Source organism: Nocardia uniformis NBRC 13702, assembly GCF_001613345.1.
GTDB classification, from domain to species: domain Bacteria; phylum Actinomycetota; class Actinomycetes; order Mycobacteriales; family Mycobacteriaceae; genus Nocardia; species Nocardia uniformis.
Map to the genome: position 1 here is coordinate 1 of NZ_BDCE01000055.1, position 52,445 is coordinate 52,445.

Below are 52,445 nucleotides of genomic sequence, written 5' to 3' on the forward strand. Positions count from 1 at the left end.
CAGTATCGCTGCGGCCCTGGCGATCTACCTGCTCGGCGGCGGACAAGCCTGGACCATCGCCACCGCACTGACACTGTTGGCCGCAGTGTTCGCCACCACCATGGAATGGCGCGATAAACCTTCCCTCGCCGCGCGCCGCGCACACGATCTGCGGAACTGGAGCAGACGCCGCCGCGGGGAACACACCTATCGCAATCCGGACGATCCCGCCCATGGTGACCCGGGCCTGGATCCAGGCTGGGAATTCCCGCCACCGCTGGGCAACACCGCACCCCTGTCGGTAGCCGGCACCGGCTTGGATGAAATGTTCATCTTGCGCACCGCCAATCCCGGTGAGCGCCCCTACTATTCGGTGGTCACTGCGGTCGACGGACTCGCCGATGGATTGCGCGGCGACGCCGCCTACGCGGCGATGTCCGCGGCATTCGGATCATTCTTGGCGCAGATGGCACGCACCAGCTCCCATGTACGCGGGCTGCAGGTGCTCCATCGCAGCGTCCCGCACGACATGACCCGCCATAGCCGTTGGGCGCACACCCGCGTGAAACGCCTGCACGACGCCCGGCTGCTGCCCGCCGTCGAGTCCTACGGCACGCTCATCGACACCCTCACCCCGCTCGCCGAGGAGCATCGCACCTTTGTGGTGCTGCGATTCCCGCAGACCGAGGCGTTTATGGCCGACACCGCGCGCCAGGCCCGCGCGAAAGACGCGCCTATCACCGGTGGCATCGCTCAGGTGGTGCGCGACGAAACCGAACGCGCCACACGACTTTTGGCGATGGCAGGGATGGGGCGAGTCGATGTCCTCGGCGAACGCCGCGTGTGCGCGGTCATCCGCGCCCTGCTGGACCCGCGTTTCCCGATAGACCGGCACCGCAATGCCACGTGGAACACCTGCTGGCCCAGCTACATCGGTGGCCGCAACTGCGTGGCCGTCGGCACAGAGACACGGTGGTGGACTCGAGTCGGTCATATCCGGCCGCGTGCGATCGAACCCGTGGCGCTGGGCCCACTGTGGCTGGCACCGTTACTCACCGGCGTAGACGCCGACCCCGGTGACGATGACATCGCGCCGATGCCGACGATCCGCACCTTGAGCGTGCGTCTGGATTTCGTGCCCGCCGACCGCGCCCGTGCCGCCGCCAAAGGGGACGTCACCGCGGACCAGGCACGCAAAGCCAAGGAACGCGAGAAGGGCAAACTCGACGACGGCAGCACCGAGGTCCTCGCTGACGCCTCCGAACGCCGACGCCAAGACCTCATGCCCGGCTCCGGGCATCACGGTGTCATCTACGCCGCGTCCATTGCCGTCACCGGCCGCGACCCCGACGACCTCGACCGTGCGTGTCTGCGCGTCACCGAAGCCGCGGGCGAATCCGCGATCACCGAAATCGACTGGTGCGTAGGCGATCACGATGTCGCGATGTTCACCACCCTGCCGCTGGCGCGGGGGCTGGCCGCGACCCCGTACACCCGATAGAGACCAGGAGGTGCTCGCATGCTGCTACGACCCCACAGGACCAGGGCGCGCCGAACCACGTCGGGCGATAGCGGAACCGAGCGCGAAACACCCACCGCAGAACCACAGTTGAGCCGACGCCGGTCACCACGGCGTTCGCGATGGCTGGATCGGTACGGCTGGTACGAGCCACGCAGCGAAGGCGCGTGGAGCACCACGCGCCAGGCCGAGGCGTGGAACCTGGCCACGAGCCGTCGCCGGGTACGCCAAGACGGTGTCCTCGCCGGCCTGAACACCATCTCCGGAGAACTGGAGATCGTCGACGCCTTCGCCGCCTACGGTGCGGAAACTTCCGGCATCAACGTGTGCGTCATCGGCGACATCGGGCGCGGGAAATCCTCATGGATCAAAACCGTATGCGTGCTACGCCAGCTCGTCGCGGGCCGCCAAGTCGTAGTGCTGGACAAGAAACCCCAAGCCGGGCGCGGGGAATACACCCCGCTGGCGCAAGCACTCGGCGCCGAGAGCATCCGGTTCCGAACCGGCGGCTCCGGAGCACGGCTCAATTTGCTCGATCCGGCGATCAGTGCCGGCGGCGAGCGTCGTGGCGGGATCGACGGGGTGGTACCCGCCGGACAGGAAGCTCTGGTCCTGGCCGTGCTCACCGATGCCATGGCCCGGGACCTCGACGAGAAGGAGAAGGCCGCAGTCGGTGCGGGATTGACCCTGGTCAACGCCGAGGCTCGTGCCCAGGGCCGTGATCCGGTGATCCGGGAGTTGGCGATGCGTCTGCTCGATCCGCATCCCGACGACGGGTGTGGATTTGGGCAGCGCTGGAACGAACGCGCATTGGAATGGGGACTCGAACCCGGGCTGGCGTTGCTGCGCCTAGCCGACCGGGACCTGCGCGGCCTGGTCGATGAGCCCACCAGCCCGGCGGTGCGCGACGCGCTCGAGACCCATCCGCTGGTCCATATGGACCTTTCCGCGTTGCCGACCGACGGCCCCGCGCTGCGGGTGGTGATGACCACCGCCAACACCTGGCTGGCCAACAAACTCGCTGCCCGCTCGGCGGTCCACGAACAAACGATCCTCGTCGTCGAGGAAGGCTGGCACGTCGCGGTGGGATCCACCGGCGAAGTCTTCCGATCGAACTCGAAACTGTCTCGCGGCCTGGCGCTTTCGACAATCAGTGCATTCCATCATCCTGCCGACACACCCCTGGACTCCCCCGCGCGCGCGTTGATGGGCGAAGCATCGATCGTGGTGATGTTCGGGCAAGCGCGCGCCGACGACGCTGCCGAGACCGTACGCATGTACCGACTGCCCACCGGTACCGAGGACACACTGATGCGGCTGGGACGCGGGCAGGCGCTGGTCAAGATCGGATCCCGGGACCCGATCTTGGTCACGCACATCCGGTCACCGTTCGAGGCAGCACTCACCGATACCGACGCCGCAATCACAGGGGAGGCTGGGGCACTGTCGATCAGCGATCTCGCCCGCACCTCACTCGAGACTGGGGAAGCACAATGAACTCGGGACAGCGGATCCCCACCCCCGGACATCGGGAACCACTGCTCCCCGCGGGCATGCTGCTGGCCGGCTACACCCTCAGCACAATCGTTGTCGGAGTGTTCGGTGGCGGTGCCGTCTCCGGGGCACTCAGCGGGCACGGCGTGGGAATCGTTGCCCCCGAGCATATGTCGGCCACGCTGGCCCGACTCGCGGCCTATCCCGCCGATCCGGCCGCCGCGTGGCCGAACGACCCGCGACCAGGGCCGGCATGGCTGACGTGGACCTGCTTCGTCCTGATTTCCGGGTTGTGGTGCGCGGGGATCGCCGCTACAGGCAACCTCATCGATCGCGGTATTCGGCCTCGTCGCCGAGACGGGCTAGCCAGCGTGACTGATCTGCGGGTCATCGGTCTTGATCACCGCGCCGCCGTGCACAAGGCTGCCCGCGAATACCCGCAGCTGGCCGGATGCAGGCCGCGACGACACCGTTTTCGCTGGCGGTGGCGCAGGTGAAACATATTGGGCGGCAGCGAGAGCCGACATCACCGCTGGCGGTGGACATCGGAGTGCTCGCTGATCAGCCGCGTCGACATGTGTGGTTGCAGCACCGCGACGGGGTGATCGTGCACGGCCCCACCGGTGCGGGCAAAACCTGGCGCGTGGCCTGGCAGCGCGTCATCGACGCACCCGGCTTCGTGCTCGCGACCACCACCAAAGCCGACCTGGTCGCGGCCACCCTGACCGAACGCGCGGCCCGCGGGCGGGTAGCGGTGTTCGACCCCGAACATCTCACCGGCTGGCCGAACAGCATCGCCTGGTCCATCCTGACCGGCTGCGCAGACCCCGACACCGCCATCCGCCGCGCCGACGCCCTTGCCCGCGCCATGCCCCTCGAGGGCACGCGCAATGGTGCCTATTTCGAGCAGAAGGCCGCGACCATGCTGCGCTGCTGCCTACACGCCGCGGCACTGCGCGGGTTGTCCATCCGTGAAGTGCGCGTGTGGGTTTCCGCGCGCACCAACCACACCGCGGTCGACATCCTCGCTGACACCCTGCCCGATTGGGCCAGTGAACTCGACCAAATCCAGTCCTCGGCAAGCGAATCCAGCGATGACGTGCTCGCCGCCGCCGCGCGGCTGCTCGAACCCCTGGCCTCCCCGACCCTGCTGGCGGCGGTCGACGTACCGATCGAGAAGTCCTTCGATGTCGCCGACTTCGTGCTGTCCGGGGCGAACACCCTGTATCTGGTGTCCAAGGGCACCTCACGGTCCATGGCGCCCTTCGTGGCAGCGCTGGCCGCCGAGGTCCACTACGTCGCCGACCGCGCCTCTCAACGCGCGCCGGGTAAGCGGCTCGATCCGCCGGTGCGGTTGGTCCTCGACGAGATGAACAACGTCGCGCCGATCCCGGACCTGCCGCAGATCATGACCGACTCCGGCGGCAAAGGCATCAACATGTGGGCCTTCGCGCACAACCAGGACCAGAACGAACTGCGGTGGGGCACCGAGGGCGGCAAAGTGTTGTCGCAATCCGCGCCCGCCATGCTCATCCTCCCGGGCCTGCGCGGCGTCGACGAACTGTCGGCGATATCGCGGCTGATCGGTGAACGCCGACGCTGGGAAGCCACCCTGCACGACGGCTCACGCAGCTACGCCCTGCACGACGACACCGTGCTGCGCACCGACGAGATCCGGGAACTGGCCACCGATCAAGGGTTGCTGATCTACCGCAACGCCCCGGCCATGGTGCTGCGACTGCCCAGCGTCTGGGAACACCAGCCCTGGCACGCGGCGGTGAACCGCTCCATCCGCGTGTTCGACGACATCGTGACCGGACGCAGACCACCCACCCTGCACGGCGCAGTCGGGACGGAGGACAACGATGAATGATGAACCAGCACAACAGGATCAGGAAACATCGCGGCCACCCTTGCAGCTACTCCCGTGCCGCTACAGCTGGCGCGACCTCGACCAGCGGCAGGCGGCACGGTTGTGGGCGGACCTGATCGACTGGACGGCGTGGCTTCGCCGTCGCTATCAGCTCGGCTCTCGCGTACCGGCGTGCTGGTACCGGCATGAATCGGTCGTCGAGGAGTTGACCGCCCTGATGGCCGCCCACACCGCCGCGTACTGGTGCGCTCCCGACGGCGTCGAGCTGCCACGCGAGGATATGACCGCCTGGCACACTCAATGGTTGTGGCCAACGATCGAACGCCTCACCCGCATAAGCGATTTCTCCGCGTGCCGTCCGCACCACTGCCGCTACGAGAGCCATGCCCAGCCCGTGCATGCCGGTGTGGACGACTACCTCGCCGAACAACTCGCCCGAACCCCGCACGGCGGCGAGCCTGCGGCAGGGAGGTGAGAGGCAATGTACGCCATCGACGATCAGGTCATCGACCGAGCACGCATCGGCGACGACTATCTGCAACCGCTGCTGGCCACGGCACATCGCAGCCGGTCCCAGCGGCCTCGATGTTTGTGCAGCGCAAGCGAAACCGGTGGTGTCGACATGTACGTCGCACGTGTCGGCGGACGATACGTGCTCAAACGGATGCCAGGCACGGGACCCCACCACGCGCCGGGCTGCTCGTCCTACGCGCCGCCCGCGGAACTGACTGGATTGGCGCCACTGATCGGCACCGCGATCCGCGAACAACCCAACACGGGACTGACCCGCCTCACCCTCGGGTTCCCCCTGACCCACCATCCCTCGAGGACATCCGTCAGAAACAGCGATCGCACCACCGATACCGACACCGGCGAGCACGTCGACGAAACCAAGCTCACGCTCCGCGCGCTACTTCACCTTCTCTGGGACGATTCCGGCTTCGTCCGCTGGGTACCTGCCATGTCGGGGCGCCGGAACTGGTCCACTATCCGACGGCACGTCTACTGGGCCGCGGAAACGAAACGGACGAAGACCAGCGAACTATCGGAGCTGCTCTGGCTGCCCGAACCATTCACCGTCGCAAACAAATACGAGATCGCCGCCCGCCGCCTCGCAGCGTTCGCGCCCCTTGTCGGCCCGGGCACCAAACAACGGCTCATGCTCGGGCTCGGCGAGGTCAAGAACCTGACCCCTGCACGGTTCGGACGCCACAAACTGATCATCAAACACGCCCCCGACTGCCCGTTCATCGTCGAAGCGGACACCGTCGCGGCCCTATGGCACACCTTCGGCACCGAACTCGCACTGCGGCAAGCCCTTCCCGACACCAAGCTCCTCGCCTTACTGACCTTCGGCATCACCCGAGCCGGAGTCGCCGTCGCCGACCGCATCGCGCTGATGAGTGTGAGCGCCGACTGGATCCCGATCGAGTCGGTCTTCGAGCACACCCTCATCACCGGCCTGATCGCCCATCGCCGCCGGTTCACCAAAACGCTGCGCTACAACCAGCCGCCCAGCACTCCACTCGCCTCACTGATCCTCACCGACACCGACCCGCCCACCGCCTGCTACCTCACCTGTGCCACAAGCAGCGGACCGCCGCAACCGGCCGATCCCGACCTACCTGTAACGCAGTGGATTTGGAACACCTCCGTCGACGCGATGCCCCGCATTCCACCGGCCACTCACCGCACGAACACAACCAGACCGCACCAAGCATCGACCACCGCCCGCAACACCCAGGAGGCCCACAACCCATCCGACGATAAGGAGGCCCCGCCATGGCCGATACCCCCCGCAGCACCAACGAACGGTTCGACGAGTACGCACTGCGCAACGACTTCCGCCAGTACCACACCATGACCGGCCTGCAGCTGTGGGCGGTCGTCTCCGACACCGAACAGCTGCAGCTCACCCGCGATATCGATGCCATCGCCCGCCGGTGGACGACCGCGCCATCGCCATGGAAAGAGCATTGGGACCACCTGGTCACCGCGGCACAACGCTGGGAAGCAGACCCCCAGGCCATGCAACAGGCGCTTCACCGCATCGCCGACGACTTCGTACATACCGGCACCACGGACCTGGCCAGCCCCCTGCAGGTCCGCAATCTGCTGGTAGCGGGCGAACTGGTCGAATCCCGGCGCACCGACATGGGTTTCGCCTTCGCGCCGACACCCGATCACATCGACTACACCTACGGATACGTCACCAGTTACCGCAGCTCCGCCGACGGCACGATATGGGAGTCCCTGCGGAGTTGGTCGGCGGCACGGCAATGGCTCATCGCGCAAGCAGGCGACACCGACCCCAACACCATTGTCGATATCACCATCACCGGCCCGGACCCGGGCAGCGGTGCCGCGTCACGGCCCCTGATGACCGGTACGGGCCTGACCGCGGCAGAACTCGCTGAGCAGCTCCACCGAATCGACGACCTCCTATGCACCACACCGACTCCCGTAGAGTCCAGCGCACATTCCTGGCTCGACGAACTGCGCTACGACGCGCTCTGTGACTCCTACCGCGACACCCTGCTCGAACAGCGCAACCCGTGGACGATCGGACATCGATTCGAACTCCGGCTACGCGCTGACGACCTCCGCGCCGCGATTGTCGACTACGGCGACCGTACAGGTCTGCAAAGTCCCGCCACCCGAGCGAACACAGACGCCATCGAAAAGCACCTGGAAAACATCCGGCGCAGCGTGCGCGACCGCCCCATCGAATGGAGCACCGCTCCACAGATCAGCACCTGGTTCGACGACGCCGTCGCCGACGCCCAGCACCAGCTCGATCGTCTCACCGCCGAAGGACTGCGCCTCACCTACATCGACCCGGCACAGCGAAACCGGATCACCACCATCGGATTCGACGACGACCACTGGTACATCCAGCACGCACACACCGCGTCCGATGACCGCACCCTCACCTACGACACCCCACCCCACGCCTACCCCACCTGTGCCGATCTACCGACCACGCCCGATCGGCACGTCGCCGGCACTGGTGGGGCGGTGCCGGAGAACATCATCGACCAGCTCCGCGCTTTCGACATTGAGCTCCACACCCTCGAGCAGAACCTGAGCTGCGTGCAACAACTGCGCGACGCCATCCGCGCCGGCGTGCCCTACACGCTGACACGACAGCACGGACACTCCGCACCCACATCTCGGCCACCGCAGCGCGGCGGCTTCACCCGTCACGCCACCCCAAGCGACACATCAGCAGTGGAACAGCCCGCGCCGGCGAAGCCATCGGTTCCGCAGCGCAAACGCAGACAACCACCGAAACCCTCCGCTCACCACCACCGTCGACGGCTTTGACCGCGGAAAGGAGTACCTCACATGAGCAACCCGATACCACAGCGGCACGACCCGCCCGAGGCCATCCGCGCGATCCGCATCCTGGTCCAGGCCAAAAACCTGCGCATGGCCAAACAGCAAGTGCGCCAACTACAAAAGGGCAGTGACGATGCGACATGGGCCATGATCGTGGAAATCGCCAACACCTTGCGCTTCAAGACCGACACCGTGGCGCGGACCAAACTACGGAAACTGTGGCGCGACAACGAACAATTCCGGCCCCTCATAGAAGCCTGTGTCTCGAAACCCGGGGAACGCCAGTACATCCCGGAGCCGCCAAAACCAGCGCAGACGACCACGACCTGGGCGAGCAAAGTTGATCAACGCGTTGATCCGGGCAAACGCATCGAGCCGAGCGAACGAGTGCGCACCCCCAACACCAAGATCATCCACGACTACGAGAAGTCCCTGACCCGAGCCGAGCGTGACGACCCCGGCACCGATCCCCCGGAACCGGATTCAGACCCCCATGACTACGACCAGGCCGCTGTCATCCACATCTCCACCAGCCTGTGTGTGTCGTGCCGACTCGAACGCCCCGCGATCGACGACTTCACCGAACGAGTCCAGCTCGGTCGTGGCGTTGACGGCCTGTGCGACGAATGCCGAAGCCTCGGCCGACCCGGACTCCCCGAACTACCGGCAGGACACACCCTCACCGACCAGGTCCACGCCCGGCTGGACTACCTCGCCGAACACTTCCACACCGACTCCCGAGGCCTCTTCCGGCAGGAATGGCGCTACGCGGACCAGCACGCACGCCCCATCATCTCCGCCTGGGTCAAAACCCACACCACTCCCGATGCCGAGACCGCAGCACCACCGCGCCATGAAACGATCGACCTGAATAGCTGGTGCCGTAGCTGCGGCGAATACCGACAACTATCGGACAGGGGAAAGGACCTGTGCTTCGACTGCGACCCACACTGCTGGCAGTCGGTGGCACCGGCGGGCAGCATCGCCGTACGACATGAGCAGTATCAACACGAATTCGGAACTGACACAGCTAAACCCACAAGTACACCGCCCGGCGAACCACCGAAATCAGCGAGCCACAACACTTCGGCGGGTCGCGAGACACCACCGAAGACGGAACGCACAGCTGCCCTCGCCAAATCGCCTACGGCAAGCAAAGTCGGCGAACCCCCGGTCAGCGCGGACACTAACGCATGGAGCGGGGCGAGAGCGCTCGCACAAGAACGCCGCCGCGCCATATCTCGTCGCCCCGATGCAGTGGTGAAGCGTTCAATCCGATGAGGACCTCGGGATACAAGGCGATCGGTGTCTCCGCGGCGACGGTCAGCAAATGGCTGGGCCGGTCATCCGAAACACCAGGCGGCCCAGGGCGTCCCGACCGTCAAGACCTACCCCACCAGATAGTCGATCCGTGCCTCGCCAGCGATACCGCACCCGTTCTGGTGTAGTGATAGTCGTCGCCGGCGCACAATGACCGGTCATGGGGATCATGCTCCGCACTCGGACAGTCCTGCGCCGCACCCGGGCGGCGGTGGGGCGGATACCGCTGCTGGTCGCGGTGATCCTGGCCGTGGCCGGAGGTTTGGCCATCGCTGCGGGCGCGGGATGGGTCGCGGTGGTGGTACTGGGCACCAAGGATGAACCGGCCGCACCGCTGGATATCACCAAGGTCGCGCTCGTGGTGGCCGGTGGTGTGGGTGGTGCGGTCGCTCTGGTCGTGGCCTACCGCCGTCAACGCGATCTGGAATCGGCGCGGTTCATCGAGCGATTCGGCGCGGCCGCCACCCAGCTCGGCTCCCCTTACACCGCGGTCCGGATCGCGGGCGTGTACGCCATGGCCGTCGTCGCCGACGAATCAGCCGGTGACCGACGCCAACAGTGCATCGATGTCCTGTGCGGCTACTTGCGCTTGCCCTACGACGCCGCCCACGGCGGCTCCGGGCGCACGAAACTGGTGACAAAGAACGTAGTCCAGCGCGACGCGGTGAGTCGAGATGTCGAGGTAGAGCAGGAAGAACACACCGAGTACCGGCAGAACGACAAGGTCGTCCGCCAAACCATCGTCCGTGTAATCGCCGCACATCTGCGTGAGCACGACAACAGTTGGTCGACCCACGATTTCGACTTCACCGCCGCCCACCTCGAAGAATTCGACTTCCGTAATGTGGCGTTGTCCGGTCACACTTGGTTCGAGAGCGCGACGTTCTCCGGCCCCGCCAATTTCAGCGGGGCGACGTTCTCCGGCAGTGCCACTTTCAGCGAGGCGACGTTCTCTGGCACCGCCTGGTTCGTCAAGGCGACGTTTTCCGGCCCCGCCAGGTTCAGCGGAGCGACGTTCTCCGACACCGCTGATTTCGACTGCGCGACGTTCTCCGGCAGGGCCGAGTTCGGCGGGGCGACGTTCTCCGGCAGTGCCGAGTTCGGCGACGCGACGTTCTCCGGCAGGGCCGGGTTCGTCTGGGCGACGTTCTCCGACACCGCTGATTTCGACAAGGCAACGCTCTCTGACACCGCCTGGTTCATCGAGACGACGTTTTCCGGCCCCGCCAGGTTCGTCGAGACGACGTTCTCCGGCACCGCCCTCTTCAGCGAGACGACGTTTTCCGGCCCCGCCACGTTCGACAACGTGGAATTTGCAGCAGCTGGGACCACGGATGCGGTGGTCTCCTTCCGCCACGCAGATTTCGGGTCCAGTCCCGTTACTTTCGATCAACCCCGACAGTGGGGACCACCCGCTCCCATCTTTGACTGGGACGCTGATCCGAGCACCAAACCGGCCAATATCCTCACCACGCCGTGGCCCCCGACTCCAGTTACGTGAGTACCGGAATCCACCGAATCCGAGAGCAACAGGCTCGGCCGCGTACCGCCAACGAAGCCCGCATAGAGCGCCCCACCGGGCCCCGCCGCGCCCACACGATGGTGTCGGTGAGCGCGGATACGATGGTGCAGCAATTCCTTTCGACCTATAGGAGGCATGGTGCAGGTGGGCTCGGTGGCGAAGGTGATTCCGCTGGGGATCTTCGATCCCTTCAAGTAAGCGAGCAAACGCTGGTGAGAGGGCCACCGACAAGGAGCCGGTCACCGAACCGAGCCGACAGCCGGCCACGCACGCCAGACGCGCCACCAGCCGATAGAACGTGCGCTCCGGCGGCAGCGGCGGTGCCGCTGGTCACGATGGACACCCATGCCACCGACGGCGACGATCTGGTGAAACACATTGATACCAGGGATAGCACCGCCCTCAGTCAGGGTGTAGTGACCGGCGGACGGGTGAGCGCCCAGGCACCACGGATGTCACGGTCGATCCGGTCGACGACGGCCTCCAGGCTCCAAGTGGCGTCGATGCGGACTTCGTCGACGAACAGCAGCGGCTGCCATCCGTGGTACCACTGCGCCATCTGTTCGGGCGTGAACTCCTGAGACTGGGCCCGGCCGGCATGTCGACGGAGGGTTTCTTCGAACGAGAGATCGAAGCAGTAGTGCAGCACATGCGCTGCGGAAGCGGTCAGTCGTTCGAGCATGCGGCCGTAGCGGTCGGCATCAAGGATGCCTTCCACGATCACGATCAGGCCATGAGCCAGGCCGAAAGCGGCGATGTGCTCGATGAGATCGCCATTGACTGCGGTGGGGGTATCGAGTTCCCGCAGCATGTGCCGTCTGACTGTATCCTGCGAGACGACAAGGCAGGAGGCGCGCGGAAACCGTTGCTGCACCGCCCGGGAGACCGTCGATTTGCCGGAGCCGGAGTTACCGCGAATCACGACGAGGACACTCACACGTGGGCCTCCGGCTGCAGCACGCTGTCGAGCTTGCGCACGAATCGAGGCAGGTGGGGATCGGTCTCAGGCAGCCCGTACGGGTCGAGATCCCACCACCGGCCACCGTCGAACTCCGCGGGGTCGAGCGGGTACTGGCGGGCACGATCGCCCCGGACCACATGCCACAGTGAGACATCGACATGACCCGCGGTCCGCCCGACGGTGGTGGTCCTGGTGAGAAACAACGGTTCCTCTCCCACCACGTCGAGCACGGGATCGATACCGAGTTCCTCGCCGGCTTCGCGCCGGGCCGCTGTCAACGGATGCTCGCCGGGCTCGACATGCCCGCCCATCGGAAGATGCAGCCCTGCCATCCGGTGCCGCCCGAGATACACACCGCGCGCGTCAGGGTCGACCAGCACCACATAGGCAACCAGATGTTGTGACGGGGTCGCCGGTGTGGCTCGCCGGAAGATGTCATCGGTCGTCTCGAGCCAGTCCAACGTCATTGCGATATGGCGGTGTTCGAGATCATCGTAGGGAGAGATACCCGCGACGATGTCCGCGACGACCGCAGTGGCAGGCTGCATAGCGGCGGATGCTACTCGGACAGTCCGACAAGTCCGTCCGAGCGACCCGACCTGACCCGCACCGCCGATACGACTGCAGTTGTCATCTCGACCGGTGCCGCCCAGGGGGTTGGTATTCAACGCGGACGAATGGGACGCATTCATGAAGGGCGCCGGGAACGGCGAGTTCGACCTACGTTCGTAGTGCTGCTAATCCATCGGATAGAACCGTTATCGGGCTACTCAGTTTGGACCCTCACATCAGCAATTGTGCCATCCTTCGGGCAGTGACCGGGGCCGGAGCAATCCGTACGCGAACGCTGGGTGATGAGTTATCCTGCAAGTCACGGCATTTGGAGAGTAGTTGCGGCAATCACCCGGCAGTCGTCGTGGGGATGATCGCGGTGAATTCGGTGCAGTTGCTTGGCACGATGCACGGTCAGGGCCAGCAGTTCGACATGGCAGAGTACCTCGGCCAGTTCGCTGTCGGCGGCAATGAACATGTTGGTGTGCGCAGGCTCGGACATCGGGCACTCCTGACCGGGGTATGGCTCAGATTCTCTAGTGGGTTCATCAAATGCGGTGACATTGGCCGCGAACGGCAGCTGGCATTGATCTGACGATATTCGGGAGCCGCTAGTAAATGGCGGGCAATCCGGTTGGTGGCGATTTGTGGCCGGTGCAGTTGGCTTCAATCCGTTCGCGTTCGATACGCGCGGTGATATTCCGTACCGTCCAGCGGTCTTGTGACCGTGGTGAATGAACGCGGGTTGCCGCCATGAACGAGAAGAGACCCCATGCCGCCAGACCGCCGATACTGAGGCCGCTCAGGAACGTCGAAACCGCTGTGAACATCACACCCTCCTGTGTTGAGAACTACTGTCGAGCAATGCAATTGACGGATAGCTCAAGTTGAGCTGATCTGGAGATGAACCGATCGGGGATTTCATTGCGCATAAGGCAATCGCCGCCGCCCGCAGCTGATCTCGTCCTTGAGGTCTTCATAGCCGACGGCCAATTCCGCCAACCGCTCCCAGGAATCCCACAGCTCCACTTCTGCGGTGCTGGTCAGCGCCGCGTTAGCGGATGCGGTGAACTTTGCCAACCGGTCGATCACCGTGCCCATGGTCTCGGTATGCAGTCGGGCGCAACCGAGGGCCGGTGGCAGCTCACGCGCAATCCACTGATCGATGTCGCGCACGAGCGCCGTTCTCCGCTGATCAGTCGTCGTCCGCATGGATTCGTCAGCATCCAGTAGTTGCTGGTGGATCTTGGACAACTCGCAGGCCCAACGCAGTAACGGGTGGGCGCACTCAGTATCGCCACGGCACGCCGCCAGCATCCGGTTCTTCGAGGGGAACGGCTCCATCAGAGCTCCTCCCGCTGACCTACCGTCGGTGCACCCGGCATCGTGAGGATCCGGTACCCCTGAGCCCCTGGTTCGGATACGAACAAGGCTCTGTCGTGACGACCGCGTTCACGCATGCAGTGCCGGATCACCTCGAGAACCGAGGTCCCCACCGAACGTTTCGAGCATTCATCTCGGTCTTCACCAGGCGGCCCAGCTCTGCGGGCATGGTGAAGGCGGCGAGTGTTGGGGTGGCTTTGGCGATTATGTGCCCGCAGGACTTGGCCGTCACGGGCAGTCCACATTGCTGGCGGTAATAGTCAGATCTAGATTCCGGTGTATCGGCAGCGCCGGTCGGTAGGCTCATCGTTCCTCGATCCCCATCGGAAACAGCTGAAACAACTAGATGTAGCGAGGTGTTGTGCAGATCACACGATACGCCTAGTTGTAACAACTAGGCAATACGTGTCGCGATACCTCTGCGGGTGCATGCGCTGCGGTACGGTATTGGCGGTTCATTCGCAGGAAGGATCGAGATGACAGGGACGTCTCCCACGGTCGCCAACTGGGAGTTGATGCTGCGTATCCGCAATCGGGCCGACGAGCGCGGAGTGAAAACAGGGGTGATCGCGAAGGCCCTCGACGTCAGCCAGCAGTACTGGTCGGCGCTCACGCGAGGAAGAGGCACCCTTAGCGAAGACAAACTGAAGATCTTGATGAACCTGCTCGAATTCGACGCCGACGAGCAAACCGAGTTGCTGGCGCTGCGAGACATCGCGAAGGGACGCAGCCCCTTCGCCGAGTACTCAGCGTTGTTCAACGAACACCTTATGAGGTTCTACGGCCTGGAAGCCGGAGCACAAAGCATTCGAAGTTTCGAGAACGGCGTGATTCCCGGCCTCCTGCAAACCGAGGACTACATCCGCGTCTTGATGAAGGCCAGCGTGACTACGGGTCGGCCGACAGAGGTCGAGCAGCGCGTCAGCGCGCGACGGCGCCGACAGCAGCGGCTCGACGGCCCCGATCCGCTCGAACTGTCAGTAGTGATGGGGGAAGCTGCGCTGATGTACCAAGTCGGCAGCGAGGAAGTGCAGCGCCAGCAGCTTCAGCACCTGATCGCGCTCGCCGAAGAACATACCGATACGCTTGATATACGTGTCATCCCGTACTCCGCTGGCGGAGCGATCGCCAGTCTCAACTCCGCGACGTTCCACTTGCTCGATTTTCAGAGCGCCCGACTGCCGACAGTGGGGTGGGTCGAATCCGCCGCCTACGGCGAGATCGCTGATGATCCCAAGCGCGTCACTGCCCTCGACTATCTGTACAACCAGATCCAGACGATCGCGCTCAACCGAAAGCAATCACTCGACGTAATCCATCGCGTCGCGAGCCAGCAGATAAGGTAACCCTGTGAGCACCAACTTCTACAAGTCCACCTTCAGCGGCGGAGACCAGACCTGTGTTGAGGTCGCTCATACCAGCGGCGCGGTGCTCATCCGCGACAGCAAGTACAACGGCCCCGCTAACGAGCAGCCTATCATCTCGATTCCGACCCTGCTGTGGCCACCGTTGCTCGACCTGGCCTTGAGCAACGAATCTGGTGCGGTAGGCAATGCGACAATCACAGTCCACTCTGACGCGAGCGCAACCGTCGCGGCACAAGGTATTGCCTTGGTGTACAACGCAGATGAATGGGATGCATTCATGAAGGGCATCGCGAACGGCGAGTTCTATCGGCGTTCCTAGTTGCGCGGTGGCCTCCGGCCGTAGGCGAACTCCGCCAGCGCTGCGGCCTATCGTCGAGTCAGATCCTCACGATGCTTGGCCCGCTGAGCTTTCCACGGGTATCGAGCACTGCGGCGCACGCCGCGATGATCGGATCCGCATCGGTAGCGCGGTGGTGTTGAAGGAATATTGCCAAGTCGTGGTGTTGCGATAGATCTGACGGCGGCACGGCCCTGTCATCTACGGTCCACGCCGAAACGTGGGGGTCGTTGTAACTGACATAGGCTCCAGATTCGAGAAGTAACCGGGCGATCGGACAGGCAGGCGTTTCGCGTAAGTCGGCGACGTCGGGTTTGTAGGTGATACCGACGAGAATGATCCGCGCCAAAGCCGGTGCGATTTCGTGCGCACTCAGCACAGCATGCGCACGCTGGGCGACGTGGTGCGGCATGCGTTGGTTGATTTCATGTGCGGTTTCGATGAGTTGCGCTGGGCGACCGAGTTGCGTACGGACGGCGGTGGTCAGGTAGACGGGGTCGACCGGGATGCAGTGGCCGCCGACGCCGGGGCCGGGGGTGAACGCTTGGAAGTCATAGGGTTTCGAGCTCGCGCATCGGATGACGTCCCACACATCGACGCCGAGATCGCCGCAGACCATTGCGATTTCGTTGACCAGCGCGATATTGACGTTGAGATAGATATTCTCAAGCAGCTTCGCCATCTCTGCTTCACGCAATCCGGCCGCGACAACAACGGTATCGACCACCGTGCGGTAGAAGTCCGCGGCACGCACGGTGCAGGCCGGGGTGAGACCGGCGACGACCTTCGGGGTATCGCGCAAACGATGGCTCGGGTTTCCGGGCTGGATGCGCTCGGGTGAGTAGGCCAGCGCGACGTCGTCCCCGATCGTAAGGCCGGATTCGGCCAGGATCGGGGCCACGACGTCCTGGGTCGTTCCGGGGTGAGTCGTGGATTCCAGGACGACCAGCATGCCCGCCCGCAGATGGTCGCGCACCGTGCGGGCTGCGGCTTCGATCGCAGTCAGATCGGGAAGTCCGGCACTCAAAGGTGTTGGCACGCAGAGCACGACGGTGTCGGCTGTACCGAGCACTGAGGGGTCAGTAGTCGCGACGAATCCACGGTCGAGCAGTTCGGTCAGCTCGATGGTGGTGAGGCTGTCGGGCGGCGGAATAGTGTTTTTGATCGCCTCCACGCGCATCGGGTTGATGTCGAGTCCGATCACCTGGTGGCCGGCACGTACAGATTCCTGGCACAGGTTCATCCCGACGTAGCCGACACCCATGACGACCAATTTCTGGCCAGGAGTGACTGCGGGCGATGTGCTTTCGGCGATCGCCATCGGTACTTCCCTTTCCTCTGGCCACGGGCGTGGGGCGTTCACGGGATGCCCAGCTCGTGCAAGGGGCTGGTGAGTTCGGCGTCGCGTTGGCGGGCGAGGGCGAGGGCCTGGTCGAGGTTGTGGTGTGCCATGTGCAGCAGATCGGCCAACCGCGGTGGCTTGGTTCGGCACACCAGCCGAGCGATGTCGTCGGCACAATGGTCACCGTGATGGTGCTGGAAGTAGTCGAGATTGGCAGCGACAACCAGCTGTGTCATGGCTAGTTCCGAAATGTCGCTGACCGAGATCCGATTCGGACGGGTGTGGATGCGGTACTCGACGAACGGTCCGTCGAGGAATCCAATTCGGTTCGCCGCTCCGCTCCGAAAACGGGCGGCAAGAAGCGCTACGGCGAATGCCCAGTCCTGCCATTTCCGGATATCCGGGTGATAGAGGCCCGCAGCGATACCTTCGGCGCGGCGATAGACGATCGTGGTGGGGACATGATGTTTGCGGGCCACCAGCTCGTCCCTGCACGGGTAGGCCGAGATCGTCAGCCCCGCACAATCGCCGAACATCTGTGTGAGGGTGTGTACGAACGCCACTGCCGGATCGGACTCCAGGATCGCGACCGCACGATCGGGGTAGGTGCCTTCACTCAGAAGCTCTGGCGCAGTGGACAAGCGGTCATCGCTGTCGAGTGGTAGCACATAGGGCATCCGCGCCGCGTGCACGCCCGCATTGCGGGCCCGTTGAACACCGCTGTGTTCGGGCAGCTGCACCACCGTCACCCTTTCGGCTGCACGGCAATCTGCGAGGGCGGCAACGGTGGCGGGGTCATCGGAGCAGTCGTCGACGACGATGACCTCCAGGTCGAGGGTCACGGGTTGGCTCAGTGCCGAGGCCACCGCTTCGCGCACGTAGTCGCCGGTGTTATAGCAGGGAATAACGATGCTGAGTCCGCGGGTCATGTTGTGGGCCTTCGGGTGATGATGGTGACGCGGGTGGCTTGGAAGGGCGCTCGGCCGGTGCGCCGGTCACGCTCGGCGTGTGCGCTGGTGTTCAGCGTGGTCGACCATCCTCGGTACAGGCGGGTGAACACCTGTATGTAGTGGCGGGTGCCCGGTACTGAGGCAGTCACCCCGGCGGCGAGTACGGCGTAAACGTCGCGCCGCGTCAAATATCGTTTGTTAGTCCTCAACGTCATCGATTGGAGCCGTTCAGCAAAAGCTGGCGTGATCGGCGCCTGGAGGGTGTTCGGAGTGTTCTCCCTGGCGGCCAGGGCCTCGGTGTGGAACTTGACCAGCAAGTCTCGAGAACGGTGAACGGTCATGTGCCCGCATCCCTATCGTCAGAAGTCGTCGATGGTGGCGGTGACACCCGGCGTTACTGCTGCCGCCAGGATGGCTTCGGTGACTTGCATGGGGAGCAGGTGATCTGCGAGCAGGCTGCGCGTTTCTGTGCCGCGCAACCACTCTGACATCAACGCTCGGTTGCTGTCGGAGTGGAAAACCCCGTGATGTTCCTCGGTGGCGACGTACGATTCGCCGGGGTGCAGCGCGGCGTTGGCGCGCGTGGTGATGCGCGCGAAGGCGTCGATCTTGTCGGGGTCGCCGCGAGGGATGTCGTAGCAGTGCACATGGCTGCTGAACACCGTGGACAATCCCACCTCGAAGTCGACAGCCGAGGTGCGACCGTTCTTGTTGTAGGTACCGGCGGGGAACTCGGTCCAGTTACGCACCGACGGCGTGGTCTGCTCGAACGCCAACGTGCCCACGGTCAGCGTTCGCCCCGAGTCGGCATCAATGAGCCGAAAAATCGCGGTGACATCGGTTTCCCCGAATCGCGCTGCCGTTCGGGAGTCGGGCCAGCGGTCGATGCTGTCGGCGATCTGTGCAGCTGCCGTTGCAGGAATTCGCAGATGCTGGTCGGCAGGGGACGCCGCGAACGCAGCGACCTGAAAGCGGAATCGGGTGCTAGGCAGCGCCACCCGGTTTATTCGCAGCGCTTGCACCACCAGGTCGATGTAGTGATACGCACCGTGCAGCATCATTCCGTAGCCGTGCTTGTAGGGGTGATCCTCGCGAGTTTCATACTCCTCCTGTCGATTCCACACCCCGCCCGCGCACCGCAGATGCAGGGAGGTTACCGGCGACCGCCATGCGCTCACTCGGTCGGCGATACCGGCGAGGACCCGATCGTTGTAGACGCGGTGATACCGCGACAACGTCATCACCGAGTGCCTCGAGCCCGTCCTACGCCTCGCCGCCCCGATCAGCGCGGTCATGGTGGGGGTGATCAAAGTTGGCGCGAACCGCCCACCCTGCAATGGCGCGATCACCGGTTTCTCCACCAGAGAGTCGATGCGATTCTCGACGCAGAACCGTAGGTAGGACTCGTGTGCCTTCACCTCGGTGGCGATGTAGGCGCGGATCGGCCCCGAGGGGTCGGTGACCCGAGCGAATGCTTCCCGGATCCGACCTTCGGGCAGATCCTGGGCGGGGCTGGGGTTCGGTAGATAGTAGATGTGTCGCGGCGCGAGCGGGACTTCCCGCAGTCGCGCCGCGATCACACCGCGCTCGGACTCGAGATCGATGATCGAGTAGGAGGACAGGTACCCGGCATTGATCGCCGCAGCGATGCACGGCATGTACTTATGGGCCACGATCTCGTCGAATCCGACGACGACCAACTGTGCGGACATCTGGTCCCCTTTACCGTGCACCCCGCCCGGGGTAGTGGTTCTACTCAGGCGGCAGCGCGTTCAGTTGTTTTTCCAGCCGCTCTTGGTCGGCTTGTGCGGTGGCCTGCCGGGCACGGATGCCATCGATGACCTTCTGCGGGGCCTTACCCATGAACTCGGCGTTGCCCAACTTACGGGCGGCATTGTCGAGCTCTTTCACCGCGGCGGCAAGGTCCTTGCTCAACCGTTTGCGCTCGGCTGAAACATCGAGCGTGCCCGAAAGATCAAGCGCCACCACTGATTTACCGATCGTCAGCGACGCGGTGGCCGCGAATCCGTCACCGGGTGTCTCCAGCCGCAGCAGATGCCGGATCGCATCCTCGTGGCCGGCGAGTACTGGCTCGTCGGTGAAGTCGAGCTTTGCGGGCACCCGCTGACCGGGCTGCACACCCTGTTCGGACCGGAACCGTCGGACCTCAGTGATCGCGGCCTGCAGACTCGCGAAGTCGGACTCAGCGTCGGTGTCGCGGAACCCGCTGTCTACCGGCCACGGCGCGATCACCACCGACTCGCCGCCGGTCAAGGCCGTCCACAGCACTTCGGTGACGAACGGGGTAATCGGATGCAGCAACCGCAGCAGCCCGTCGAGCACTTCACCGAGCACCCGCCGCGACACCTGCGCTTGCGGGCCGTCGCTGGCGAAGCTGACCTTCGACAGCTCGATGTACCAGTCGAATACCTCGTCCCAAGCGAAGTGATACAGCCCGTCAGTGAGCTTGGCGAACTGGTAATCCTCGAACAGCGCGTCCACCGCCGCGATGGTTGCGTTCAGGCGCGAGAGGATCCACCGGTCGGCCAGGCCCAGCTGCTCGGCGGGGGGCAGCGGGCCGACGGTGGTGGCACCGTTCATCATTGCGAACCGGGTCGCGTTCCACACCTTGGTGATGAAGTTGCGGCCGGTCGCGGTGACCTGGTCCTCACCGATCGGTACGTCCGTGCCCGGGTTCGCGCCGGCCGCGAGCGCGGCGCGCACCGCATCGGACCCGTAGCGGTCCATCCATTCCAGCGGATCGACAACGTTGCCGAACGATTTCGACATCTTCTTGCCGTGCTGATCACGCACCATCCCGTGCAGGGCGATGGTGCCGAACGGTGGTTGTCCGTCCATGGCGTAGGTGCCGAACATCATCATCCGGGCGATCCAAAAGAACAGCAGGTCATAGCCGGTAACCAGCACAGAGTTCGGGTAGAACTTCGCCAGGTCCGGCGTTGCGTCCGGCCACCCCATCGTGGAGAAGGGCCACAGCGCCGAGGAGAACCACGTATCGAGTACATCGGAGTCCTGCACCCAACCCTCGGGCGCGATGTCGTCGGGGCCGACACACATCATCTGTCCCTCAGGGCCGTACCAGATCGGGATCCGGTGGCCCCACCACAGCTGGCGCGAGATATTCCAGTCACGCAGGTTGTCGACCCAGTCGAAGTAGCGTGCGGCCAGCTCCGGCGGGTGGACGCTGACCTGCCCGTTACGGACTACGTCGCCGGCGGCTTTTGCCAGCGGGGCGACCTTGACCCACCACTGCATCGACAGCCGGGGCTCGATGATCGTGCCGCAGCGCGAGCAATGCCCGACAGCATGCGGGTACGGGCGCTTCTCTGTGACGATCCGGCCGTCCTCGCGCAGGGCGGCGACGACAGCGCTGCGCGCTTCGAGCCGGTCCAATCCCTGGAACGGGCCGGGCACTGTGATGATGGCCCGCTCGTCCATGATGGTGATCGCGGGCAGGTGGTGTCGCTGGCCGATCTCGAAATCGTTCGGGTCGTGCGCGGGGGTCACCTTCACAGCACCGGAGCCGAACTTGGGGTCGACGTGCTCGTCGGCCACCACCGGGATACGCCGCCCTGTGAGCGGCAGCTCGATCTCGCGGCCGACAAGATGGGCATACCGCTCGTCGTCAGGGTGTACCGCGACCGCGGTGTCACCGAGCATCGTTTCGGCTCGAGTCGTGGCCACGACGATGGAATCGTCGCCGTCGCCGTAGCGGATCGACACCAGCTCCCCGTCGACCTCCTTGTGGTCGACCTCGATATCGCTCACGGCGGTCATACAGCGCGGGCACCAGTTGATGATCCGTTCGGCCCGATAGATCAACTCATCGTCGTAGAGACGTTTGAAGATGGTCTGCACCGCACGCGACAGACCCTCATCGAGAGTGAAGCGCTCCCGGGACCAGGCGACCCCGTCACCGAGGCGACGCATCTGCCCGGTGATCGCGCCCCCGGACTTCGCCTTCCAATCCCACACCGCTTGCACGAAAGCGTCCCGGCCCAGGTCATGCCGCGATTTACCTTCCTTGGCGAGTTCCCGCTCGACCACATTCTGGGTGGCGATGCCCGCGTGATCCAGACCCGGCTGCCACAGCACCTCGAATCCCTGCATCCGCTTGCGACGGGTCAGCGCGTCGATCAGGGTGTGTTCGAAGGCGTGGCCGATATGCAGGCTGCCCGTCACATTGGGCGGCGGCAATACCACCACATACGGCGGACGCTCGCTCGAGGAATCCGCGTCGAAGTACCCTCGCTCTACCCATCGCTCATACAGCGGTACCTCTACCTCGGCCGGGACGAACTGAGTCGGCAGCGACAGGTTCTGGGTGGAGTCCGGAGTAATCACGCCCGACAGCCTATGACCTGGCCTTGCTGTGATCGTGGGCGTCCCATGTTCAAGGTCGCAATTGGCTCGTTCCCCCGAGGAGTTGGTTAGACCTGTCTCAGGCTGAGCCCCCGCAGAGGAAGGCCGTGGCTCTGTTGACGAGCTACCGCCCATCGGTGTGTCCGGCCGTTTCGCCCGCAGGTTGTACTTCGCGCGGGCTGTCGAGATACCGAGCCGCCGTTGCCTTTCTCGGGCACGCCGGTGTACACGACTGGTGGATCACGAGGATGCCCCGAGCGCGTTCATGATCCAAGCCGAGAATGTAGCCGTTCTCGCAGAAGTCACCGATCCAGTGATTCACTGCTGAACCCCCAATTCGTCGTTGGCTGACGCTGTGAACGTGTACAGGCCGCACGCAGCGTGCGTGCCGCCTGCTCATCACTGCGAGCGTTGAAGCTGCTGGCTATAACTGTTGCGTACCTGGCGATTCCGGAGAACCATCTGCCGTGGGAGTGGCGTGGGACTAGCGTGGGCATTGTCGACACTGCGCACAGGGGGCGCCCACGGTGATCATGGGGCAAGAGTGGAGCGGATTCGAAGCCGTTGCCTTGCAGGCGGCGACTCGCGAATCGGTGCGGGAATTCGCGGAGCGACTCGGCGTCGACGCGAAAACTATCTCGAACTGGCGAACCCGTGGACGTTCGATACAGCCGCGCCCCGTGACCCAACAACTCTTGGACACGGCACTGGCCCGCGCGAGCGACGCTGAACAAGAACGGTTCCGCCGTTTTATCTCCGGCGAAGAGTCGCCGGGCCCCTTGCTCGAACCCCGACAAGACGCGGGTGCCACGGGAAAGGAACCCGCCACCTACGGTCCCGACATGCTGCTTACTCCAGTGGACGGAGAGAGGGCCGAGCTTCGTACGCCTGCGGGCCGGTTCTTCGGCGGAACGGCCACGGCGGCAGTCGTCCTTCCCGCCCACCAGGATCGTGGTCGGATCCTTGCCACACCGATGTCGAGTCTCCGGCTTGACCCCGTGCTTCGTCAGTCACGCCGCAGTTTGGTGGTCGCGGTCGTAGAGGCCGAGGAGGGTTCTCGCTTCTATGGTGTCGACCGGCGACATGTTCGATCACGGTTGATGACGTCACATGACGCTGCACCCCTTTTGGTCCCATCGGCCTACCAGCTCGATGACTTCAGCCTCGCGATCCTGTGGGCGGTGACGAATCTCGATGATGCGCTGCTCGATGACGACGCCGTGCTCGCCACAACCTCTGATCGGTGTACCCCGTTGCCTGGGCGACTGTACTCGGCTCCTGGCCCGGAGATAGCCGCGGAGCTGTCTGCGGCGTCGCGGATGTGGCTGGGATCGGACTTCTGTGCTCGCCATATCCTCAGCCATATCGGACATCTCACCGCTGTTCCGGCGTTCTGGAGCCGCGAACAACGCGGCGAGGAAGCCAGCACCTGGCTGTTGTTCACTCATAAATACCGGTACCTGCAACGCACCGCCGAACTGTTCGCGACGATGAAAACGACATCGATGCGGGCGTTCTGCATTCCCGTCGACACCGTGGCAGCATCCTCGGTGCCGGAGCGGGTGCTGATGCAGTTGACCGTCACGCTCATCGAATCGTTCGGTATCCGCGTCTTCGTCTGTACCGAGCCCGAATACACTGCGGTACCAGGCTTTGTGCTCGACGCGGATCGCCGCGCGATCGTCGCGAGCTGGCTCAACACCGACGACATCTGGCAGGTCGACCTTACCGATAATCGGCCCACGCTCACAGAGTTCGCCGATGCCGTCGGCTGGGCGCGAGCCCATTCCATCCTCACACCCCAGACCTCGTATCAGCGGCTGCAACAGCTCGCCGAGTATCAACGCCTGGACTGGTCGTGGTTGATGCGCCGGAGTCGCGAATTCGCCAACTACGGCGGGGCCGGTTTCACGCAACCACGCAGCCGACTGCTCACTCTGGCCGGGCTCGACCGTGCCTGCCAATTTCTGGCCGATCTCGAGCACGATGCTGGCTAGGCTACCGAGGTGTCTCCCGTCGAAAGCAGTCCTCGCGTCATCGTTTACGCCCTAGGCGGCACCATAGCGATGTCGAATTCCAGCGGTGGCGGAGTCGTACCCGCACTGTCAGCTCATGATCTTCTCGCGGCGGTGCCCGGTCTCGCCGACACCGACATCACCGTCGAGGTCGAAGACTTCCGGCGCGTGCCCGGCGCGTCGCTGACGATCGCCGACATCATCGCCCTGGCGTCCGCGATCGGTGACCGACTCACTGCGGTAGACGGGATCGTGGTCGTGCAAGGCACCGACACCATCGAGGAAACGGCGTACTTGCTCGACCTACTGCACCCTGGCCCCCAGCCAGTGGTCGTCACAGGTGCGATGCGCAATCCCACCCTCGCCGGGGCCGACGGCCCCGCCAACATCCTCGCCGCCATCCAGACCGCCGCCTCCGCGAAGTCCCGAAACCAAGGTGCCCTAGTAGTTTTCAACGACGAGATCCATGCTGCGCGGCGCGTCCGCAAAACGCACACCAGCAGCTGCGGCACCTTCCAGTCCTCGAATGGTGGACCGCTCGGCTACCTCGTCGAAGGCCAACCACGCCTGCTGAATCAACTCACACACCGCACCGTGATCCCACACAAAATCACCGCCGACATCCGTGTCGCCCTGCTACCGATCACCCTCGGTGACGACGACATCGTTGTGCGTTCGGTTGCCGACCATGTCGATGGACTCGTCATCGCTGGATTCGGGGCCGGACACGTTCCGACCGGGCTCGTACCCGCGCTCGAAACAATATGCGCCCGAATCCCTGTCGTACTCGCTTCCCGTACGGGCGGGGGTGCGGTGCTGTCCACCACCTACGGATTCTCCGGATCCGAACGAGATCTGCTGTCACGCGGGCTGATCTCGGCTGGATACCTCGACCCGATCAAAGCCCGCATTCTCCTGCTGACCCTGCTCGCCGCCCACTGCGACCGGCCGACGATCGCCGCCGCGTTCGGCGCCGCTGGCGGCGATACCGACGCCACCACCTGGCCCTGGCCGACCGATCGAAACGGGGCCCTGTGATGCGCAGCCACGAACTCACACTCGGCCGCAGTTTCGGCGTCGTCTTCGACCACGGCGAGGATTTCTATACCGCCCTGACCGAGTTCTGTCGAATCAACGAAGTCCGGCAAGGCTATATCCCGTCGTTCATCGCGGGATTCAGCGATGCCGACCTCGTCGGTACTTGTGAGAAACTCGACGACCCTCACGCTCCGGTCTGGTCGAAAGTTCACCTCACCAATCTCGAAGCTTTCGGCGGCGGTACCCTCGCCTACGACCCCGACGCCGACGAACTCCGGCCACATATCCATGTCGCTGTCGGTCTCAAGGAACACTCCGCGACAGGTCACACCAGCCACCTGCTCAACGCCACCGTTCAATTCCTCACCGAGATGCTCGTCATCGAAGTCCTGCACCCGGACATGCGCCGCACGCCGCAACCCGACCTGTACAACGTGCCGTTACTCCGGTTCGGGACTCGGTGAACGGTCTCGGTTTATGCCGCTTCCGCTGCGCGGGGATAGGTTCGCCGGTGGCCCGCTCGCACAGTGCCGCGCTCGGGTGAGTAGGCCAGCACGACGTTGCCCCGATCGTAAGTTGCGCGGTCACAGCAGATTCTGCTAGCTGGCTGTACTGGGGAAATCCGACGTCGATCATCGGCCGATTCTGACGTCGCGCAGCGAGGTCGAGATCAGTTGCCATCGGCGAATCTCACGGCGTACCGATCTCGGCGCTGGCTACAGCAGTCGTGGGCACGTGGTGTTGCTGTAACCAGCGACCGACCCGACCGCCTTCCTCATCGCCGCCGATCCTGTTGGCTATCAGCAGCGTTGGCACTTCGAGAGCCGCCAGCACCGCCGATGCCATCGGGCCGTCGGCTGCGATGGAGTGCTCCACGGAACGGATCGCGGCACCCTGATTGGCGGTAGGGAACTTCGTCACGCTCCACAGCTCGGCCGATGCCAAGTAGCTGACGCACACGACCGGACCGTCTTGCGTGGACATTTCACTACCAGCCGTACACCGAGAACTGGCGGTTGCCCGCAATATGATCGAGCGCGGTGCGACAGTAGTCGATCATGCAAGCGGGCAGCGCGTCGATCGGAAACCATTCCAGCGCACTGCATTTGTCAGGCTCGCGGTTATCCGGCGTGCCGTCCCATGTGTCCACCAGGAAAAACAGCGCCATCCGGCCGCCCGAGGACGAATTGTGCATCACGTGTCCGAACTGCACATCTTCGGGCGCGATGCGAACGCCCACCTCCTCGACGGCCTCCCGGATGAGCGCAGCGACGACCGATTCATCGGCTTCGAGGTGGCCAGCGGGCAGGTGCCAGGCGCCATCCTCGTAGCCGGTGTTCTGTCGCTGGCCGAACAGAATCTCGTCACCCCGGCGCAGCAACAGGTGCAAGTCGCCGGTCACCTTGTGACGCCGAGGCTTGGTCACCTGACTCGACTGAACTGCCGTATCCAAAGCAAACTCCATTCGGGGGGTTGTTGTGCGATGAGCTGGACTGTTGCGCAAATCCTTGTCAAGCGCACCGAACCTAATGCGTACCGACGCATGCCGTTATGCGTCGCAGGCATACCGCTGACCCGCAATACGGCATGGTCGGCGATGGTGCTGCACTCCACTCTCAAGCAGGACATCCGACCAAACCGAGCAGAGGAATGAGAGAGGCGCGGTGCCTAGTCCCCCGTAATGCTCAGGGCCGTCCGAGAAAGCGGGGAACTCAACGGACGGTTCGAAAGAATTGAATAACGACTGGATACAAGGAAAGTGATGCTACACAGGGTGATTCGCGTCCTCGTCTTCGTCGCCGCCGTGTTCTCGGCCATCATCCTGAATACCGGCTCCGCAGTTGCTGTCACCCCACAACGGTGCGAAGTCGTCGACGGACAGGTGGACTTCACCCTGCACCCACCGACCCCCACAAGGCTGTCTGCACCTGCAAGGGCGAACTAATCTATGAACACCAGTCGGTGTGCGGACCTCACCTGGTCACCGTGAGTCTCCGCAAGGGGGCAGGTACCCCGAATACGCACCGCTACAACGAGGCCAATCAACTCGCCCTGGACTGGCGGCGTTACAGCTACAGCCCTCTCTACCATTGCCGAGGCAACCGGCTCTACCCATCACTCCAAACCCGAGCCGAGCATCGCCTGTGCCTGACGATTCGCCCCCACCACGTCGATTTCCACCATGGAGGTAGCCCCCCTTGCCGCAGACTCCATTCGCTGAACTCGATCACACCGCCCAGCTCGACCTGCTCGAACAACTGACCCGGACCGTACTGCACGAGCACTACGACATCGCCGGCCCCGCACCGACTTTCGAGGTGCAACAGTTCGAGGACAACGCGGTCTGGAGGGTCCGGGCCGGCGACAGTTCCTATGTCGCCAGACTCTCGATCCGCGATGGCCGACCCGCCCACCAGCAGCGCAGCGAAATGCGATGGCTCGAAAGCCTCGCCGCCAGTGGACAAGTCGCAGTCCCTGAACCCGTCACCACCACCATCGGACACTACGTCGTCCCCATTGAGGTCCCAGGCCACGACCAGCCGGCCACCCTCGCTGTCCTGCGCTGGCTGCACGGCACCGCCGAGCCGCCCTACCGTCAACCCGGCGTCGCGGCCGACATGGGGGCAGCGACCGCCGCACTGCACAAACGATCCTCCGCCACGGGATTGCGGTATCGAAAGGTTCTTGTTGCCCCAGCCAAGCTCGCTCTCAGAATGAGAAGCGGTAGTTCTCAGCTCGATAGCATGTTGTCCGGGAAGTGAGCGCGTACTCCGAACTCCCCTTGGGTCCAGCCGATTTCACTCGCCGAAGGTTGCATCGTCGTGCTTCGGGAAAGTGCAGAATGAGGGGACAATCCGAGCGATTCTTGGTCCGCGCGGGCGGTCTGGCATCTGTTGTGAAGGGGGGAGTGGTGGCAGGCGCGGATATTGCTGTTGCGGGGAGGGTCGCGGCGGGTCCGGCGATGAAGGGGTCGGCGTGGCTGTGGCGCAGGCTGCGGCCGGAAACGACGCGGGCGGCGCTCGATGCCCATGCGGACGAGCTAGCCGAGCTTGTCGAGCGTGTAGAGACTCGTCGTCTGACTGAGTTGGGTGTGGTGCGTGGCGAGCAAATCGACGTGTCGTGGACCGAGCAGGTACGGACCCGCGAGCGTATGCGCACGCGGACGGGTTCGCTGAGCGAGTTATGCGGCTATTACGGTGATCTCGATACTGGCCGCCTCGTTGTACTGGGTGCCGCGGGTTCCGGCAAAACTGTGATTGCAATGTGGCTGCTACTGGATTTGCTCGCCAAGCGGAAGGATACGCAACAGCGAAGCCCAGTGCCGGTGCGGATGAACGTCGCGAGCTGGGATCCGGAATCGGTTGGCTTCGCGCGCTGGGTGAGTTCTCAGTTGGTGACCCACTACTCGGTGAATCGGCGTGTGGCTGAGCAACTGGTGGAGTCGGGCCGGATCCTTCCAGTGCTCGATGGTCTGGACGAAATGACGGACGGCGGATCACATCGACGGCCCCGGTGCGCGCTGGACAGGTTGAACGAGCCTGAGTGGCGCGGGCGGCCGGTGGTGCTGACCTGTCGCGATGACGCATACCGTGCGATGCGGGACCTTGGCGCGAATTCCGGGCTGCGCTCGGCGGCGGCAGTGACTATGCGCCGACTCAGCCCGTCGACCGTGAACGCATACTTGTCCTTCTGTCGGGATGCGGCTGGCATCGATGCGGACGCTTGGAATCCCGTCACTGAGTGGTTGGGCAACCGGCGGTTACAGGTCCTCGCCGATGCGTTGTCGACGCCGTGGGTACTAAGTCTTGCGGTGGCGTACTTGACGGAGAAGGGCGAACAGGGGGCCTTGCGTCTGGTTGCTGCGGCCAGCGGAGACGAACTGCGGGAGGTCTTGCTTGCGTCGCTGGTGCCGGCTGCGGCCGCGACCCAGTCGACCGGGGCGCACGGACAACGAAAATATACTGCGGGCCAGGTTCAGACGTGGTTGGCGATGCTGGCACTACACATGGCCACAAGGGCCTCTCGTGGCTGCGGCGGAACTGATATCGCGCTGAACGATCTGTGGGAACTGGCGGCCCGAAGGAGCCGCCTTCTGCACGCGATCGTGGCAATCGTTGCCGGTATGGTCGCGGGCACTGTGTTCGTGAGCCCCTTGACTGTTCCGCTCGGTTCGCCATCGGTACGGCTCTGGGGAACCCTGGTGATATCGGTGGCCTTGGGTTCGTTGTTCGGCCTGCTGACGAGCAATAGGCCACGGCGAATGATCTGGAGGTTCACGAGCGTGGGTGCCCGCAGGCGGTGGCTGAAAGCCTTCCGTCGGGGATGCGTTGTGTTGGTATCGCTCCTGGTCCCTTTCGTGCTCGTTTGTGTTTTGGTATATCGCCTCGATCAAGAGTCAGTGTGGCAAGTGAGTCGAACGTACGCAGTCTTTGGCCTGGGGTTCGGGCTGCCGTTGGCAGTGGGGGTTGTCCTGATTACGGGTCTGACCGCCCATGCGGAGCCACAAGCAAACGAGCGTAGGGTTATTCGCGACGACGCTGTCGCCGGAATAGCCATTGCGGCGATGGTAACCGTGTTGGCAGTCCTTACCCACGCCATGGTTGTTCCCACTACCCAGTTGTCGCTACTCATCAAATTGGCTGAACTCGCTGTTTTCAATTTGATCGGCGGTGTTGCCCTTGCAATGTTGGTTTCCAGGGCTGCCGTTCGGTACGCATGTGCCCGAATCTTCTTCGTCTTCACACCACGCTTCCCTGCCAGGCCCATACAGTTTCTGGAGTGGGCGCGCAGTACTGGTCTGTTGAGAGTGACTGGTGCCGCATATCAATTCCGGCACCAGACATTCGGCGATTGGCTTCGCTCGACGAGCTAGTGGTCGTCGGTGCGGCGGCCGCCACCAAGTCGACTTGCCAGGCATGACAATCGGCGCGATCAGGGTCAGCGGCGGCCACGGAATAGCCGTTGCACACCCCCACGCGCTGCCGCGTGGATCTTTAGAAGCAGAATCTCGGCGGGTTTGCTCATCTCGAGGTCCTTCACGTTCGCGGACATGGATAGAACCGCGCCTGTCGCAGGATCCTTGACCAGGTGTTGCAAACCGCTTACGCAGCCGGATCGGCTTCGCTGATCACACCGGCTCCCCGAGATGAGCCGCGGATCAGTGGATAGGATTTCGGCCGGTAGATGATCGTGATCGACGAGATGGGGTGGGGCGTTGTCGGTCAACTCCGCTGACGTCGAACGAGACCGGTTGCGTGTCAGGGGCTTTCCCGCACTCGGCGTCGGCGCATTCTATGCCCGCCAGTGGGATGTCTACCACGACACCGTCCTGCTCGCGCCCGAGCTGCATCGCGCGAGAAAGAGTCGGCCGGCGGTCGAGAGTGAGACCGCCGCCCTGCGACAAATACCGTTGGGCCACACCAGAACTCACATGCTGGAGCCCCAGTTGATGCACCTCGACGCCACTATCTCGACCCACCTCGCCGAGCACGATCACGGCCAGACGTCCTGAAACCCCGGTCCCACGATACTGACTCGCGGTCCGAATCCGCTCGGCGGAGGGTCTTGGTGCGTCGTCACCCCGGGCGCTTCAAACGGCTCATAGATGGATCATTGCTGGGTCGCGAGGCTGTTTGGAGTCATGGAGTTCACCCGGCGCAAGGACCGGCTTTGATAGGACCAAAGTCGCTTCCTGTCAGAGGATTCCAGCCAAACTGTCGGCCGCATCGACGACCGACCGAGTGCTTGGGTGGACCGTCGGAGAGAGATATTGGATGAATCATCTGATGCAATACGCAACAGGCAACCCTACATATATTATCGACATCTATATCAGCTTGCCTGACAACAACATTCGGACACTTGCCGAAACTCCGTCCCGCAACGCCAGTCGCGTCCGACTGGCGTTGTGCGGAACGAGTTTCGGTACTCCCCCGTCAGACCTTCGGCGGAGGAACGATAAATGGCCGTCGGGAACATGAGGCCCTCACCCTTCCTCTATTTGCCACTGTGACGCAATTGGGGAACCAGGTTCTCACCGGTCTGCCGCCTACTGTGGCCAGTCTGTGACCAGGTTTCCGTTTAGGCGCATTAGCCCTGCACGCTCGCCGAGGTGACGGTCGATGCCCACACTCGGGACAACCAGATGATCGGGAGACATTCGGCCGCAACGCCTTCACGTTGTTCTGAGCCGTGGCGGTTGACCCTCTCCGGATAAATCCAGGTGGAGGATGACGTTTCACCGGGCTCCGCCGCCACCTCATTCTCTTCTACTATTGCCCGCGGGACCCAGCCAGGAGCACGCGGTCGAGCTTTGAGCCGCGATGGACCCGTGCCCCGAACATCTTTCGGCCCCAGGCACAGACCCGGACAGCGCGTCCATGGCTAAAGACCTACGAGCCTGTCAGCTCCGACCGCCAACTCTCAAGCTCCTCACAGAGGTTGCGTAGGACACCCGAGGGACCCGCGCGCAGGAGCCAGGACACAGGCTAATCGCCTCGTCCACCACGAGAACCGCCCGCTCGGCCTAGTCGGCGTGCACGAGAGGATCAGCGCATGATTACGCAGCTGCCCAGCAAGATCGCCCAGCTGAGGCAGCGCCCCTGACTCTGCCAGTTGCCTACTAAGGCCAGCATGGCCGGCACCGGCGGGCAAATGGTCGCGGGCGTCGAGTCGAGCTCGACAGCGACACCGACCCAGATACCAGTGTGTTGCTTTCGATCAAGGCTCCAAAGCTCTGCGTCGAGGCATTAAGCCGCTAGTTAGACAGTTCGAAGAAGTCAGGTGGAAGGCGGTCTCCGTGCTTGATTCCAAGCTGTTGCATCTTCCATTTCAACCTTGCCGCCAGCCCGACATGGACTTCCATCGAAACCGGCTTGCTACTCAAGTCGTCACGATCCCCACCGAGGAACTCGTACCGAACAGGGGGGACACAGGCGCCTGGCACTAATTCCTTGACATGGTGATTAGTTCGCCACCTATCAAATCCCACGACATCCACGGCATCCGCTATCTGACCGCCAGGGACAGCCGATACTACATTCTCAAATGTGGTCAGTGACTCACATCGCATACTAGTAGCGTCGAAAATCTCTACAGTAGATCCGGCTTGATCGCTCGCTTCTCGATCGGGCAGTAGGTACTGAACACCGCGCCAATCACCAGCGAAGCAATATACATCCGGGCGCCCGAGTATACTTCCCACCAATTTAGACATCCGTTCCTCAAACGGGTGATCGTAAATTTGAAATACACCCCTACGAACCATCACAAAGGCATCGCCGACAATACTTTCCGACACGAAATTCCCCCTTAGTCATCTTACCGCTCGCGGTAAATTACTTTTAGAATCCTGTCACCGATTTCCAAGCCTTGTCGATCGATCGCTGCGGCGATGCGAGCACCAAGACTCGTATTCACTCTGGATGATAGCAGCTGAAGGTTCTCCATCGCATTATCACCACCGAGCTGAACGTCGATAATGTGGTCGATGTTGAATCCCTTTGGAACCAGTAAGTTCCCACTCCTTCCTCTTTGCATGTCACCATCGAGCACTGCCAAGAATTCCTGCCTCAAGGCCGCAAATCCATCCCTAACAGGCTCGGATATTTCAAGACCGTCATTTATTGCGGCATCTAGCTCATATTCTGCCAGTTTTGCTGCTTCCTCTGTCCACTGCTCGGTCGTGTACTCCACTAACGGTGGTGCGATCTCAAGCACATGACCATCGTGTGATTCTGATGCGCTTTCGGCATCTCCTGCTCCGGTTGCCACAACTGCTTGAACATCTTCTTCCGCAGCCTCAGTGTGTTGGCGTTCGACAGTTTCGATGCGGGTGGTCTTCGACATTTCGTTCGAACCACGTGGGCTTGAGTTCGCGATTCGGCTGCCTTGATCCAGGCCGGAATTTACCTGCATGCCTTGAAGGTTCGAATTACCGGTTTGTTCGATCGTTTCAGGGTCGGTCAGCCCCCCGCGTTCGTCGGATTCGATGTCCGTTGCGCCTGCTGAATCGATGCCCCGGATGTGTTCGTTGGGTTCGTCGTCGCCCGACTCGGCGTTCTTGAGTGTCGTTAACTGCCCGAGTCTTGATTCGGTGATCGACGATGGGTCCGGGACTTCTGCGACTGCGTTGGTTTGCGAATCCGGTGTGGTGGTTGGGAGCGACTGATCATCGCTGACGGTGGAGTCCTGCCCACGCGTTGGGCTGTTTTCAATGGAAATGGGGTCGGCGAGCCCGTTTTGCTCGCTGGGGGTGCCTTGGACGGATTGGTCATGCACCCCATCGATGACGTTTGGAACGCCTTGTGCCCCCGAGCCTGATGCAGGTTCTATCATCGATGGTTCGCAGAGTTCCGATGTTACTCGGGGGTCGACCAATTGCGAGATTTCCGATGACCTGTCATTCACGGCACATCGGCTAGGTTGTTGCGTACGATTCTCGCCCATTCGATAGCTCGGGCCCGTGTAGTCAGGCTCGTTCCGTGAGTCGGATGAGCCCGGTGGATAGCGTGGATCAGAACGCAGACGCGAAAGTCTTCATCAGCCGATTTGCTGGCCACATCTAGTGGAGTCGGGCCGGCGAGCATGATTAGTTTGTGGGTGAGCCCGGTCCACCCAGTGGAAGTTGCCTCGTTGAGCAACCCAGCTGCTGTGTCCTTGGAGGCGGTCAATGACGCGGCGTGCTGGCGAAACAAGCACCTTGTGTGGCACCCATCACATTCCGGAAAGGGCGCCATCGCTTCGGCAAATTCGATAGCGCTGGTGAGCAACTCGGCATGACGTTCACGAACCTGAAGGTTGTCAGCCAGTGGTGCGTCGGCGACGCCTCGGGCCGCGGCGTCGTCGCCGCGAACGTCGGGCACGGTGAGGGTGACTGCCCGGTCGAGGAGGTTGTGTGACGCAATGGCGGTGAAGGGTTTGAGGGCTGCGGCGAGGTCGATTTGGTTGGGTTCCATCGACATTGTTGAGCCGAGGAGTTTGCGGTCTTCGTCGGCGGCGGTGCGGTGCATCAGTTTCAGGTTGGTGATTTTGTAGGCGTCTTCGGAGACTTTGCCGACTTGTTGGTCGATCAGGATGTAGGACTGCCGGTATTTGCGGTCCTCGGCCAGGCCTTGGGCGATGCGTTCGGCGGCCAGGGCCTGGGCGTTGGCTTCTTTCATGTCGCCGCCGGAGGGGGTGGAGCGGGGGAAGATGCGATGTGCTTCTTCGATGAGCATCACGTGGGTTTGCGCGGCGGCCCCTGGTGCGTTGCGGCGGTAGCTGCGGACGGCATTGAGTAGGAGCAAGGTGACCAGCGCTTGTTCCTTGGCGTTGTCGCCGATAGCGGCCAGTTCGACGATGACCGGCCGTGCCAGCAAGGGTGCGAGGGGAAATGAGTTGCGGCAGTCCAGGGTTGAGCCGCAGGATCCTTCTGCCAGGGATTCGGCGCGTAGTCGGCTGGCGGCGTCGATGTTGTGTCCGATTTCGCCGCTGTATCCGAGGTCGTTGGTGACGTCGGACAGGGCGGCGACGAATTCGCTGAGGACGGGCCATGTTCCGTCGAGCTCCGGTGTGGAGCGCTCGCCGGGGTGCAGGTTGTGTCGGCGGTATGTGAGGGTGATGGCACGCCGGTAGATGAACGGGAGTGGGTCCCAGAGTCCGAGTGCGGCTTCGAAGCAGGCCAGCAGGTTCGAGGTGTGCGCGCCGACGGTGACGCCGTGGGGCACTTGGAAGGGGTTGAGCCGCAGGGGTGCGACGGTTTCGTCGCCGACGGTGAGTATCAGTAGTTCTTCGAAGCCGGGTTGGGTCATCAGCCAGCGGTAGTCGTTCATGGCGGAGTTGACCGGTTCCATGACCAGGAACGGGGTGCGGTGGTCCTGCCACAGCTGCCGGCACAGGTGCAGTGCCGTGTTGGTTTTTCCCGAACCCGGGGTTCCGACGATGAATCCGTGACGGGGCAGGTCGGCGATGCTCAGGTGGACCGCGGAGTGCGGGTGGCGTGTTTCTCCTTGGTAGCCCAGGAGCAGGCTGGGTCCGAGTTGGCGTGCGATGACTCGCTCGGAGTCGGGGGCGGCGCGTACTTCGAATCCGGGCAGGGTGCCGTCGAGGGCGGTGGGGAACCGGAACAGTGAGGTCGCTTCGGTGGTGTCGACGAGTCCGTGCAGGAGCACGAGGGGGTGGCGGTCGCGGGTGCGGTCTTGCTCGAGGAGGCCGTGTAGCTCGGGCAGCCTGGGTGCGGTGACTTCGATGGCGGCGTGTGCCCGTGTGAGCATGGCGAGTTCGGGCGAGGTGGGTCGGGTGATGGTGTAGCCGGCGGCGATCGTGGCGTCGTCGTGTCGGCTGGTATCGGAGTTGGCGGGCCGAGGGGAAATCGTGCGGCCGACTGCTTCGGCGAGGGTGTCGTCGAGGCGTACCGGTGCGGCGATGGTGACGCTGTAGCGGAAGACGCGGTGGGTGTAGCGGTGCAGCGCGTCATCGAAGATCGGTGCCAGTACCGCTGCGGAGGGGTCGGCGGGGTGGCGGACGGTGCCTCCGAGGTCGGTGGGTAGTTCGACTGGTTCGCGCAGTCGTCGGTATCGCATCGCTTCGTGTTCCAGTGACGCGCGCAGGGTGTGCGGTACCGCGCACGGCGCCAACGCGATGGTGAGGGCGACGGGGTGGGGGGCGTCGCGCAGCACAGTCATCAGTGCTGCCCAGTCGACGGCGCGGCGGGAGAAGGGTTCTACGGCAAGGTAATTGCTGACGCCGGCGTCGGAGCGGATGCTACGGTGCGCGCGTACTCGTTTGACGATTTGCGCGATGCCGTCGGGTGCTATCGGGAACGGGTCCAGGGCTCGGTGGGTTTCCTCGGTTGTGGTGACCTGTTCGCTCGCGATCATGGTGGGCAGGATGGACATGCGCGTGGACAGTTGGTCGGCGCGTTCGATCGCGTCGGCGTGATCGGTGCCTTGTACTCGTCCGATGAGCCACAGGCTCAGTCGTCCGCGTTCTGCCTGGATCCAGCGCAGTGCCATCACGGCGCGGTCGGGTTCGGCGAGTAGACGGTCGATGAAGGGCGTTTGGTCGGCGATCGCGGCGGCGAGGCGTTGTTCGGGGTCGAGGCGTTGGAAGTCCGCGCGGCGGGTGAGGTCGTAGGCTGCGGTGATCTGCACCGCTGTCCACGCCCACACTTCGTGGTCGGATTCCACAATGACGTGTCCGGCCATCAGCGGTTCATCCTCGAATCGAGGTGGTCGACGGTACGAGGAAGCTGGGCTGGCCGGCGGTGAGATCGGGTAGACGCGCGATGTCGTTGACCGCGTCGTCGTGCGACAGTGGCGGAGCGATGATCGCGGCTTGCACACCTTCGCGGGTCAGACTGTGTACCAGTTCTCGCAACGCGCGGTTGGAGGCCGTCCGCATCTCGCTTGCCAGGCTCAGATGCGAACTGCTCTGGAAGATGTCGCGAATCAGGTGAGCGAGAACGACAACGGTCGAGCGCGAGCGCCACATACTCCAGCCGACATAGAGGTCGGTGCCGCAGGTCTGGACCACGATCATCGCGTGGACGCGTCGCTCCCCCGACAGCAGCATCACCGGCGCTCCGGTGACTCGGCCGAGTTTCACGCCGAACGGTGAGCGCCGTTCGCGGTGGGTGCGTGTGATCCACGCGTAGGACGGCGCCTGTGCTGGTGCGCGGCCCTCGATGAGCAGGCCGTACTCCGAGATCGGCTCGCGCAGAGGGATACACAGCACCACGGTCCATGTCACGAAGATGACGAACATGGTCAGCAGAAAGAACGAGGCGCCGTCTTCGGCGCTGCTCGATGAACCCGAGGAACTGGCACTGCCGAGGGCCATCCCGAAGGCCAGCAGGAATGATCCGATGAACAGCAGGAAGCTCATGATCATGAGCGGGATGGTGCGCAGGAAGTGCGGCAGCAGCACTTTCGCGGTGACCGCATCGCTGACGAAGGCGTCGGGTGGCTCGTGTTTGACCCGCTCGGCGCGGTACTTGCCGTGGACATCGAGAGTCGAACCGCTGGGTAGACCATGGGTGTGCGCCGCTCCGGATGTGTGGGGCTGATGTGCAACGAGTGGTGGTGATTGTCCGGAATGGCTGCGCGCGGCGGGATTGAAGGCCGTCGCCGCAGGGGTGGGATTGGGTGGTGGCGGAGGGGAAACGGCGGGTTCGAACCCGGACTGGTGGGGCGATTCAGCCGTGCTCGCTGGTGCGCCGCAGAAGCCGCAGGTGCGATCTCCTTGCGCCAGAACGGTTCCGCAGGTGTTGCATGTCATGATGTGTATTCCCGCTACTGCTCGGTGTGCGTGTTCCCTGGGTCGGGTACGCGCGTTGGATGTATGCACAGTCGTTGTGTCAGAGCGCTTTTCAATACAGAGCGACCCATGCGTTGACGCCGCCTCGGCAGAGCACTACCGCGTCGGTCTCCCATGCGCAGCCCATGGTGATGTGTCGTGCCAACTGGGGGCTGTAGGCGTCGAGGGTTAAGGCGAAGGTGTCGGCGTTGATGACCTCTATTCGCACGTTTTCGGCGAATGGGCAGGTTGTGGTTTCGTTGACTGCCACGTGCGGAAATGTCTCGCCGGGAAAGATGTTGCACAGCCTGGCGCCGTTGGGCAGTTGGTATTCGGGTGTCTGGTATTCGGTTGTGTCGGCGGGTACTTCGTAGGTTGTGTCCTCGCTGAGGTATTCGGCGGCGTCCCCGGTGGTTTCGGAGCCGCCGGTCGCCATCGCGACGGCGACGATCACGGCCATCGCCGCGGCGACTGCCACCGCGGCGAGGGCGGCGCCGTTCCATCGTGGTGTCCGCGGTGCGGGGCTGGTCTGGTGGTCGAACCGACGCTCAAGTGTGGGGGTGGTTGGGGCGCTGAGCGGCGCGAGATCGAGGACCTCGGCGGAGGCGAAGATTCTCGCGAATCGCGATGGCACGGTCACGGTGTCGGCGAGCAGCGCGGTGGCGCTGCACGACCATGGTGCCGACAGTGCGGCGAGCCGTTCACTGATCTCTCGATGGACGAAGTCGGGATCGACAGCATCGGCCTCGGTGTGCTCGCGCACGAAAATGGCGACGGCCGAGCCGTGGGGGCCTTCGAGGGCGACCCACACGATGTGGCGGTGGTTCGCGAAGGTGCCGATGGTTCGCGATACGGCGACGGCGTCGGCGAATACCGGGGCCGCCTCGACGATCGCGTTCCAGCACTCGGCTGCTGAGGCAGTGCCGTAGACGATGTGGGTGCGCCGTGCGCGCGACAACATGGTGTAGGCGGACTGTTTGGGGTCACCGGGTGTTCGCCGCGGGTCCTCGAGTGTTGTGTCGTACCCCATCGTGTCCTTCCCGACGCTACCGATCTGTTGCGGCGGTCGGGCTCGGAAAGCAAGCGCGCCGCACGCCACAACAGTCGACGATCGTGGGGCTCACAAGAATGGACATCATGTGCGGAAACCCAGTCCAAGGCCTGCTACCAGGTATTTCCAGGGCGGCAGTCTTCTGTGCGCGCACACCGAAACGTCTCTACCCGCCGGTAGCTTCCGATCGGTTACCGCGCGGTAGAGGCGTGTGTCGCAGAGGGATTCGACAGATGGTCGGCTCAGCAGCTGTTCTTGTCGAGCAGTGCGGTGTCACGGTCGAGCCACCGCGTCGGGTCCGAGATGCCCGCCACCGTGCACGCCTTGGTTGCGGCGTCGTCGACGGCCAGGTTCCAACGCCGTACTACTCCACTCGCGTCGACGCTGATGAGGTGGCGGCCGGTGAGCTCGAAGACTGCGGCGGTGGTCGCTCCACCTTGGGCGGTCAATACCGCATACGGTTGTGAGGCACTGTCGCTGCGAGTCTGCCAGAGTCGGATGATGCCGTCGTCGCTTGCCGCGGAGAGGAATTGGCTGTCCGGGCTGAAGGTCAGCGACCGGGCGAAGTGTCGAAGGCCGGCGGTGCGTTGGTCGACAGCGTCGGGGTGGAGCACGGCGAGTTCGTGGTCGGGTTCGGCACCGAGTGGTTTGCGCGTGGAGATGTCGTGGGTGTTGATGCGTCCTTGCGCGGTGGCGTAGGCGAGCAGTCGCATGTCGGGGCTGAACGCTACGGCGGTGACGTCGCTGCGGGTCCGGATGTAGTCGGAGCGTTCGGGTTTCGCGCCGGAGAGGTCCCAGACGGTGAGGCTGTTGGTGTAGGAACCTGCGGCGAGGTGGGTGTTCCCGCCGAAAGCGAGACTGATCAGCGGATCGGGATCTGCGGTGGGGAGAACACCGAGCGGTCGCCACTCGCGCGCATCCCACAGCTCTACGACGTTCGTATCCCAGGCGACTGCCACGGTGTTGGTGTCTTCGCTGACCGCGAGAGCGTCGACCGCGGTGGTGCCCAGTGGCAGCACCGCCGAGGTGGCGGTGTCTAGTACTCGGAGTCCGTCGGCGCCGCCGTGGACCAGGAATCGGTCGTCGGCGGCGAAGGCCAATCCTGTCGGTTCGCGAGGCGATCCGGGCAGTTGTTGACGGCGGTAGCCGGTCGCGCTGTGCCACAGGTGCACGCTCCCGTCGGCGGCGGCGACCGCGTGGGTGCGCCCGTTGCGGCTATAGGCAAAGGCCGCAGCCGGCGCAGCGGGGTGCAGTGACCCTAGGTCGGCGGTGTCCCACGTGCCGATCGTTCCGTCCGAGCTCGCGGTGAGCAAGGTGGTGCCGTCGGTGTTGAAGGTAAGGCGGTGGATGGAGTTGGTGTGGCCGACGAGGCTGGCGATCGCGGGGCCGGTGGCAGCGGCGGTGTCGAAGAGTTGGACCGAATGGTCGTCGAGTCCGATGGCCACTACGGTGCCGTCCGGGGTCAGATCCAGTCCCCATGCGGCGCTGCTGAACTTCTCGGACCGGACTTCGCGGCCGCTGTCACCGAGGTCGAACCAGGTGACCCACCCGGAGTAGTCACTGACTACCAGGATGCGGCCGTCGCGGCTCATCGCCAGCGCGATCGGGCGGTGTTGTGCCGGCGGCCGATCGACGGTGATCGGTTCCGCGTCGAGGGTTCGCCACACCTGTACCGAGTCTTTGCCCGCGATCGCGAACATGCCGGTGTCCTCGCTGAATGCCACCACAGTGGCACCAGCGCCGATGTCGCCACGGGGTCCGGGAACCCTGTCGAGGGTGACGGCGTCGAAGAACTGAACGTCGGTGGGTCCCTCCTTGGTGTGCTGTGCCAGGGCGGCCAAGATCGTTCCGTCCGGGCTGAACGCGAGATTGCTCATGCCGCTTTTGAGCCCGTGTCGCTCGACAACCGGCTCAGTGCCGGTCGTGCTCCAAATCCGTAGCGTGCCGTCGTGCGCATTGGCTACTCGCCGGCTGTCGCGGCTGAACGTGACCGCGGAACCGCCCTTGGTGCCGGTGGTCCATGCCGCGAGTTCGCGTCTGTCGCGCGCGTCCCACAGGCGCACGAATTGGTCGTAGCCAGAGGCCGCGATCAGTGTTCCGTCTGGGCTGTAGGCGACCCCGTACAACGGGAGATCGCTAGCCACGATCCGGCCGAGGAAACGGTCGACCTGGGTGTTGAGTAGGGCGCTTCGGGTCTGCACGTCAGGATTCGCGCGGAATGCCTGCACCGCCAGCAACCCGCCTACCTCCGGTTCCCCTGAACGGACGATATAGGAGATCGTTGCCTGCTCGTGGGCGTGCGAGCGCCGAAACTGGTCCGCTTCATTGCGTTTGGCGTCCAGGGCGAAGAGCGTCGCGGCGATCAGCACGACGCCGACCAAGGTCAACGCGACGACCAGCTTTTTCAGGCGGCGGTGCTGGGATGCCAACTTCTCGGCAACGATCCGCAGATGCTCTTGTCGTTGTCTTTCCTGCTGTGTGAGCTGTGCGTGGTATTCGACACTGGCGTCAAGGAATTCGCGCTCCGCGGCACCGATCGGCGTGTGATGGTGGCTGTGCTCGACCCAGCGCTGGAACTCCTCGGTCCGTCCGGCCGACAGTAGTGCGTCGACCGACTTGTTGTCGCGGTGCCACTGTTGTGCTGCGGTGGTGAGCCGACGGTGGGTGAGGATGTCCTCGCGATCGTCGGTGATCCAGCCAGCAAGTCGTGGCCATTCCCGCAGCACGGCCTCATGGCTGAAGGTGATGCCGTCATCGGTGGCGGCCAGCAGCCGAACCTGCCAGTCGGTGAACGCGTCCAGTAGGCGGGCGCCGACCTCGGTGTCGCCTGTCGCTGCGAGCAGCTGCTCACGGGGCGCGCTGCGCCGTGCGGGGTCCGCGTTCTCCTCGAGGTGAACCAATGCCAGCAGCATGGGCTTGGCTGCTGCTTGCTCGGTGGCGGTGAACCTGTCCCATGCTCCTTCGGCGGTGGTGGCCACCGATCCGGCCAACCCCTTCAGTTCTTGATAGTCGGTGAGAGTGAGGAGGTTGTCGGTGGCGCGTAACCACAATTGGCGCAGTGTGTGAGCCAGCAGTGGGAGTCTCACCGGATCGTAGGTTGCGGTGGAGCGGGTCAGATCCAGGCCTAGATCGTTGAGCAGCACGTCGACCAGGCCGGTTTCGAACACGATGCCGGCGTCCTGCGCGGGTTGTTCGATAGCGTGGCGGACTTCGTCGGCGGTCATCGGTCCGAGCGCCAGATGCCCGGTCGTCACCGCGGCGCGGATATCGGGATGCGCCATGCAGCGGGAGTAATAGTCCTGGCGTACACCCAGCACCACGACCACAGGATGTCCCTGGCGAGTGGTCGGCCGAGTGATCTCGTCGAGAAACTCCTCATGTACCCGCACATCGTCTGTCGCGGTGAACAACTCCTCAAGCTGATCGATGATCCAGACCACCGGCCCAGCGATATCTGCGGTCGCGACGCGAGCGGCCTGCAGAGCGGCCATCGGATCCGAAGTCGGGGTGAACGCGACCGACGGCGTGCCCTTGCGGACGCCTCGGATCAGGCTCCGTTTGCGCAGTAGTGGTTCCAACCCGGCGGCTAGGAGCGAGGACTTCCCCGCCCCCGAGTCACCGGTCAAGAGCACAGAGCCACCGCCGTTTTCGGCGCGGGATCGAATCAGGCCGAATAGCACTTCGGCGGCCTGTGCTCGCCCTTGGAACCAGCGAGACTCTCTACGTGAGAACGGGCGCAGTCCAGGAAATGGGCAACCTTCGACTGCCCACGCGGCGAAGAGTCCTCCGTTGGCGTCCAAGGCGGTGTCTGCTCGTTCGGCGAAGTCTTTTGAGGGCAGACGATGCCCGTTCTCGATCTGGCTGATGTAGCCGACGTCGCATCGCATCAACTCGGCCAGCCGCTCTTGGGTCAGCCGCTTTTCCTTGCGGAGTCGCTGCCACTGCGTACCGAATGGCTCGCCGTCATCGTTGAACACCTGCGGTTCCCCTCGAATCCTCCCCGGCTGCGGGAGAACACAGGATATCGGCGATTCGCCAGGCGCGAGGCAAATGCATATCCATCGCAGCACGGTGCGCTGCAACAGCATTCGATATCTACCAGCCAGTAGATACCGGCCCCTACCGATCGGCAGGGGCACACAAGATCACCACACACAGACCAGCGTTCACCGGAGAACTACAGGTCAAAGGGCCGCGCGGAATCTTTGACTCTGTGCGGGCAGTGCTTGTCCATTCAGGTGTCGGCCGCTGTCATCCACAGTCAGTGGGGCACGGAGCATTTGGCTCCGCAACCATGTCAGGAGATTCGGCCATGGGCTATCAGAAAGGCGACCGCGTCGTTGCCGCCAAAGATTTCGGTCATGTCCGCCGCGGTGACGAGGGCACAGTGACCGAGACCAGCTTCGGTGAGGTGACCGAAGCGCAGTTCCTCACCTCCGGTGGCGGGGTGTTCCCGGACAAGAATGTCACCGAGGTAGTCGCTTCCAAATTCGACATTCGTCCCATGCCGGCTCGGGAACCGGCGTCGAGTCGAGGCGCGTCGTTCCTCTGGCTGGAACTGACCGAGCGGTGCCAGCTCAGCTGTACCCATTGCTACGCCGACAGCGGACCCACAAAATCGCACGGCACGATGACGACCGGTGACTGGCTGAAGGTCATCGATGATGCCGCTGACATCGGTGTGCGCGAGATCCAGTTCATCGGCGGCGAGCCGACGCTGCACCCCGCACTGCCCGAACTCATCCGACACGCGTCCGCGCGTGGGATCGCTACGGAGGTGTACTCGAATCTGGTCCGGATCCGCGCCGATATTTGGGACACGCTCGTGGAGTACGGCGTCCAACTAGCGACCAGCTACTACTCCGATCAGCCCGAGCAACACACGCTGATCACCGGAAATGCCTTGGCGCACAAGCGGACCACCGAGAACATCCGCAAGGCGATCGCGCTCGGTATTCCGATTCGCGTCGGCATCGTGTCGGTGCTCGAGGACCAGCGGATCGACGAAGCCCGTCAACTCCTGACGGATCTGGGAGTGCAGTACATCGATGTCGATCGCGTACGACGTGCGGGTCGGGCAAATACGGAGGTGGACACACCTCTCGAGGAATTGTGCGGCCAATGCGCCGGCGATGTCCTGGCCGTCTACCCGGATGGGGTGGTGCGCCCGTGCGTCTTCACCCGCTCCCTTCAGGTCGGGGATGTACTGGAGTCCAGCTTGCGACAGGTCATCGAAAGTCCCGAGCTGGCGACCGCCAGGACCGCCATCGGGAACGCGACCACCGAGAGTCACCGCCACCGGGACGGGAAATGCAACCCCGATTGCAATCCGGGTTGTCACCCCGGCTGCGATCCACGTTGTTTTCCTGGCCAGTTCGTCTGCAAACCCCGCGGCGGGCAGTACTGAGAACGACGACAGCGCAATGGTTCAGGACCTACCTACCGATCGAGGTTACGAGATGGGGAAACACAGCCTCAGGTCCGAGAGTCGGCCCTTCGTGCGGTATGCCGACCTGCGTGGCCTGATGCGGTTGTTCGCGGCGCAGCGCTTCGTTCATCTACCAGGGTTGATCGGTCCTGACCAAGCCGAATACCTACTGCATTCAACGGAGGGGAGAGCCCGCAGACGTGTGCGATGCGGACTCGAGAATGTGTCGTGGGAGGAACAGGACCTCGTCGCCGGAGATCCCGGCTACGAGTTCTACCGGCACCCGAAGCTCACCACGATGATCCAAGCGTTGGCCGAGCCCGTCACGATCGACAGCCTGATGTGTTGGACATCGCGCTATGGTCCCGGGGAGTACATCAACCCCCATCGCGACCGGGCCGGAACCGTTCAAGTGCTGGTCTGCCTGGAGTCCGTGAGCTCGCGAGATCACGGTGGGTCACTGGTGGTTGCGGGGGTGGAACTATTTCTCCGCGCCGGCGACGCAATCGTGTTCGACGCGACCCGGCTCGAACACAGCACCACTCCACTCGTCGCTTCGATAGCGGAACCGATGCCGGCGCGCACTGTCCTCGTGGGCCGCTACTACACCTGATTCCGCAGCGAGCTAGCCGCCGGTCGCATCGAGAAACTCACGCACACAAAGAGGTTGACCGTTGCGGCCCGGCGAAGATCGGGCAACGCGATCATCGTCGACCCAGATCTTTGACCATTACGTCAAAAGAAGGAGGAAGCAGAGATGAGCGGCATTTTGCGCACCACGGTACAAGTGATCGTCGTCGGCGCAGCGACGTCATTACTCACGATCGGCAGTGTCGCGATCGCGGTGGCAGATCCGAATCCCGTTCCGGTGCCAGGCAATTACGAACCCGGTTCGGGTGATCTGCACGACTATTGCACCAGCCCCATGCCGAACGAATATCTCGGCGCCGATTTCAAAGGCGCGTGCGCCCGGCACGACCAGTGCATGGAGAAACACAGGGACGATCAGGTGTACGGCGACTGTCACGATGATTTCGAGTCGGATCTGCAGGCGGTGTGCAACTGGGCGTTCAGCTCGACTCTCGACTACCACCGACGCAAGAGCTGCAACACCTACGTCGACGGAGTGATCGCCGTAGTGCGAGCGAAGAATTGACGTTGACCTCACGGGCTGTCGCCCTGTTCCCGAGCACCACCACCCTCGAATCAAACCAAGGGCGGTTCGCCATCGTCACAGTTATCGGTGGCACCGGCGCAGCGCCTGAATCTGCAAGGGAGAGCACATGAATCGGTCGAGGAAGGTTCTCATTACCGCCGTGACCGCCGCCGTCCTGCCTCTCGTCACCGCGGTCTCCGCCAGCGCGACCGACGACAACACCTTCGACAGCAAAGCCGAATGCGAACAGGCGATTCCGTACCTCCGGCCTGAACTGCCATATAACGACGATGAGACGTTCCAGAGCCTGAAGTACTGCCGCATGGGCTTGGACCGCAAGTGGCACATCACGAACTCCTGATACTCCGCACCGCTATACGTGTTATCCGCATCGGAACCCCTACGCAAGGACGAAAGACAATGAAACGCACCATCATCGCGGCCGCTGCGGCCGCTGTTCTCGCCAGCTTCGGCCTCGCCGGGCAGGCGTCCGCGCAGACGTACGGACCCTTCGAAAGCTCGGAAGAATGTGTCGAAGCCTACGACTGGGTTCAAACGAATCCCGACGGTGGCGGCAGCGGCGAAAGCCAGCCGAGCGAGGAGGAGTTCGATTCCCTCGGCGATGGCAACAAGGAGCTGGCCCCGAACGGCTACACCGAGTACTGGTCCGAGGAACCCGACAGCATGGTGACCGTCTGCTACCTCGGTGACGACGGCTACTGGTATTTCACCGTCTAGATCACCCGAACCAGCGGCCACCTAGAGGTCGATGCCGGTCACTGACCACGGCGTTGGACCGGCACCGAATTCTCTGTCGTAGTGCGCATTCACTTCACTGGCACTCCCCCGTTCGAGGACGCTTCACCGTCCCTGCGGATGCCTCGGAGCGCGGCAGTGTTCCTTCGCGCGCCGGGCGCCGCAGGGTCAATACGTTGCCACTGTCTTGCTGTACGCGAGGTCGCAAAATAGTGGTGAACGAGCGAACTCAACCGGTGCCGCACCGCGCGCCAGCTGCGCATCCCGCCAATACCATCGACTACCGCATGCACCGGACGGAGTATCCAGCCGTCGGGGATCTGGTAGGTGGCACCGGGAACGTGCCCGGCCGATGACGCTTCGTGCCGCGAGGAGATTGGCGACCGCCCGCCGCGATCGCCGTGCGCCAGCTGGACTTCGGCGAGCCCGTCGAGGGATTGCGATCTTCGTTCTCGTCGACATCTCGTCGACCGCCACCATCCACCCGAACGCGCGGGGTACCGGCCACGAGTACTGAACACACTGCCATTCCACATCAGTGGCGGGTCGGGGCCGGAAGGCCTGACCCGACCCGCCACTCAACAACCCAGGATCAATCAGCATCCCAACACCGGGACAATAACGAACGGAAAAGCCCACATGAGCGACAACATTGGCAACGAGAGCGTCAAAAGCAACAGCCTTCGTGCCCTCGGCAAAGGCTCCAGTCAGGCGCGAGCACGACGCGCTGCCGCCGGTATCGTCATGGCGACTATTGCTGTAGTCCTTCAGATCTCGGCCGCAACTGCTGGCAATGCCGAGCCCGGATCCGGTGGCCGCGCCGTTCCTGCCCCCCCGGCTATGAATACAACCCGAATGACTCGCGTCCAAAGATTCACGACTACTGCAGCTACACGGGCAACGGCTTCAGCGGAGCCCACCCGGTGGACTGGCCGGGTATCACCGACGCGGACTTTCGGGGCGCCTGCGCCAAGCACGATATGTGCTACGAACGCGGCTCAGACCTTCCCAAGTGCGACGATCAGCTGTCCTGGGACCTCGCAGCCGAATGCCTGGAAAGCTTCCCCGGCAAAGGCGCGACGTACGCAGCTTGCCTGACTCACCGCGACAACATGATGGCCCTAGTCCGGCTCGCGGACTGGCGTCCCTGGAACTGACACGCCGACCGGGCCCGGCGTCGGAGCCCCCTGCAGCGATCCGCAGCGACTCTTCTCGGCCCGAGTTTGTCGCGCTGCGTTCAGGAAATCCTTCGGCTGACTCAAGCACACCTCGGCGCTCCCACCGAGATCGCGACCGGGCGTTAGACCCGCTCGAGGGCAATGCCGACAAGTCACACCGTGCAGGTCTCTTCGCACACGTGTGGCTTGTCCAAATCGGCGATATCGTCATCGTCGAGAACGCGAGCGAGCGCATCGAACAACAGCGCGTAGCCCTCGCCGGTCCACGGTTGGCCTTGGCGGGCCGGTCGGTCGGTGGGTAGTCATCGAATCCCCTCGCATCCCTCGTGGGCATCGGGCCGGGTCGGCCAGAGAACAGGAGCAGGTATTCCCTTGGTGGCCAAAGAAATCCGACCGATACCCGCATGCCACCACACCATCATCAGCCAGCCGACCGACACCAAGCATCGAGATCCGTCGGTGACTGGGTCCGGTGCGCGGCCCACGCGCCGACGCCAATGAAGAAGCGGTGTACTGGCCCTCGCGGGTGTGAAGTGCTGGAAGTTTTCCGGACACCACACCCGAGAGCATGCAAGGGCCGATATCGCACGTTATATTGAGCTGCGTTACAATCAGATCCGGTTGCATTCGACGCTGGGCTACCGCACGCCCAACGAGGTAGAGTCCGAATGGTTCGGCCGTATCCGAGTGGCGTGAGAAACCATAAATATCACTGTCCGAAGAACTTCCAATTCATTCGGATCAGCCGTCCGCCAAGCTAATTCGGTTTGTCCTTGTGTCCGTTCTCGCTGTAGTTGACAGTATTCGCATTATTTCTGACAGTCTCCGCAACCGCGACGCATGTCGTGTTGCGGCTGACAGAGTGAGTGCGTTGCTGCTCTCTGACGCTATCCCGAAACTCGGTTCAATCATCGGCAGCCAGACCGGCCCGCCACCCGCGATCCTCCGGGCCCAATGGACGCGGATATCGGCGGCCGCCATCGATCACGAAGCCCGTGTGCGCGAAATCGCCGCCGAAGTCCGCGCACAAGCTGTTCGTACTCACCGCGCGTCCCAGCGGGCGAATAGCGCCGACCAGTGGACCGCCGTTGTCACCTGTCCCCCGCCGGAGTCGCCGCAGAACGCGGAATCCGGCGCGCGCAGACCCGTCCTGTCACCGAGCCCGGACCCGACTTCGAGTCCACCCCGCAGGTCGATGTCGCCGTGGACCCGGATCACGGCGTCGACGTATGGGACATCGGAGCCGATATCCCTGGTGGGGGTCGGTGGCCGGTGAAACAATGTCTCGCAGGGTAGGTGACACCGATATCAGCGCATGGGGCCGAACGCTGTACACGCGCACTGACCGCCGTACATGAGGAGTAGTCAAGATGCGAGTGGCCTGGTGGCACCGGGTGTGGCATTCTCTCGACCTCATCGAACCGATGACGGTACGTCTAGCCACCAATGTCGCTCAGGCTGAAGGATGCTCAAACTCTGAGGACATCGCGGCCGAGGTGATGGCCTACGAGGTTCGCCCGGTCCAGGCAGACACGATCCCTCTCGGCTGCGTCGAGGAACTCGCGGCCTGCCGGCGGAAACCCACGACGGACGCAGTTCCACAGCCGCTTGTCATCCGCGGCACAGAGGTTGCGGCGCTGTCGGCGACAGCGCGCGCATTGATCTGTCAGCAGATGATTCACCGGCGCCTCGACCTGCCCACCGACTACGCCCGGCTGTAAGTGCCGATACTGGTACGTATCGACGCCGCGTCATGGCGCGGTGAATCGGTGACTGATTGGGTGACCACGCAGGTTCGTCGGATGTATCGGGTCCCGCACCGGTTGCCGAAGCCAGGCATTCGTGCGCTGGTCGCAGATGGCCTAGTGGTTCCTGTGATCGACCGCGTCGACCACTGGATGAGATCACAGATCTGAATACCGCATCAGCTCTGCTGGAGGCGGCCAACCGGCCTCCATGGATTTCTCGCGGTGTTGTGATCACGTGCCAGACAAGTCTTTTCGACCAACTACGCGACAGCCACCGAAACGGTGGTTCCCCGACTACGAACTGGCTCGCACGTTCGAGTGTCTTCTCCCACGCGGCGGCAAGTTCGCGGGTGGTGACCTCGCAGGCACAAAGGATCCGCTCGATGGTTCCCCATCCCGCGGGGACTGCCCCCCCGGTTCGGTTGACTCAAACCCTGGGACAGGTCAGCGAGTCAACCGAACTCGGGGCAGTCCCAACCCCATTTCGGCAACTTTCCTGAAATATCGATGAGGGGGACTCGTTCGGGCCCTGCCGCAATCACATACCGCGACGACGTGGTCGCCGGGCCGCACTGGCGGGTTTTATGCGACGGCGTGCGGACGCAGCAGTCTTGCGGGAAGCGGGTGAACGCGGCGCAGGCGTGGTGGTTGGGGACGGCGCAGATGCAGAGGTAGCGCTGCGGTGGCGCGACTGGGCCTCTTTGATTCGAGTGCGCAGTTCGCGGGCGAAGTTGGCCAGGTTTTCGTCGCGGCCAGGGTAGTTGGGTATCGGCCGGAATTGGCCCGTGTAGGGCAGGTCGGTCAGTGCGCGGAACTGCCGGTTCTGGGATGCGGGTTGGGGATTGGGATGGCGGTCCAGGATCCACGTGCGGGTCTGGCGGCGGCCGTCAGGTGCTGTATCGGCGATGCGGAAACGGCGGGTTTTTGGTGTGGGTCGTGGGTCGGGGAGATGGTCGAAGATCCAGATATCAGCGCGGTCGCGGAGTTCACGTGCGGTGTCGGGGACGAGCAGTAGCGAGGCTCCCAGGTCGTTGCCGTTGTCGGTGGCGATAGCGGCGATCAAGGCGGTGGTATCGAGGCGGTGGGCGGCGGCGAGGGCCATCGTGTCCAGCAGGGCATTCCAGTGTCGGGAGTTGGCAGCTAGTCGGTACAGGACCGCCGGCATCGCGCGGTAGAACGTGCGCTCGGTGTGGGTGTCGGCGAGTTGTTTGACGTAGGCGTGGTAGTCGGCGTGCATACGGGCCAGGCGCTCGGCGGTCACCGGCGCGGGCCGACGACGGGCGTCGGCTTCTTGTACAAGCTCTGGCCTGGTGATCAGGAGCTCGAGGGTGTTGATCCGCGTGATGAAAGCACTCGAGTCATAACTACCGGTAGCAGTAAGGGTTTCGGCCTGGCCGAGAACGATGGTGGGGTGGTGGAGATGCTGGCTCTCGTCGGAGTCCGGGCGATGGTGGGCCGCGACTGGCGGCACATTCTGACGCGTCGTGGTGTCGGGGAGGGTGGTGTCGGCGGTGGGGCTGAGGAGTCGTCGCCGCAGTTCACGTGCGTAGATGACCAATTCGGTGTCCATGCCGGACCACGGGGTGGGCACCGGGAGGAAGGGGCCTGAGTACGGGGCATCACGTAAAGCGCGGAACCGTTGTGCGGCGGGTGTGGTCATGACCGGAAGTGTGTTGAGGCGATCGATGGTGTCGGTGATGGCGTGAGGATCTGTGGTGGTGAGGGTTTCGACGGGGGCGACGGTGATCAGGTTGGGGATTGGCGCGAGGCGTTGTTGGATCCAGCGGTCGGCTCGCGCTCGGAGTACGGCGGCGGTGTCGCGGGCGGTGGCCAGGGATTCGCCGAGGTCTTCGCAGTTGTTGGTGGCGATGGCGGCGACGAGTTCGCCGGTGTCGAGGCGGTGGGCGTCGGCGAGCGCGATCGTATCGAGCAGGTCCTGGTATTTCGGCGAGTGTTTGGCCTCATGGGCGAACAGGACGGGAAGTGCTCGGGTGAGCAGAAATTCGCCGCGGGCATCGGCGAGAAGTTGGTAGGCGTGCTGGTAGTTGACGCGCACACGGTGGTCGGCGGCGGCTTGTTCATCGCGCATGATGTCGGTCGCGGAGCGGTTGTCGTCCTCGCGCGCCAGCACGCGGGCAAAGCAACGGAAGGGTTCTCGAGGGTCATCGGGCTGTTGATCGCCGGAGAAGTCGATGAGGGCGTCGGTGGCCAGGAATAGTTGGTTGAGGTCGGTGCCGCGAGTGAGACCGACGTAAGCGAGAGCGCGGCCGAGGGTGTCGTCGAGCAGGGTGTAGGCGTGGCGGACGGTGATGCCTTGGGAGCGGTGGATGCTGGCGGCGTACCCGAGTTCGACCTCGTGGGCGACGTAGCCCGGGGGCAGGGTGACATGCCCCCGGTGGCCGATTCCGGTGACGGTGACAGATCCGTCTCTATGGATGCGATGGATATGCCAAAGGTCGCCGTTGTCCACCTGGGTACCGTGACGGTGCCCGCCAAGGATTTTCAGTCCGGGGTTGTTGAGGCGGGTGACGATGGCGTCGCCGAGGTGACCGGTGTGGTTGTCGGACAACAGGATTCCTCCGCCGTCGTGGCGGACGCGGCCGGTGCCGAGGTGGATCGCTTGGGCGGCGGTGTTGAGTGCGGAGACGTCGGCAAGGGTGGCGGCGATCATGACCGAGGAGATTCCCGCGTCGGTATCGGCCAGGTGCGCGGACAGGATCGCCGTACGCAGTTGGTCACTGAGGCCGTGGGTGACGCGGCCGTGGCTGTCGTAGAACTCCCACGCGTGCTTGGCGTTGCCCGCCCGCACAGCCAGGGTTGCTTCGGCTTCTGCCGGGTCGGTGAAGCGCACCAGCTCCGTGAGTGCTGGTGCGCGGTTGTCGCGGGCGATCGTGGCGATGATGCCGCCGGACTCGACCGCGGAGAGTTGTGCGGGGTCGCCGACGCCACGGATCACCGCGCCGTGGGTGTCGGCGAGGGTGAGCAGGGCATCGAGGTCGAAGGTCGCGGCCATCGCCGCTTCGTCGAGCAGAAGCATCGCCCCAGGCGTGATCCCAGTGGGCACACCATGACGGGCTTGGGCGAGGAGTTTGTGGATGGTCCGGGCCGGAACACCGAGACTCGCGGACAATTCCCGAGCTGCCGAGGCCGACGGTGCCAAGGCGATGACATCGCGCCCGGCGTCACGCCAGGCCGTGGCAACGGCTTGCATGGCGGTGGTCTTTCCGCTGCCAGCGGGCCCGATCACGACGGCGAGTTTCGTTGGGGCGGTGCATAAATAGCGCGCAATCTCACGCTGTCCGGGGTTGAGAGCGCGGACGCTGCTGAGTTGGATTCGCTCGATCGCCGAGTCGACTTCTCGGGCGGTGAGGATGGCGGCGGTCGGGGTGCGGGCGGCGTTCAGGAGCCGGATTTCGGCATCGAGGACGGCATGGCTGGTCCAGCGGGCAGTGCCGGTAGTGGTGAAAACGCTCTC

At 63.7% G+C, this 52,445-nt stretch carries 44 protein-coding genes and 1 pseudogene; 25 read left to right on the forward strand and 20 right to left on the reverse strand.

All coding sequences use genetic code 11. The features are described 5' to 3' along the window. From NU1_RS42285 to NU1_RS18960, 9 genes are all read left to right on the forward strand, one after another. Positions 1-1,480 (forward strand): SCO6880 family protein (locus NU1_RS42285; RefSeq protein ID WP_067523118.1); only part of this gene is annotated, 1,480 nt, incomplete at its 5' end. An 18-nt stretch (positions 1,481-1,498) separates the two neighbouring features. Further along, positions 1,499-2,995 carry a putative type IV secretion/conjugal transfer ATPase gene (locus tag NU1_RS18925; RefSeq protein ID WP_174565941.1) on the forward strand — a complete coding sequence of 499 codons (1,497 nt, stop codon included), beginning with the start codon at positions 1,499-1,501 and terminating at the stop codon, positions 2,993-2,995. Then, positions 2,992-3,489 carry a hypothetical protein gene (locus NU1_RS18930; protein WP_067523120.1) on the forward strand — a complete coding sequence of 166 codons (498 nt, stop codon included), beginning with the start codon at positions 2,992-2,994 and terminating at the stop codon, positions 3,487-3,489. The genes NU1_RS18925 and NU1_RS18930 overlap by 4 nt, the downstream gene beginning before the upstream one ends. Further along, on the forward strand, positions 3,486-4,865 hold the full coding sequence (locus NU1_RS18935; protein WP_169815095.1) for a type IV secretory system conjugative DNA transfer family protein: 1,380 nt from the start codon (positions 3,486-3,488) through the stop codon (positions 4,863-4,865). Before NU1_RS18930 ends, NU1_RS18935 begins: the two co-directional genes overlap by 4 nt. Further along, entirely contained in the window at positions 4,858-5,340 is a 483-nt protein-coding gene (locus NU1_RS18940; RefSeq protein ID WP_067523122.1) for a hypothetical protein, read from the forward strand. The genes NU1_RS18935 and NU1_RS18940 overlap by 8 nt, the downstream gene beginning before the upstream one ends. Before the next feature lie 6 nt (positions 5,341-5,346). Then, on the forward strand, positions 5,347-6,729 hold the full coding sequence (locus tag NU1_RS18945; protein WP_067523123.1) for a DUF1173 family protein: 1,383 nt from the start codon (positions 5,347-5,349) through the stop codon (positions 6,727-6,729). Continuing rightward, entirely contained in the window at positions 6,648-8,192 is a 1,545-nt protein-coding gene (locus NU1_RS18950) for a hypothetical protein (protein ID WP_067523124.1), read from the forward strand. The genes NU1_RS18945 and NU1_RS18950 overlap by 82 nt, the downstream gene beginning before the upstream one ends. Positions 8,193-8,213: 21 nt before the next feature. Beyond that, a complete protein-coding gene (locus NU1_RS18955) occupies positions 8,214-9,488 on the forward strand; it encodes a hypothetical protein (protein ID WP_067523125.1) in 1,275 nt (424 codons plus the stop codon). A gap of 199 nt (positions 9,489-9,687) precedes the next feature. Continuing rightward, the gene (locus tag NU1_RS18960; RefSeq protein WP_084521582.1) at positions 9,688-11,028 is read left to right on the forward strand and encodes a pentapeptide repeat-containing protein; all 1,341 of its coding nucleotides are present in this window, start codon (positions 9,688-9,690) and stop codon (positions 11,026-11,028) included. 427 nt (positions 11,029-11,455) lie between these two features. Here NU1_RS18960 and NU1_RS18965 read toward each other — a convergent pair whose 3' ends face one another. From NU1_RS18965 to NU1_RS18985, 5 genes are all read right to left on the reverse strand, one after another. Then, positions 11,456-11,986, reverse strand: a complete 531-nt coding sequence (locus tag NU1_RS18965) for an AAA family ATPase (RefSeq protein ID WP_067523126.1) — start codon at positions 11,984-11,986, stop codon at positions 11,456-11,458. Further along, positions 11,983-12,558, reverse strand: coding sequence for an NUDIX domain-containing protein (locus tag NU1_RS18970; protein ID WP_067523127.1), 576 nt, complete (start codon positions 12,556-12,558; stop codon positions 11,983-11,985). Before NU1_RS18970 ends, NU1_RS18965 begins: the two co-directional genes overlap by 4 nt. A 323-nt stretch (positions 12,559-12,881) precedes the next feature. Further along, positions 12,882-13,064, reverse strand: a complete 183-nt coding sequence (locus NU1_RS18975; protein WP_067523128.1) for a hypothetical protein — start codon at positions 13,062-13,064, stop codon at positions 12,882-12,884. Between the two features lie 109 nt (positions 13,065-13,173). Continuing rightward, a complete protein-coding gene (locus NU1_RS18980) occupies positions 13,174-13,395 on the reverse strand; it encodes a hypothetical protein (protein ID WP_157552500.1) in 222 nt (73 codons plus the stop codon). 88 nt (positions 13,396-13,483) lie between these two features. Further along, positions 13,484-13,906: a DUF4254 domain-containing protein gene (locus tag NU1_RS18985; RefSeq protein WP_067523130.1), complete on the reverse strand. Its 423-nt coding sequence runs from the start codon at positions 13,904-13,906 to the stop codon at positions 13,484-13,486. 515 nt (positions 13,907-14,421) lie between these two features. Here NU1_RS18985 and NU1_RS18990 point away from each other — a divergent pair. Together NU1_RS18990 and NU1_RS18995 are read left to right on the forward strand one after the other, a co-directional pair. After that, entirely contained in the window at positions 14,422-15,291 is an 870-nt protein-coding gene (locus NU1_RS18990) for a helix-turn-helix domain-containing protein (RefSeq protein WP_067523131.1), read from the forward strand. Positions 15,292-15,295: 4 nt separating this feature from the next. Further along, on the forward strand, positions 15,296-15,631 hold the full coding sequence (locus NU1_RS18995; RefSeq protein WP_067523132.1) for a DUF397 domain-containing protein: 336 nt from the start codon (positions 15,296-15,298) through the stop codon (positions 15,629-15,631). Positions 15,632-15,689: 58 nt separating this feature from the next. On the opposite strand, the gene NU1_RS19000 is transcribed toward NU1_RS18995, so the two are convergent. From NU1_RS19000 to NU1_RS19020, 5 genes are read right to left on the reverse strand one after another with little or no spacing between them, the layout of a single operon-like run. Next, positions 15,690-16,970 (reverse strand): nucleotide sugar dehydrogenase, encoded by a 1,281-nt coding sequence (locus NU1_RS19000; RefSeq protein ID WP_067523133.1) that lies wholly within the window; start codon positions 16,968-16,970, stop codon positions 15,690-15,692. Positions 16,971-17,008: 38 nt separating this feature from the next. Then, positions 17,009-17,920 (reverse strand): glycosyltransferase family 2 protein, encoded by a 912-nt coding sequence (locus tag NU1_RS19005; protein WP_067523134.1) that lies wholly within the window; start codon positions 17,918-17,920, stop codon positions 17,009-17,011. Beyond that, positions 17,917-18,282: a hypothetical protein gene (locus tag NU1_RS19010; RefSeq protein WP_067523135.1), complete on the reverse strand. Its 366-nt coding sequence runs from the start codon at positions 18,280-18,282 to the stop codon at positions 17,917-17,919. Before NU1_RS19010 ends, NU1_RS19005 begins: the two co-directional genes overlap by 4 nt. A gap of 18 nt (positions 18,283-18,300) precedes the next feature. Continuing rightward, positions 18,301-19,653, reverse strand: a complete 1,353-nt coding sequence (locus NU1_RS19015; protein ID WP_067523136.1) for a hypothetical protein — start codon at positions 19,651-19,653, stop codon at positions 18,301-18,303. 40 nt (positions 19,654-19,693) lie between these two features. Next, on the reverse strand, positions 19,694-22,306 hold the full coding sequence (locus NU1_RS19020) for a valine--tRNA ligase (RefSeq protein ID WP_245720202.1): 2,613 nt from the start codon (positions 22,304-22,306) through the stop codon (positions 19,694-19,696). Between the two features lie 1,199 nt (positions 22,307-23,505). On the opposite strand from NU1_RS19020, the gene NU1_RS41550 reads away from it, so the two are divergent. From NU1_RS41550 to NU1_RS19035, 3 genes are read left to right on the forward strand one after another with little or no spacing between them, the layout of a single operon-like run. Then, entirely contained in the window at positions 23,506-24,321 is an 816-nt protein-coding gene (locus NU1_RS41550; protein WP_169815096.1) for a hypothetical protein, read from the forward strand. 9 nt (positions 24,322-24,330) lie between these two features. Beyond that, complete coding sequence (locus NU1_RS19030) at positions 24,331-25,377, forward strand: asparaginase (RefSeq protein ID WP_212761479.1); 1,047 nt, start codon at positions 24,331-24,333, stop codon at positions 25,375-25,377. After that, the gene (locus NU1_RS19035; RefSeq protein WP_067523139.1) at positions 25,377-25,841 is read left to right on the forward strand and encodes a PPC domain-containing DNA-binding protein; all 465 of its coding nucleotides are present in this window, start codon (positions 25,377-25,379) and stop codon (positions 25,839-25,841) included. Before NU1_RS19030 ends, NU1_RS19035 begins: the two co-directional genes overlap by 1 nt. Before the next feature lie 226 nt (positions 25,842-26,067). On the opposite strand, the gene NU1_RS19040 is transcribed toward NU1_RS19035, so the two are convergent. Next, positions 26,068-26,361, reverse strand: a complete 294-nt coding sequence (locus tag NU1_RS19040; protein ID WP_067523140.1) for a hypothetical protein — start codon at positions 26,359-26,361, stop codon at positions 26,068-26,070. Positions 26,362-26,365: 4 nt separating this feature from the next. Then, positions 26,366-26,842: an NUDIX hydrolase gene (locus tag NU1_RS19045; protein WP_067523141.1), complete on the reverse strand. Its 477-nt coding sequence runs from the start codon at positions 26,840-26,842 to the stop codon at positions 26,366-26,368. 733 nt (positions 26,843-27,575) lie between these two features. Between NU1_RS19045 and NU1_RS19055 the strand changes: the two genes are divergently transcribed. The 3 genes from NU1_RS19055 (at position 27,576) to NU1_RS19065 (ending at position 30,889) form a co-directional block, all read left to right on the forward strand. Then, the gene (locus NU1_RS19055) at positions 27,576-28,139 is read left to right on the forward strand and encodes a phosphotransferase family protein (RefSeq protein WP_067523143.1); all 564 of its coding nucleotides are present in this window, start codon (positions 27,576-27,578) and stop codon (positions 28,137-28,139) included. Positions 28,140-28,288: 149 nt separating this feature from the next. Then, positions 28,289-30,250 (forward strand): NACHT domain-containing protein, encoded by a 1,962-nt coding sequence (locus NU1_RS19060; RefSeq protein WP_169815097.1) that lies wholly within the window; start codon positions 28,289-28,291, stop codon positions 30,248-30,250. Between the two features lie 342 nt (positions 30,251-30,592). Next, positions 30,593-30,889, forward strand: a complete 297-nt coding sequence (locus NU1_RS19065) for a hypothetical protein (protein WP_067523145.1) — start codon at positions 30,593-30,595, stop codon at positions 30,887-30,889. Positions 30,890-32,697: 1,808 nt separating this feature from the next. On the opposite strand, the gene NU1_RS41555 is transcribed toward NU1_RS19065, so the two are convergent. From NU1_RS41555 to NU1_RS19090, 5 genes are all read right to left on the reverse strand, one after another. After that, positions 32,698-33,714 carry an HNH endonuclease signature motif containing protein gene (locus NU1_RS41555; RefSeq protein ID WP_157552510.1) on the reverse strand — a complete coding sequence of 339 codons (1,017 nt, stop codon included), beginning with the start codon at positions 33,712-33,714 and terminating at the stop codon, positions 32,698-32,700. Between the two features lie 68 nt (positions 33,715-33,782). Next, entirely contained in the window at positions 33,783-36,563 is a 2,781-nt protein-coding gene (locus tag NU1_RS19075; protein WP_067523147.1) for an ATP-binding protein, read from the reverse strand. A gap of 7 nt (positions 36,564-36,570) precedes the next feature. Beyond that, the gene (locus NU1_RS19080) at positions 36,571-37,635 is read right to left on the reverse strand and encodes a zinc ribbon domain-containing protein (RefSeq protein WP_067523148.1); all 1,065 of its coding nucleotides are present in this window, start codon (positions 37,633-37,635) and stop codon (positions 36,571-36,573) included. 91 nt (positions 37,636-37,726) lie between these two features. After that, positions 37,727-38,683: a hypothetical protein gene (locus NU1_RS19085; protein ID WP_067523149.1), complete on the reverse strand. Its 957-nt coding sequence runs from the start codon at positions 38,681-38,683 to the stop codon at positions 37,727-37,729. Positions 38,684-38,946: 263 nt separating this feature from the next. Next, positions 38,947-42,681: an nSTAND1 domain-containing NTPase gene (locus NU1_RS19090; protein ID WP_067523150.1), complete on the reverse strand. Its 3,735-nt coding sequence runs from the start codon at positions 42,679-42,681 to the stop codon at positions 38,947-38,949. A 335-nt stretch (positions 42,682-43,016) separates the two neighbouring features. On the opposite strand from NU1_RS19090, the gene NU1_RS19095 reads away from it, so the two are divergent. The 7 genes and pseudogenes from NU1_RS19095 to NU1_RS41560 form a co-directional block, all read left to right on the forward strand. Further along, positions 43,017-44,111 (forward strand): radical SAM/SPASM domain-containing protein, encoded by a 1,095-nt coding sequence (locus NU1_RS19095; protein ID WP_169815098.1) that lies wholly within the window; start codon positions 43,017-43,019, stop codon positions 44,109-44,111. 52 nt (positions 44,112-44,163) lie between these two features. Beyond that, positions 44,164-44,745: a hypothetical protein gene (locus NU1_RS19100; protein ID WP_157552513.1), complete on the forward strand. Its 582-nt coding sequence runs from the start codon at positions 44,164-44,166 to the stop codon at positions 44,743-44,745. Between the two features lie 144 nt (positions 44,746-44,889). Further along, on the forward strand, positions 44,890-45,288 hold the full coding sequence (locus NU1_RS19105; protein ID WP_067523152.1) for a phospholipase A2 family protein: 399 nt from the start codon (positions 44,890-44,892) through the stop codon (positions 45,286-45,288). Positions 45,289-45,415: 127 nt separating this feature from the next. Further along, positions 45,416-45,649 carry a hypothetical protein gene (locus tag NU1_RS19110; RefSeq protein WP_067523153.1) on the forward strand — a complete coding sequence of 78 codons (234 nt, stop codon included), beginning with the start codon at positions 45,416-45,418 and terminating at the stop codon, positions 45,647-45,649. Between the two features lie 59 nt (positions 45,650-45,708). Then, positions 45,709-46,026: a hypothetical protein gene (locus NU1_RS19115; RefSeq protein ID WP_067523154.1), complete on the forward strand. Its 318-nt coding sequence runs from the start codon at positions 45,709-45,711 to the stop codon at positions 46,024-46,026. 1,375 nt (positions 46,027-47,401) lie between these two features. Then, the gene (locus NU1_RS43815) at positions 47,402-47,524 is read left to right on the forward strand and encodes a hypothetical protein (protein ID WP_281221244.1); all 123 of its coding nucleotides are present in this window, start codon (positions 47,402-47,404) and stop codon (positions 47,522-47,524) included. A gap of 256 nt (positions 47,525-47,780) precedes the next feature. After that, positions 47,781-47,918, forward strand: a pseudogene (locus NU1_RS41560) (IS3 family transposase); the annotation flags it as partial. Positions 47,919-48,126: 208 nt separating this feature from the next. Here the strand turns inward: NU1_RS41560 and NU1_RS41565 are convergent. Both NU1_RS41565 and NU1_RS19125 read right to left on the reverse strand, forming a co-directional pair. Then, the gene (locus tag NU1_RS41565) at positions 48,127-48,267 is read right to left on the reverse strand and encodes a hypothetical protein (RefSeq protein ID WP_157552518.1); all 141 of its coding nucleotides are present in this window, start codon (positions 48,265-48,267) and stop codon (positions 48,127-48,129) included. Continuing rightward, the gene (locus tag NU1_RS19125) at positions 48,264-48,503 is read right to left on the reverse strand and encodes a hypothetical protein (protein WP_067523156.1); all 240 of its coding nucleotides are present in this window, start codon (positions 48,501-48,503) and stop codon (positions 48,264-48,266) included. Before NU1_RS19125 ends, NU1_RS41565 begins: the two co-directional genes overlap by 4 nt. Positions 48,504-48,592: 89 nt before the next feature. Here NU1_RS19125 and NU1_RS19130 point away from each other — a divergent pair, with 89 nt between their 5' ends. Next, positions 48,593-48,943, forward strand: coding sequence for a hypothetical protein (locus NU1_RS19130; protein WP_157552521.1), 351 nt, complete (start codon positions 48,593-48,595; stop codon positions 48,941-48,943). 565 nt (positions 48,944-49,508) lie between these two features. Here the strand turns inward: NU1_RS19130 and NU1_RS19140 are convergent. Continuing rightward, positions 49,509-52,445, reverse strand: a 2,937-nt coding sequence (locus tag NU1_RS19140; RefSeq protein WP_157552524.1) for an ATP-dependent DNA helicase, incomplete at its 5' end; no start/stop codon positions are given.

Excerpts from the sequence above, each read along its gene's own strand:
- NU1_RS19105 (WP_067523152.1), top strand. The coding sequence starts at position 44,890 with ATGAGCGGCATTTTGCGCACCACGGTACAAGTGATCGTCGTCGGCGCA.
- NU1_RS19100 (WP_157552513.1), top strand. The coding sequence starts at position 44,164 with ATGGGGAAACACAGCCTCAGGTCCGAGAGTCGGCCCTTCGTGCGGTAT.
- NU1_RS19115 (WP_067523154.1), top strand. The coding sequence starts at position 45,709 with ATGAAACGCACCATCATCGCGGCCGCTGCGGCCGCTGTTCTCGCCAGC.
- NU1_RS19130 (WP_157552521.1), top strand. The coding sequence starts at position 48,593 with ATGCGAGTGGCCTGGTGGCACCGGGTGTGGCATTCTCTCGACCTCATC.
- NU1_RS18945 (WP_067523123.1), top strand. The coding sequence starts at position 5,347 with ATGTACGCCATCGACGATCAGGTCATCGACCGAGCACGCATCGGCGAC.
- NU1_RS19000 (WP_067523133.1), bottom strand. The coding sequence starts at position 16,970 with ATGGCGATCGCCGAAAGCACATCGCCCGCAGTCACTCCTGGCCAGAAA.
- NU1_RS19075 (WP_067523147.1), bottom strand. The coding sequence starts at position 36,563 with ATGGCCGGACACGTCATTGTGGAATCCGACCACGAAGTGTGGGCGTGG.
- NU1_RS18940 (WP_067523122.1), top strand. The coding sequence starts at position 4,858 with ATGAATGATGAACCAGCACAACAGGATCAGGAAACATCGCGGCCACCC.
- NU1_RS19095 (WP_169815098.1), top strand. The coding sequence starts at position 43,017 with ATGGGCTATCAGAAAGGCGACCGCGTCGTTGCCGCCAAAGATTTCGGT.
- NU1_RS19005 (WP_067523134.1), bottom strand. The coding sequence starts at position 17,920 with ATGACCCGCGGACTCAGCATCGTTATTCCCTGCTATAACACCGGCGAC.
- NU1_RS18960 (WP_084521582.1), top strand. The coding sequence starts at position 9,688 with ATGGGGATCATGCTCCGCACTCGGACAGTCCTGCGCCGCACCCGGGCG.
- NU1_RS19085 (WP_067523149.1), bottom strand. The coding sequence starts at position 38,683 with ATGGGGTACGACACAACACTCGAGGACCCGCGGCGAACACCCGGTGAC.
- NU1_RS19080 (WP_067523148.1), bottom strand. The coding sequence starts at position 37,635 with ATGACATGCAACACCTGCGGAACCGTTCTGGCGCAAGGAGATCGCACC.
- NU1_RS19040 (WP_067523140.1), bottom strand. The coding sequence starts at position 26,361 with ATGTCCACGCAAGACGGTCCGGTCGTGTGCGTCAGCTACTTGGCATCG.
- NU1_RS41555 (WP_157552510.1), bottom strand. The coding sequence starts at position 33,714 with ATGATAGAACCTGCATCAGGCTCGGGGGCACAAGGCGTTCCAAACGTC.
- NU1_RS18925 (WP_174565941.1), top strand. The coding sequence starts at position 1,499 with ATGCTGCTACGACCCCACAGGACCAGGGCGCGCCGAACCACGTCGGGC.
- NU1_RS18975 (WP_067523128.1), bottom strand. The coding sequence starts at position 13,064 with ATGTCCGAGCCTGCGCACACCAACATGTTCATTGCCGCCGACAGCGAA.
- NU1_RS18970 (WP_067523127.1), bottom strand. The coding sequence starts at position 12,558 with ATGCAGCCTGCCACTGCGGTCGTCGCGGACATCGTCGCGGGTATCTCT.
- NU1_RS19015 (WP_067523136.1), bottom strand. The coding sequence starts at position 19,653 with ATGTCCGCACAGTTGGTCGTCGTCGGATTCGACGAGATCGTGGCCCAT.
- NU1_RS19045 (WP_067523141.1), bottom strand. The coding sequence starts at position 26,842 with ATGGAGTTTGCTTTGGATACGGCAGTTCAGTCGAGTCAGGTGACCAAG.
- NU1_RS18985 (WP_067523130.1), bottom strand. The coding sequence starts at position 13,906 with ATGGAGCCGTTCCCCTCGAAGAACCGGATGCTGGCGGCGTGCCGTGGC.
- NU1_RS18990 (WP_067523131.1), top strand. The coding sequence starts at position 14,422 with ATGACAGGGACGTCTCCCACGGTCGCCAACTGGGAGTTGATGCTGCGT.
- NU1_RS19010 (WP_067523135.1), bottom strand. The coding sequence starts at position 18,282 with ATGACCGTTCACCGTTCTCGAGACTTGCTGGTCAAGTTCCACACCGAG.
- NU1_RS18950 (WP_067523124.1), top strand. The coding sequence starts at position 6,648 with ATGGCCGATACCCCCCGCAGCACCAACGAACGGTTCGACGAGTACGCA.
- NU1_RS18955 (WP_067523125.1), top strand. The coding sequence starts at position 8,214 with ATGAGCAACCCGATACCACAGCGGCACGACCCGCCCGAGGCCATCCGC.
- NU1_RS18930 (WP_067523120.1), top strand. The coding sequence starts at position 2,992 with ATGAACTCGGGACAGCGGATCCCCACCCCCGGACATCGGGAACCACTG.
- NU1_RS19035 (WP_067523139.1), top strand. The coding sequence starts at position 25,377 with ATGCGCAGCCACGAACTCACACTCGGCCGCAGTTTCGGCGTCGTCTTC.
- NU1_RS19110 (WP_067523153.1), top strand. The coding sequence starts at position 45,416 with ATGAATCGGTCGAGGAAGGTTCTCATTACCGCCGTGACCGCCGCCGTC.